We start from the raw sequence: 57,671 nt of genomic DNA on the forward strand, positions 1-57,671 counted from the left end.
GGGTGACGGCGGGGGGCGGGACATGGTGGACTCCAGCAACGGATTCCACGTGCCGCGCGGCGGCCATGCTGCCGCATGATTATCGCGGCAAAAGCGTGATCGCAGATGATGGCCCCGGCAGCGTGGCCTGGACTCGACAGCAGGTGTCCCAGAGGTGCTGCTGTGAAGCGTAATCACGAAACGTCTGTACGACGGCGGTGCAATACCGGGTCGCGACGTGCCCGATACACCACAAAGACCATCCAGAGCGCGAGCAAGCTGAAGCTCCACCATCGTAGATATGATCCCCATCCCCAGATGAGCGACCCGAACGCCGAAAGCGTTAGCCCACGCTTGGCGGCCAGGACGTCGCTCAGAACTTCACCGGACTTGAATATCGCGCCCTTGTCTGCGCGAGCGATAACCAGATCGGTCACGGTGTGCTCAATGTACGGGCGTGATGCCAGCAGAAGCCCGATGATCGTCGCTATCGATCCGGACCGTTCGAATAGACCCCAATGTCCAGAGGCTTGCGCAATGCAGGCGCATATGATTTCCGGACAAACAGCCAGCGCAATCATCGCGATGCTCCAGGCGACGTAGCCCTCCGGCGCCCGCAGCACTCCTTGTTGAGGATTGCTGACGCTGCGGTTCACAGGCTCTTCGTTCAAAATATGCTCTCCAATTACCCACGGGCTCATGCTTTCCTCGATGATCTTCGCGATCTCGACATCGGCCTGCTCCGTACTGCGCGAAGGCATCCGTTCAATAGACCGCGTCTATCTCCGCACTGAGCCTCACATCCAGTGCGAGTTTTGTCGACCGCGAACATGAGGTTCTGAGCTTGCTCAAAATGTCCGTTGACATAGATCATCGGCGCGTTCATGTGTCCGATGTGCAGCTTATCTGACTTGTCAGCTATATTCAAGATTTTTTAGCAAGCTGCCGGCTTGAGGAGCGGACAGTGACGCCGGTCCCGTTGAAGGGCCGTGGCGCGCTCGTCACCGCTTCGATCGCCCCTTCACTGCAGCGTTGCTTGCCGACGCACGCACTGGTCGCACAGCGCCCCACGACTGAACGCGACGATCATTCCGGCTCGAGATTCATCCTTTTATCGGCGATCGACGACACGGCATCGGTCAGAGCGCAGGATCGTTCCTCGTCCATTGTCTGGCGCGCTCCGCAGACTACATTTACTTTACATCCCTGGCACGACAAAACTTAGAATGACCGGCCGGCCTTATTTTGACCGCTCTCTGGTCGCGAGGAACCCCGCGCGTTTTTTCCCGAATAATAGGCAACAAATTATGAAATTGAGGACTGGTCGCCGCACGGATATCGCGGGTCTGCGCAGCCGTGATCAGCAAGGGTTTGCGTTTAAAAGAATTATCGTCGTGGTTGCGATGCTCGGCGTGCTGGCCACACTAATCGCCTTGAAGGTCATGAGTGGCCCGGAAGGGGGGAAGCGTGTCGCTGCGAAACAGGACGTCGACACGATCATGCAGGCGCTGACGCTATACCACCGCGACAACGGCCGCTATCCAACCCAGCAGCAAGGCCTGCGGGCGCTGACCGAGAAACCTGCTACTAGTCCGGTGCCGATCTTCTGGAAGGACGGCGGCTATCTCCAGCGTTTGCCGAACGATCCATGGGGCAACGCGTATCGGTATCTCAATCCGGGTGTGCATGGTGAGATCGACGTATTCAGCTACGGCGCCGACGCAAAGCAAGGCGGTGAGGGTAACGACGCCGACATAGGCTCGTGGGAATAGCCTGCTCCCTTTCATTGCGTACCCGCTGCTTACCGCAACGGCGTCCGTATGTCCGACCTCGCTCGAAAGGCACGTCGTAGGGGTGTCGCCGATGTTCGAACGTCCGCGCGAAGGTGTGGGCCAGCGCCTGTCGATGACCGAACCCGGAGGTTCATCGAAAGCCCGTGCGCAGCGGATCGCATTGGCCGGCGAACTTCCGTAGTTGACCCTGAGGAGCCACTGAGATCGGTGAAACATCAGTGGCGGCTTCCAGGACCGTTTCGGACATCGGCTTTGTTATTCGCCGCACCTCGTTGCCGGTGGTGTGTGCATATTGTTCGTGCGACGTGACAGGGCGCGCTTGCCGTCTTGCTCATTCCTTGCTGTCAGGAAACATACATCCGCCATTGCGGACCAGCGCCTTCACTTCTTCGCCCACCTGCATAGGACTTTGACGTAGTCGAGCAACGAACTCCTTGCTGCGCCGTACATACGACTTCGAATCGTGCTTCGCGCTCCAAAGAACGATGCTAAGCACGACGGGAATGAGGTCCAGGCCCTTCTCGGTCAAAGTGTAGAAGTCCTTACGCCTGTCATCGGGGCTGGTCGCCTTCAAGAGAATTCCTTGTTCCTCCAGAAAGGCGAGGCGGGAAGCAAGGACATTGGTCGCGATTCCCTCTTCCGATTTCAGGAACTCGCCATACGTCTTCTTGCCAACAAAAACGATGTCACGAATGATCAGGAGCGACCACCGGTCGCCAAAGATCTCCACGCCGTAGTTCACCGCGCAATGGGACCGAACGCCGTCTTTAGATGTCGTCTTCATAGCTAGATTTTAACATCGCTTGTATTCAACAAGTAAAATTCCATTGTTTACTTGTTTTTTGCAAGTAATGTGATTAGCATGCTTTCTGAAGAGTACGAGCACCACCCAATTCACCAGGAGACTGCATGAGCACTATCAGCATCATCGGCGCAGGTGGCATGGCCGCAGCGATCGGCGGCCTTGCCGCCAAGGCCGGACACACCGTCGAGGTGATGAGTCGCGACGCTGCCAAGGCGCGGGCGCTGGCCGAGCACATAGGAGCCGGTGTGACGACAGGAACGTTCGGCGCCGGGCCGGCCGGGGACATTGTCATCTTGGGGATTCCCTACTCCGCCGTCCTCGACGTGGTGAAGCAATATGGCGAAGAGCTAGCAGGCAAACTCCTCGTTGACATCACAAACCCCATCAAATTCGACTTGTCGGGCTTCTTGACCCCTGAAGGCAGTTTCGGCGCGCAGGAGATCGCCAAGGCCGCCCCTGCCGGTGCGGATATCGTCAAGGCGTTCAACACCCAGAACGCCCAGGTCCTAGCTGCCGGTCCAGTCGAGGGCCATTCATTGGACGTGTTTATCGCCGGTGACGACGCGCAGGCGAAGGCGCGTCTCTCGGCGTTCATCGCAACCCTCGGACTGCGCCCGATGGATACCGGGCAGCTGTCCATGGCGTGGACGCTGGAACACGCCTGCATGTTGTGGCTGGGCCTCATGACCCACTCCGTCAAGCACGGCAAATTCTCAATCGGTGTCAGCCTTCTCGGCTGAGTGGGCCGGTGCCAGCACCTCTCGAATCGCATACTCACGAGGAGCGATAACATGCGCGTTTTCGTCACTGGCGGGACCGGCCACGCCGGTTCGTACGTCATTCCCGATCTCGTTGCGGCCGGCCACGAGGTCACCGCTCTGGCCCGCTCCGACGCGGCCGCAGCAGCGGCGTCCGCGCTCGGCGCCAAGGTGCGCCGTGGGGATCTCGCCGACCTCGAGGAGCTCAAAGCAGCGGCGGCGGAGTCGGACGGCGTCATCCACTTGGGGTACCGGGCCGATCTGCTTTCGTCCGGCGGGATCACGGCCCTCGGCGATTCCGAACTCTCGATCGTGCACTCGTTCGGCGAGGCGCTGGCAGGCACCGGAAAGCCGCTGGTCGTCGCAGGCACTATCGGCGCGCCTTCGAATGTGGGCCGGGCGGGTCGTATTGGCGCGCCGATCAGCTTGGGTCGTCCGGCAACCGAGGATGATCCCGCGCTTCCTAGCGGCCCTCTGGATGCAGGCACTCTGGTGGCGCGCAACATCGTGGAGACCGCCGTGGTCGGCCTTGCCGAGCGAGGCGTGCGGTCTTCGGTCGTGCGCATTCCGACCCTCGTTCACAGTGCGACCGGTCGCCTGCAGTTGATCTTGATCGCGAAAGCGAAGGGCTTCGCCGCCTATGCTGGCGAGGGCCAGAACCGGTGGCCCGCCGTGCACGTTCGCGATCTTGCCTCCTTATTCCGCCTGGCGCTGGAGAAAGGGGCCGCCGGCAAGACTTGGCACGCGGTTGCCGACGAAGGCATCTCGTTCCGCGAAATCGCCGAGGCCATTGCCGCTCGTCTGGGCATGCCTGCCAGGAGCATTCCCTTGGACGAGTTGATGGTGCCGGGCCACTTCGGATTCCTGTCCGCTGTGGTCACGCTCGACCTCCCGGCATCCAGCGCCATTACGCGCCAGGCCCTCGGCTGGGAACCTGTTCAACCCGGCCTAATCGAGGACCTCGATAACGGACATTATTTCCCTGCCGCTGACTTGAGCTGAGGGCAGGGGGCGGGGCACACCGAGCCCGGCGAATACCCAGCGCTTTTCACATCACATCATTCACAAGGAGCACGCACATGCATGTATTTGTCACTGGCGGGACCGGCCATTCCGGTCCGTACATCATCTCCGACCTGATCGCTGCCGGCCATGAGGTCACCGCTTTGGCCCGCTCGGACGCGGCCGAGGCGGCGGTGTCCGCGCTCGGTGCCAAGGCGCGTCGCGGCAGCCTTGAGGATCTCAACGGGCTCAAGGAAGCGGCCGCGGCCGCTGACGGTGTCATCCACGTTGCCCACAGGCAGGACCTGCTTCCTACCGCCGGGATCAACGGCGTGGCCGCTGCGGAACTGGAGATCATGCTCGCATATGGCGAGGCCCTGGCGGGCACGGACAAGCCGCTGGTCACGTCGGGGAGCATCGGCTCGCCCGGCTGGGAAGGCCTGGGCCGGCCGGCCACCGAGGAGGATCAGCCCCTTCCCGGCGGCGATCCGTACAAGAATACCCTGCGGGTTCGTAACATCGTGGAAACCACGGTGATTGGCCTCGCTGAGAAGGGCGTCCGGTCTTCGGTCGTGCGGATTCCTGAGATCATGCACAGCACGACCGATAACGCCGGCTTCCTTCCGCTGCTGATCGGCCTCGCGAAGGAAAAGCGTGTTGTCGGCTACCCCGGCGACGGTCAGAACCGGTGGGCCGCCGTGCATGCTCATGACCTCGCCACCGTGTTCCGTCTGGCGCTCGAGAAGGGTCCCGCCGGGAGAAACTGGCACGCGGTTGCTGACGAAGCTTTCACGTACCGCGAGTTCGCTGAGGCGATTGGCAGCCGTCTGAACCTACCCGCCGTGCCCATTCCCGCGGACGAGCTCATGCTGCCCGGATTTTTCGGGATCCTCGCGAATCTGGTCAAGCTGGACACCCCGGCGTCGAACGCCATCACACGCCAGACCCTTGGCTGGGAGCCTACTCGGCCCGGACTGTTCGCCGATCTGGACAACGGCCATTACTTCCCTGCCGGCTGACCCCGCCAAGGGACCACCAACGGCACCGCAACTCTTGGGAGAATGAAGATGAGTACTATCAGCATCATCGGCGCAGGAACCATGGCCACGGCGATTGCCGGCCGTATTGCCGACGCCGGGCATACCGTCGAGGTAGTCAACCGCGACCCCGACAAGGCACAGGCGCTGGCCGACAAGCTCGCGGCCGGAGCGACGACAGGGACGTACGGCGCAGCGCCGGCGGGCGACATCGTCATCCTCGCCGTGCCGTACAGCAGTGCGGCGGCGGTGGTGGCCGACTTTGGGGAAGCGCTCGACGGCAAGGTGATCATTGACATCGCCAACCCCGTTGCCCCCGACCTTTCGGGCCTCGTCACCCCCCACGGCAGTTCTGGAGCGCAGGAGACCGCCAAATGGCTCCCCGCTGGCGCGCATGTCGTGAAGGCGTTCAACACCATCTTCGGTCACGTACTCGCCAAGGGTGGACGCCTCGACGCGTTCATGGCAGCCGACGACGCGGGGGCCAAGGCGCGCGTCTCGACCTTCCTCGAAAGTCTCGGTCTGCGCCCATTTGATGTTGGGGGTCTGAACATGGCCCAGACGCTAGAGGCGGCCGGCCTGATGATGATCGGCTTGGCCAAAAACGGCGCCGGCACCTGGAACTTCGCCCTGAACGTCGATCTCGTCTGAACGACCGACACCACGGCGTCGCCGGCAGGTCAAAAACACCAATGGGAGCAAGTCAGCAGACAGCGCCGACTACGAAAGGATTTGAGGTGTCTAGCGACGAGGAAGTCATTAGGAAGCTCTACGCCGCCTCGGATGAGCGAGCGACGGTCGTCAACAAGATTGCCTCCATGTTTTCTTGCGAAGGATACATGTGGGATATGGTCGCCGGCATGAAGTTCCGAGGGCAGGTTATTGGCGAGTCCATCGCTGTCTTCGCAAGGGCATTCCCCGACGTCCGCCGAGAGTTACTTAACGTCTACGTCGCGCAGAACGTCATCATTGTCGAACTCGCAACGCGGGGAACACATATAGGTGAGCTGCCGCTTCCCGCTGGTGCTCTAGCTCCTACGGGCAAGTCAATCGATGTCCCGTCTTGCGATGTCTTTCACCTCGGCGAGGGTGCGAAGATCACATCCTTCCATTGTTACAGGGAGGCTGCCGTAATGCAGCGGCAACTTGGCGTCGGCTGAGTCCCTGTCGCCAAGCTATCCGATGTGAGAAAAATGGAGACGTGCGATGAGCATCGAACACAATGTCCAGATAGTTAAGGACTTCTTTGCAGCAATGGGCCGCAGCGATAGGCAAGGTCTGCTGGCGCTGACTTCCGAAGATATCGAGTGGATCATTCCGGGCAAGGACTGGCCGCTGGCCGGCACCCACCGCCGACACGCGGGATTGGCGGATCTACTTCAGAAGGCTTCCGAAATGGTGGAAACGTCATACCCCGCCCCTCCCGAATTCGTAGCCCAGGGCGACCGGGTTCTGGTCGTCGGCTTCGCGACGGGCAGAGTCAAAGCCACGAACAAGACGTTCGAAGACCACTGGGTCTTTGCCATCACCGTTCGAAATAGCAAAGTGACGAACATCCGGGAGTACATCGACACGCTTGCACTGGCGCGGGCCTCCGAACTGCCAGGCGAGCGCCAAGGTATCGATAGCGGCAATTGACCCGACGAACAAAATCATGGACTGAACGTCGCTTAGCTGCGTGCAGCGGACCTTCGAATGTCCGACTCCTTCGCAGGTCGACTGACCGGAACTGGCCGGGTTCTGCCTGTCGTCGAACCACGGCGAGCATCGCCACCTGGCCGAGCGGCGACGTCCTCGAAGACCTTTACTTTCGGGCGATCTTCGGGGGACATCGAGCACGGTTACCGGCCTGCGCCCAGTTCCTGCTGTCGCCGCACTCGCGCGTGCTCGTCAAGACGTGTCTCTTCGAGTTCCTGCAGCACGCCATCGAGGTCTACAGGTCGCGTGTCGACTTCGATGCGACCGGTCAGTTGGGCATCGACATGCAGCCGCCCTGCTTCAAAGAGCGCCCAGATCTCCGTGCCATAACTCGCGGTGAGTATTTGCGGTGCAAACCGCCCGAAGTACGCGGCCAGGTTGTCGACGTCTCGCTTGAGCATCGAGGCGGCTTCGTTGTTGCCGGCTGCGTCGACGGCCTGCGGCAGATCAATGATCACCGGCCCGTCCGCTGCCAGCAGGATGTTGTATTCCGACAGGTCGCCGTGAATCACCCCTGCGCAGAGCATGCGGACAACCTGGTTCAGCAGCAGCGCATGCAGTTCGAGGGCGCGGGCTTCGGTCAGATCGACATCGTTGAGCCGTGGTGCGACGTCACCCACCTCGTCGATCACCAGCTCCATCAGCAGCACGCCGTCGGTACAAATATAGGGTTGCGGCACGCGTACACCTGCGTCGGCAAGCCGGAACAGCGCGTCGACTTCAGCGTTCTGCCATGATGCTTCCTGCATCTGACGGCCGTAGCGCGTACCTTTTTCCATCGCCCGCGCCTGCCGGCTGTTCTTGACCTTGCGACCGTCCCGATACGACGCGGCTTGCCGAAAACTGCGCTGCTTCGCGTCCTTATAAACCTTGGCGCAACGCGTCGATTCGCCACTGCGCACGACGTAGACTGTTGCCTCCTTGCCGCTCATCAACTGGCCGATGACTTCGTCGATAAGTCCTTCTTCGAGAAGTGGTGCAAGTCGTTTGGGTATTTTCATGCGATCGTCCGCCGTGCATGGCCCGCTGAGGTATGCGCGACCAAAAAACCGATGAATCGGGCAGCCGGTGCTGGCGGCCGTAAGCTTGCCGCGTGGGAGATGGATGGAGTCATGCCGGATTATAAACGTGGCCGAGGACGAGCCGACGCAAATCTCCCGGCGACTGCGTAGATGCATTGCGCCGCAGTTCCAGACCGCTCGCTGCCTGGCACGACGGGCGACACGCGACCCATAGGGGACCTTCCACTCGCCCGATAGCAGCCATTTGGCCGTCGCTGACGAAGCGACAATTGGCATGGACCGCAGTAACCAGGTTGCTCGTCACAAAGGCGATGCAAGCAGAGAACGAGGCTGCGGTCATGGGGTGAGCAACCATCCTCGTCCTCGCGGGATCACCCACATTGTTCAGGTCGTACGCCGCCCTGAGGGTTGCGCGCCGTTTGTCTCCGAGTCGTTCGGCGGTGCAGTGCCGCCGGGGATAAGTCTGACGCCGCTCGAAGAGTGGCTCGCGCGGTCACAGCCTCATCTCCGCGCAGGCGAAATGTGGGCCGTTGATCCGTTCCGGCTGGCCTCAAGGAACTGAAGCCCTCTTGAACGTTCCTTCCAGGTTGCCGAGCCGGGACGAACCGCGACGAAAGGCTTCGCCGTCGTCACAGCGGGTACAATTCGGCAAAAATCCTGCCGATGCGTGAATCAATGACCGACCTCAACCGATTTCTGGCGGAAACGACTGCGAGCGGCAAGATTCCTGGCGTGTCGCTTGCCACCCTTCGCGCGGGGACGAGAAGCGCCGAACATTACTTCGGCGTTCGCGGTGCGCACGACCGCGCCGGTGTCGATGCGGCGACCGTCTTTGAGGCTGCCTCTCTCACCAAACCGCTAATCGCCTACATCGCGCTCCAGCTTTTCGAAGAAGGGCTGCTAGATCTGCAAAAACCCCTCTTTGACCTCTGTGGGGAGTACGTACCCGGCGACATGAATTCTCAGCGGATTACTGCCTGTCATGTGCTGACACACACGAGCGGTCTACCGAATATTGTCCGCGACAAAGCTCCGCTTCGCACATATTTCATCCCCGGCGAGCGATTCAGCTACGGCAGCAGCGCGTTTGCATGGCTTCAGCGCGCAATGGAAACCGTAAGCGCACGCCCACTAGAAATGTTGGCGCGAGAGCGCGTATTCGAGCCGTTGGGCATGCGACATTCGAGCCTGGAGTGGCAGGAGCGTTTCTCGGTTAACCATGCGCAGGGCCACGAATGGGAGGGCCAGTCGGTGCCTAAGCGTCACGTGCAAACGGCGCAGGCCTCGTGGTCGCTTCTGACGACGGCATCCGACTACATCAGCTTTGTTCAGCACGTACTGGCTCGCCGAGGCTTGGCGGCCGCGAGCTATCATCAATGGTTCGCGCCGCGCATCAATACGCGGCAAGGCGACGATGCCGAAGACCTCACCGGTCAAAATCCCCCGGATCTGAACGTTGCCTGGGGATTGGGTTGGGGTCTCGAACCCTTCCAAGGTTGCTTCTTTCACTGGGGAAACAATCCGGGATTCCGGGCGCTTGTTCTCGCCAATCGTGCGACACAGGATGCGGTCGTCTGGTTCGCCAATTCGGCCAGAGGCTTGAGGCTGGTGCATACAGTCGTACGAGAAGCTGTTCCGGGCGATCATCCCGCCGTCAAATGGCTTCGGATCGGTAGCTTGTGATGCATCGTCGCGGGCTCCGAATGACCGAAACCGACAACCCCTGCTCACACGATGGCGCACAGAAACGGGCGACTAAAGTAGGTCCTGAGGCGCCCGTCTTCCTTTCCGATACGGTCACTCCATTCGCGCCTAATACCTCGGGTCGCTAAATGAGTTCTGCGACGCGAACGATGGTCAGGGCCGCCGGCACCAAAACGGCCTGCGCGCAAAGTGTCCCGAGTACGCGCGCGCCGGCCAAAGTTGTGATGGCCCGCCGGAAGCTGTTTTCTGAGATGCGACCTTCGATTACATCGTCTGTCATCACCGAAACCTGTGGGTCGATGACAACTGCCAGGACTACGGTAGCCAGCCCGTTGATTACTGACGACAGATTTGCACACGTAACGCGCAAATCAGGCTTCAGATACCCAGCGTACAGCGATGCAAAAACACCCACAGTCCAGATCGCCATCGCGATAACGTTCAGTCCGATGACTTTCCGGGAAACACCTGCGCCGGATGCCAATTGGGTTACGTTGTGCCGGGACGGGAGCCGCGCTCCAATCCGAATGTAGTTGATGCCGCCTCGACTGAAGATATGGAGTAGCAGACGGGGGACCGAGCGATTTGCCTGAAAGTGCTCAACAGCGCGGCTGAAATAACGCTGGAAAGTAGGAATCAGGAACGTTCCGACAACGCTTGCCAACGTGGCGGTCAGCAGGAAAAGCCGGAAGTCGCCGAGCAAACCATGCTCCATGTGATGCGCAATATCTAGCTCAACCCGCTTCGCTATGAATGGTCCTTGAAAGGAGTTCGCCGTTCGTGAAACTAAGGCGATGATCCCGAACAAAGAGAATGACACGGCGATTCGGCGCGTGCGAACGCCGGCAATCCGGACCGCATACGCTAGCGTCGCAATCACGTGGATTACGAATGTAAGCCCGCATATGATCAACAGCTGAATGTCCATGTCGTCACGGTTGGCTTGTATCGAAGCCTACGACTGTACACTGCCGCTCCGATTGTTGACGACTTTGCTTTACTCGCCGTGTGGCCGGAACTGGCCGACCACGGGCGGACGGCGAATGCATCAAACCCGAAGCGGACCTTCAGTGCTCTCTGGAGGAGACATTTGAGATGAGCCGCAAGGGATAGTTTCTCCCCGTTTAGCGCACTCGACTCGGGAGTGACAAACTTGCGTTCGGATCACTCATGTAACATCGAGGCTAAATTCGTCGGGTGTCGCATCGATAAGCCGGGAAGAAAAAATGATCCGTTTCAGTTTTCTCTTTGCTGCCTTATGTCTCGAGACTTCACTGTGCATGCGGCCGGTTTTCGGTTCATTGATACCCCAGCCAACGGAGCGCTCCAGCCTCTCAAAGGAGCAGTCTGGTATCAGACAGGTATTCGCCAGTCGGATTAAACCAGCCGTTCGTTTTTTGCAAAAAGAGATACACCAACACCAAAGGCAGCGCGCTTTTTACCAGTGCGAAAAAAACTGCGTCCGGGATCGAGATAGGAATACTGGAATGCTGGCCGGTAAAGATCATCGGTATCAACCCCACCCAAATATTTGCCATTGAATGTGCACCGACTGCAAGCTCAAGCCGTCGATCCCGCAAACTCAAAAAGGAAAATCCCACGGAATCAAAGAACATGACTGTCTTCACAGGCCATTTATACTGAGTGTGGAGTAGTGCGAAAGAAACGGCGACCAATACCACGACGACGACTGGGGTGCGAATATACTGGCCTAGCGTCTGTGTCAGCCACCCCCGCATAAACAGCTCTTCTCCAAATGCGAAAAAAGAGACGCCGAGCAACAGAACGAGTCCGGATAGCGCTCTTAATATCGGATTTACATTCGGATCAGTCTGCGTATGGAAATGTCCAATCGGAGACGTCCATACATCGAAGCGCACCCCAGCATAAATCCACATGATCGCGACACTGACCATGTAGAAAGACAGATAAAGCGCCGCACCGAGCAAAAAGCGTTTTACGCTGAATTTCAGATCGATGGAAATCAGGGAGCGGAACGGACGTCGCAAAACGAATTTGCACGCAAGCCAGAAACCCAAAACTCCGACGGGGCCTCCCGCGTCAGAAAGCAAATTTTGAATAGCTAGATTGAAGCTGAAATGATGGAAATACAGGGATCGATACGCCTGCATTCCCGGAATGGGCAGCAACAAGGCGCCGAACGTGCCTACGGCGCTGAGACACGCAAGAATCAGAATAGTCAGAGCAAGAGCCCGCCAGTCGGTTCGCCCCAACTTGGCAAGATCGATGAACGCACGTGCAAAATCGTTTTTGGTTTTCATGAGCACATTTCGACTAGAACAGCGGTTGCTATTTTCTGCACAGTGCTGTGGAACATCGTGACAGCATCCCTTGGAACGCGTAGCGACAGCGCTACAGCGTAGCTGCGCTATACCGATGAAGAAAGGCGTCCAGTCGCGGGACCAGTTGCGCACCATTGTTCATCGATCAGGCAACGACTCCGATCTACCGGGAATTCACGGCCTGTACATCAGGGTATGGCTCCTAGTTACCACCACCACCCCGCCGCCGTTGTGGCCAGCCAGCGAACGCGCATAACCAGCCGTGTAGCCAGCCACGAAACCAATCGGCGAAGTCTGGAACGAGTTCAGATTTGCGGTTTCGGCTTGACCCAAGGACAAACCTTGCTGGGCGGCGTCATAGCCTGCGATGGCCGAGTTCGTCCAGCTTCCGGCATTATTGTCTACCATGCCTTGCACCGCTTGCCCGAGTTGTCCATCACTCGCGGCTTGCGCGATGGAATCGTTCAATCCGGCGAGCGTATCTCCAAATTCTGAGTTACCGGTGACAGCCATCTTCTGGGTCGACGTTATCCTTACCGGTTGCCGTCGATTTTGACACACGACGCCGAAGGCCAGAGACTTGCCGGCTGCCGCCCGATGTGGTCGCCTCAATCCGACCCACCTGTTGCCGAAATGCTTAACTCTCGCGGCCTAGCAGTACGTTTTTGTAGTGCAAACGCGCGACGTGCACCGTCGCTTGGCCAAAAACGAATCCACCAACGCCACCGCCGATCATCGCTCCAACGACCGATTGATTGGCAAATGTCCCAACTAGAGAACCCAATCCGGCGCATATGGCGCACGCGAGGAGACCAGCCCATGTCTGCCAATGCCGCCATGTTCGACGATAGGCACGTCGCCAATATGCGCGTCTATCTCTCGCGCTTAGATTTGCCAGCTCAGGGATGCTCTTCAACGTCCAAAAGATTGTCATTCCCTATCTCCTACCCGTTTGTTCGCGCCGAAGAATTGTCGACGAACTTCGTCCCGCTGTCGGATGTCCGAAGATGGCCGACCACTGCCCGACGCAGACGCCCGAAACTGACCCGACGAGCCATCCGATCGGCTGCACCGAACGACCGTTACTGGCTAAAGCACGGGTCGGCAGCCACGCACGGTTCGTTAAGATCGCTGCTCTCAAGTTGGGATCGATCATATATGACAAACGACCGGCAGCTTTGGGTCACTACGTCCATTACCCCGGAACTGTTGCGCGGCGCCCTCGAATTGGAACAGGTGGCGTGGAGCTCATTAATCTCGGCTTCGGAGGCGGCGCTTTACTCGACCCCTTCACTGCTCGGGCGATGCGAGACCCCCCGGCCAAGCTGGTCAGCGCGAAAATCGGCATCAACCTCGTCAACACCGATTTGATGCGTTTGTGTGCCTTTACGCCAGCGGTTCATGGCTTTCTCGACTCGATCCGCGAGGGCCACCCAACCACACCGCTGCTCGTCATTTCGCCCCTCTACTGTCCCATTCACGAGGACACGCGTGGCCCCGGAGCATTCGACCAAAGTGAGCTGGCGGCAGGAAAAGTATCGTTTCGCGCGACAGGTGATCCTGCCGAGCGTAAAGCTGGCAAACTGACGTTGACCGCCATCCGGGAAGAATTACGGCGCATGGTGCAGCAGCGAACGGCGGACGATCCACACCTGCACTATCTCGATGGACGAGACCTGTACGGCCAACGGGATTTCGTCGATCTGCCGCTTCCCGATCAACTCCACCCGGATGGCCGCGCGCATAGGCGCATCGGCGGTCGGTTCGCCGAACTCGCGTTCGGTTGCGGTGGGCCCTTTTGCGTCAAGCGCCCCGAGCTACAGGGCGAGGCAGTGTTCCCGCGAGCGGACATACGAGGAGGACGCATGAGTGTCGCTTCATGGCCGATATCTTGCATTGGAGCGCGCTTGCCCGCACGATTGCCGAAGTCCTTGGCGAACGACCGCGCTTCGCCTCCCATACAACGCCCGCCGCCCGCCCGGGGGTATCTCAGGCGCCCTTCTACTCTGCGGCAGCCTGCTCGCGCGTGCGACGGGCTTCGTCGCGCAGGAACTCCTGATAGTCGTCCAGATCGCCGTCGAAGGGCTCGACGCCGCCCTTGGTGACCAGCCAGAACTCATCACAAACGGCGCGCAGCAGGGCCCGGTCGTGACTGACCAGCATCACCGTGCCTTCGAATTCGTTGAGCGCCATGGCTAGCGCTTCGCGTGTGGCCAGGTCGAGGTGGTTGGTAGGCTCGTCGAGCAGCAGCAGGTTGGGGCGCTGCCACACGATCATGCACAACACGAGCCGCGCCTTTTCGCCGCCGCTCATCGTGCTAACCGCCTGATGGACCATGTCGCCACTGAAGTTGAAGGTGCCGAGGAAAGTCCGAAGCGATTGTTCGGTTCCACTCTGTCCGGGGGCGCGCATGTGAGCCGGCGTGTCTTTGGCAAGGCGGATCATGTGTTCCATCGGTGTGTCGAGCGGGCGCAGCACGTCGAGCTCCTGCTGTGCGAAGTAGCCGATGTTCAGGCCTTTGCCTTCGCTGATTTCGCCGGCAATCGGCACCAGCGAGTGCGCGACCGTCTTCACCAGCGTGGACTTGCCCTGGCCGTTGGCACCGAGAATGCCGATGCGTTGCCCGGCCAGCACGGAACGGCTGATGCCCCGCACGATGACCGTGGGCGGCGTGCCCGGCAGTGCGCCGGTCGGCGCGGGGTAGCCGAAGCTTGCGTCCAGCATCGACAACAGCGGGTTCGGGACGTTGAGGGGCTCCTTGAACTCGAAGGTGAACTCCGCATCGGCAAGCACCGGTGCGATCTTTTCCATGCGTTCGAGCGCCTTGACCCGGCTCTGCGCCTGTTTCGCCTTCGAGGCCTTGGCCTTGAAACGGTCGATGAATTTCTGCAGATGAGCAATCTTGTCCGCCTGCCTGGCCATCGCGGCCTGCTGCAACAGGAGCTGCTCAGCGCGCATCTCTTCGAACTTGCTGTAGTTGCCGCCGTAACGCCCGAGCTTGGCGTTGTCGACGTGCACCGTCACCTGCGTCACCGCGTCCAGGAATTCGCGGTCGTGGCTGATCACTACCAGGGTTCCTTGATAGCGCTTGAGCCAGGCTTCCAGCCAGACCAGCGCGTCGAGGTCGAGGTGATTGGTCGGCTCGTCGAGCAGGAGCAGGTCGGACGGGCACATGAGCGCGCGCGCCAGTTGCAGTCGCATGCGCCAGCCGCCGGAGAAACTGTTGACCGGCTGGCTAAGCTGCGCAGCACTGAAGCCAAGGCCCAGGATCAGCGCCTGGGCACGTGCGGGGGCATCGTGCGCACCGGCGTCGTGCAGACTCATGTAGGCGTGCGCCATGCGCATGCCGTCGTCGCTGGCCTCGGCGGCGGCGACTTCGGCCTGCGCGGCCAGCAGCACGGTGTCACCCTCGACGACAAAGTCGGTCGCGTTCTGCGTGGTCTCCGGCATCTCCTGCGCGACCTGGCCCATCCTGTATGCGGCGGGAATCGAGAACTCGCCGCTATCTTCGTGCAGCGTGCCGTTGAGCAGGCCGAAGAAGGACGACTTGCCGGCGCCATTGCGGCCGACAAGACCAATCTTTTCGCCGGGGGTGAAGGTGACGGATGCGCGGTCGAGTACGACATTAACGCCGCGGCGCAGCGTGAGATTACGGACGGAAATCATAAGGAGCTACTTCGGAGAGGACATGCATGATAGCCGACCGGACGTGCAGGGCTGTCTCATTTCTGAGCCGCGTGCGCTTTGCGGCGCCCACCGTCCACAAAACAAGGCAGGCCCGGGCGCACCGGGCATACCGGCTGCGGGGCCAGCGAACATACCGGTGAATGACGGCCCTTGGCCGACCACCGCCCCACGCCCGAGCGAGGCGATCGCCCCGGGCGCAGTTTTTCATGCAAAAGGCATAACCCGACCCGTTTCCGCCGCTCACGTCGCCCCCTCGAGTGTCGCAATCGCGCTTCAAGGCCGACTCATAGTCAGCATTCAAACATGTATCAATACGCGGGTGGTGAGCCTGTGACGACCGCCGCCGCGTTGCGGCATACGAAACGGCGCGGCGGCCTCAACATCGATTGATAACGACAGAACATCAATCGTTCGGAAATTTGCACTTATCGTTTTGCCGGCTCCGGGCGAACATTGCCAAAACCACAATCGCCCGGAACGCCGCGTATATTCTGGATTTCAGGAGACACCTCGATGCACCCCTCGTCTAATCTTTCGACCAGACACTCAAAGGCCGCCGCGGTTTTCCGCGTAACGGCCGGGAATTTCCTGGAGCAGTTCGACTTCTTCCTGTTCGGCTTCTACGCCACGCAGATCGCCAACGTTTTCTTTCCCGCCAAGAGCGAGTTCGCCTCGTTGATGATGACCTTCGCGGTTTTCGGTGCCGGTTTCCTGATGCGGCCGCTGGGCGCGATCGTGCTTGGTGCCTACATCGACGACGTCGGCCGCCGCAAGGGCCTCATCGTCACGCTTTCCATTATGGCGAGCGGCACCATCCTGATCGCGTTCGTACCGGGCTATGCGACGATCGGACTTCTGGCACCCGCGCTCGTGCTGCTCGGGCGGCTGCTACAGGGCTTCTCGGCGGGCGCCGAGCTCGGCGGCGTGTCGGTGTATCTCGCCGAGATGGCAACGCCCGGCCGCAAAGGCTTCTTCACGAGCTGGCAGTCCGCGAGCCAGCAGGTAGCGATCGTCGTCGCTGCGGGCCTCGGCTTCGCGCTCAATCAATGGCTGAGCGCACCGGCCATCGCCGCATGGGGCTGGCGCGTACCGTTCTTCGTTGGCTGCATGATCGTGCCGTTTATCTTCATGCTGCGTCGCAATCTGGAGGAAACGCAGGAGTTCAAGGCGCGCCAGCATCGTCCGGGCATGAAGGAAGTATTCGGCACGCTGGTCCAGAACTGGGCCGTCGTCGTCGCGGGCATGATGCTGGTGGCGATGACCACCACGAGCTTCTATCTCATCACGGTCTACGCGCCGACCTTCGGCAAGACGGTCCTGCATCTGAGCACCGCCGACAGTCTGCTCGTGACGCTGTGTGTCGGCGTTTCGAACTTCGTGTGGCTACCGATCGGCGGGGCGCTCTCCGACAAGATCGGGCGCCGGCCGCTCCTCGTCGGCATGACGGTGCTCGCCATCTCGACCGCATACCCGGCACTGTCGCTGCTCGCTCACGCGCCGAGCTTCGTCAACATGCTGCTCGTCCTCCTTTGGCTCTCGTTCATGTACGGAATCTATAACGGCGCGATGGTCGTCGCGCTCACGGAGGTGATGCCTGTGCAGGTACGCGTTGCTGGATTCTCGCTCGCCTACAGCCTCGCTACGGCCGTGTTCGGAGGCTTCACGCCAGCGATTTCGACGGCGCTCATTCATATGACCGGCGACAAGGCCGCACCCGGCTACTGGATGAGCCTCGCCGCAGCGTGCGCCCTTTTGGCGACGTTCGCGCTCTATCGCCGCCGCGCAGTGACACTGACGCCGGCGCACTGATGCGCTTCCCCCGCACCCATCGCAACCCTGCACGACCACAACCATGAGAAATCTGCTTCTGAAACTTTGCGCGGCAGCGCTCGTCGCAACCTCGGCCGCTGCGGCGAACGTGCAGGCTGCCGACCTGCACGTCATGAGCTCGGGCGGCTTCACCGCCGCGTACAAGCTGCTCGGCCCAAGGTTCACTTCCCAGACGGGCAACACGCTCGACACCGCGCTCGGCCCGTCGATGGGCAAATCGCCCGAAGCGATCCCCAACAGGCTCGAGCGTGGCGAGCCTGCGGACGTCGTCATCATGGTCGGCTACGCACTTGACGATCTGATCAAGCAAGGCAAGGTCATCCCCGGATCGCGGGTCGAGCTGGCCGATTCGCGCATCGGCATGGTCGTGCGCGAAGGTGCGGCGAAGCCCGACATCGGCTCTGCCGAAGGCCTCAGGCAGACCTTGCTGCATGCAAAGTCGATTGCCTACTCGGACAGCGCAAGCGGCGTCTATATCGAGCGAGAGTTGTTCAGGAAGCTCGGCATCGTGGATCAGGTCAGGTCGAAGGCGAAGATGATTCCGCGCATTCCAGTGGCGTCGGTGGTGGCGAACGGTGATTACGAAATCGGCTTCCAGCAGGTGAGCGAACTGCTGCCCGTCCAGGGTGCCACGTTCGTTGGCAAGATTCCCGAGTCTCTGCAGTCCGTCACGCGATTCGCCGGCGGCATCCCCGTGGGCGCGCAGCATCCGAAGGAAGCGAAGGCGCTCCTCGACTATCTCGCATCGCCCGATGTGCAACCCGAAGTGAGATCGACCGGGCTCGATTCCGTCTCCGCGCATTGAGGCAGAACCATGGGAAGGCTTATCGGAGCCAACCTCACGATGCGGTCTTTCTTCTTGTCTTCGCCATCGTCGTCGCGCCGTCGCCCACGGCATCACTCCGTGCGACGCCGGCGCGCTTCGTCTCGACGATCGTCCGGTGAAACTCCTGTGCGGCGGGCGTGAGCGGCCGTCCGCGGCGTCTTACGATTCCCACGCGTCGTTTCACCACCGGTTCGACGAGCGGCACGCTCGTGAGGATTGGGTGATCATGTCCGGGCATGGCCATCGACGGCACGGCGGCGACGCCGAGCCCCGCTTCGATCAACCCGAGCATGGTCGTGACGTGCCGGGTTTCGCAAACGCTCGGCGCTCGCGGCGCCACGGCAGCGAGCGCCTGGTCGAGCAACAGGCGGTTACCGGAAGTCTTGTCGACCGAGACGTAGTCGTGTTCGTAGAGCTCGTCCCAGGTCACGCGCTTCTTGCGTGCGAGGGGATGGTCGCGGCGGCAGGCAGCAACAAACCGCTGCTGCAGCAGGACTTTGAACTCGATCTCAGACTCTTGACTGCCCATAAAGCTCACGCCGAAATCAGCCTCGCCGCTGATGACGGCGCCAAGCACCTCGTTAGCGCTCGAATCGAGGAGCTTGACCCGGATGCGTGGAAAGCGGCGATGATAGCTCGCGATGACGCTCGGCAGAAAGTAATACGCCACCGAAGGCACGCACGCGATAGTCACATGACCCAGGCGGCTCGATGAAACATCGCGAATGCCGAGCAGCGCGACGTCAAGATCATCGAGTAGTTGTTCTGCGCTTGGGGCGAACACGCGGCCGACGGTGGTGAGCGTGACGCTGCGCGTGGTGCGCTCGAAGAGACGCACGCCGAGTGCTTCCTCGAGCTTGTCAATCCGACGACTCAAGGCTGGCTGGGATATGTTCACCGCCTCCGCGGCCTTTCGGAAGCTTCCCAGCTCCACCACCGCGCGAAACGCCTGCAAGTCATTCAAGTCAAAGTTCACGCCCACGACCGGCCTCCGCATCTTGGATGCCGTCTATTTTGCATGATTCGGCAGAGATTCCCTCCACCCAACATTCGTGTTCGGGACGCAGCTGTCTCTTTATGGCCCAGACTCTGCCGAACGCGGAGGTGGGGCACTTCGAACCGAGATGGGACCGGGCACCGTCGTCCTGGTGACGGCTACTTGCTCTCCCATGTTGCACACATAACGGCCAATATTCGCGCGCGCAGGAACAGGGCGCTTTCGGTACGACTGCTTAGATGTCGATCACGACATCGCCTTGCGGCCTTCCGCAGCAGATCAAGACATTTCCGTCTGTGGGCGAATCGAGCGGATCAGGCTGGTAAGTGACGGTCCCGGAGATCAATCCGCTCTCACAGTTGTGGCAAACACCCGTCCGGCAGGACCAGCGCACCGGGACGTCGCAGGCTTCAGCCAGTTCCAGAATGCTCTGATGGGCCGCCGCGTTCCAGTGTGCAGCGATGCCGCTGCGCGCGAACGACACCAGCGGACCCGTGTTTGCGTCGTCGCTGGGCGGATGAGGCGTACGTTCTGGAGCGCCGACAATGCCAGGATTGAAGGCCTCGCGGCCATTGAAGATCTCAGCATGAATGCGCTGCGGCGGTACGCTCAAAGCCGAGAGCGCTGCTTTCATGTCCGCCATGAAACACGCTGGTCCGCAGAGATAGACATCCGCTTCCCGAGGGATACCGATCTCGCTCAGGACCGTTTGCGACAGGTGGCCGTCGGCATCGAAATCCCTCCCCCTACGGTCAAACGAGCCCGGCGTGCTGTAACAGAGATAGCTGCTTCCATGCGCGAGCGCATGCATCAGGCGGCGTGCCTCGACGGCAAACGGATGATGCTCGCGATCGCGCGCCGCGTGCAGCCACAGAATTCGCCGTGTCGAGCGCGCGGCCGACAGCGCGAACAGCATTGCGAGGACAGGCGTCGCGCCAATGCCCGCGCTGAGCAGGACCACCGGTCCATCACCAGGTAGCAGTACGAAGCTTCCACGCGGCGAACTCACATTGAGCACATCGCCCACTTGCACACTTTCCCGCAGCCAGGTCCCGGCCTTGCCATTCGGCTCGATTTTCACGCTGATCCGATAGCGCGCGGTGGAGACAGCGCCCGAGAGCGAATAACTGCGGAAAAGTGGCGGTCCGCCCGCGCTCGGGTGCAGGCGCAATACCACGTATTGGCCCGGCAATGCCGCTTGCAGAGGCTCGCCATCAACGCTCGTCAACGTGAACGAGAAAACATCCGAAGACTCCCGTTCGATCGCCGCCACCGTCAGTGGACGGAATCCTGGTGCCACCGGGTACGAAGCCGCTGCGGGGGCGAGCCCGGCGTTCCCACTCGTCACGCCTGTCGTGCTGCTCTTCAGCAACGCCTCGAACGACCGCCGCCATCCGGGTGAAAGCGCCTCGATCCGCAACACGCGCGCCAGTTGATCTAGCGGATGATTGGGCGAGTAGAGCAGAGCGTTGGCCTCGGCAACGGTCATTTTCTCCTTCGCCTCGTCCACTTTCACGATCTCGTCGCCAGCGCCCACTTCGCCTTCCTGCAGAACGCGAAAGTAGAATCCTGGCCGTCCGCTGGAAGTTAACAAAGCAGGCATGCCCGGCTCGTTCGTCCGGATGCCCACGCGATAGCAGGTGACGCGAGGCTGCGTGACTTCGAACAGTGCACTGCCGATGCGATAGCGGTCGCCGATGCATACCGCGGAGTCGGGCATGCCTTCGATCGTGAAGTTCTCGCCGAACGCCCCATAGGCGAAGTCATTCCCCTTCAATTGTTCTTGCCAGTAGCGACACGATTCGATCTGATACACGAAGACGGCCCGCTGCTCACCTCCATGTCCGGCAAGATCACCTTGACCGTCGCCCGCCAGATTCAGTCGTCCGGCCCAGCAACGGCCTTGCACGGGGCGCTTCCAGATTCCCGTGTGTACAGTGCGGCCTTTCCACTCGACGTCGCGCGGAAGTCCGACATTCACCGATAGCAGTCGAGCCATTTTCCGTTCCTCCGCGGCGGAGCCGAGCGCGAAGCGATGCGCTAGTTCTTGACCTTTTCCGATTCAACCACCATGTCCAGCACGTATGCAATGGCCGGTGCGTCGGCGGGCGGGTTCTTGATGGTATAGCGTTTGACGCGCAGTACTTCGCGTATTCCAGGCGTGTGGGTATAGCCCTCGATATCCTGATACAGCGGTTGCCATTCACCCGGTGTTCCCGTTGGCAGACCCTGCTCGTCGAAGCGGCGCTCTCGCACCAGCAGACATTGCTTGTCCGGAACGAGCGGATGTTGGCACTGCACCGCTTGCGCGGCCACTTCGAGGAAGGTCGTTTCACCGGGGCCGCCGAAACGGGTCTGAGCAGTGGGCACACCCGTAAAAGTTAGTGTGTCGCCGCTGTCGGCCGCCAGTTGCATGCGCGGGGTGTTGCCACGGGCCAGCAGGCTCACGCCGAGACTTCCATGCAGGCGCTGGGCAATAGCCTCGTCGAGGGCGGCGCGGGCGGCGTCAGGGCAGGCCATCATGGTGCTCACCATCTGGCCAATCTGCAGCCTTCCTTTCTTGACGCTGTAGCTGGCTCCCATATTGTTGCAGCTATTGACTACGTTTAACCGGTCGGCGCTGAATTCCAGTTGCACTGGCTTTTCTGCACTGACAAACAACGCATCGATGCGCATGCCTTTGCTGTCAAATGCGTCGCTGAGTTGCCAGTGATACTGACTGAGGATCCCAGGCTCGATCGCCGGTAGCGCGCTCGCTGCCGCAGCCGTCGACGCGCTCGTTGAAGGCGCCGGGCTTCTTGCGTCAGGTATTTGCGAACATGCGGCAAGGGCGAGCAGCAGAGATAGCGTATTGCATTTCACGGCGGTACCTCAGCTGGTTCGGTGGATGTTTCAGGCAGCCGGTGGCGCGAGGTTCGGCCTGATCAACTCAACGACGCCAGCAAGATAGACAGCTTGCGGATATGCGCCCTGAACGCTTCGGTCATCTCGCGGTTATGGCCGTCGCTCAGATGCGGCGCTTCGGCCAGCTCGACCTGGCCGTGGAACTCGTCGGAAACTTTGCGCCGTTCGTCGGGCGGAAGTATGCGGATGAGGGACACCATCAGTAGTTCCTGTGCATGGATGATACCGAGCACGGATTGTTCGTTCATGTCGACCTCCGTCGGAACGCGGCGATGCAAGTGGCTGAACAGCAGGGCAAAGCGGGCAGCTGACGGCTGCACGAGGCCGATGCTGTCTTCGATGCTCCGTTTTACCTGCCCATACTAGCTCATGGATCGCGTCATCTGGACCAGGGCACCACCGACCTCGGCAATCGAATAAACAGGGCCACGAACCGTTCGTCGAAGGCGAGACAAGTCGAAGCGCTAGTCAACAAAGCCGCCGCGTTGATCGACAGTCAAGGTAAGGCAGCTTTTTCCGAGTTCAGAGTAAAGGACTCGGAGTGGTTGCACGGTGACACATATGTGTTCGTATACGACCTTGAGTCGAATGTCTTGTTGAATACGGGCATCCCAGCGCGCGAGGGGACGAAGGTCAGCGGTCGGAAAGATGTCAATGGCAAGTTGTTTCACGAGGCCATGATTCAGACGGCTAAGACCAGTGGATCGGGATGGGTCGACTACATGTCCCCGAAACCTGGGCAGACCCAGCCATCGCAGAAATGGACCTACGTGAAGGCCGTGACGATCGATGGAGTTCCTGGTCTGGTGGTTTCTGGATTCTATCCCTGGTAGCCCCTTTGGGTTCAACACGACCCAACGCGGGCACGAGTAGGGGGACCATTGGTCCGGCATGGCCGAACCAGGACGCGGTCGACAGAGATCGACCCGTTGCAGCCGCCAGGTCCGCAAGGACGGCGAGGCCTGTTCTCAGCACTTCATCAGCCATTCACCTGGGGGAAGCGAGTGCTTCTCGGCGGCCAAATCAGTCGCACGCGGGACTGCCACAGCGACCGCCATCATTTCTCTTGCCGCATTGATGGCGTAAAGGTGATTCCTACCAGTAATCCTTCTGGCCCGATGAAGCGACTGACGGTCTGGCCCCACGGCTCATTCCGGTTGCTGACCAGCATCCGATACCCTCGTGACTCAAGTTCTGCCGTAGCCGCTTCGACGTTGTCGACATCAAACTCAATCCAGGCTTGCGGGATCGGTACGTCACGAGGCCACGAATCCGTGCCGAAGCACGACTGAGCGGCCTGGGAGAGCGGCCACAAGGCGAAAGTGTTTGCGCCTTGCAGACTCTCCGTATGGAGGTAGCCGCCTTTCTCTTCCTTGAAGGGAATACCGAAGGCCCGACTGTAGAGTTCGCGGCTTGCCTGGGCTTCAATGACAATCGGGCCGAAGCCTGCGACGAACAAGGCCGTGGCTTTTGGGATCTTTTCCATGGTTTCTCCTTTGCCGCGAATGAGCGGCGCCATGAGGAACGAACATGTCCCCCCGCGCCCGTCGAACTGATGTGGCGGCCGCGGAGCATGGATGAGTGTAGGCTTGTTTCAAGTGGCCGACAGGCATCTCCACGCGGTAGCGAACGGCGATCGGGTTGGTTCGGTAGCGCTCGCGGCATCGACTGTGTGTGTCACGTCACAGCGTACTGCTGACGCTCGATTGTCCCTTTCCGACTTTGGTTGAGCGGCCGTGGATGGCCGAGAGCACTAGTTCGATGAAGGTTCTGCTGAGTTGCCGTCGGCGATGTGCAAGGAGCTACCCACGCACCGAGTCTCCGAATATCTCGCCTGTCTGCTCCGTCGACGTTCAGGGCTTGGCGTGAAAACGGAGCAACGTGCTGAGCGGGGTATTGCTGCGTGGCGCCAACAGCCGGCACGACTTCGCCGATGGAAGCGTTGTCACGTTGAATTTCGTTGCTTGCCGTAGGTCGGATGAGGCAAAGCCAGTCGCAAAAATAGTATGCGGCGGCTCGGCGCGCCATCCTTTTGACACTCGATTGTGCCAGGGAGCAAGGAACGGGTGATGCATGTCGGAGTACCGGAGTGAATAAGAGTCTTTATCAACCGCCGGGAAGGCATGATTCATGCGCATAGCGGAGAGGACAGGCACTCGTGGATGGGAGCCCCCGAACGCATCAGGATCCTTATGCCCCGTCTTCCCGAACCGGAGATTAATCGGTCTCACCGATGCTCGGTCACCGAGCGGCTACGCGGGACGGTGTGCATCCTCATTCTCGCCGTATGCTACCCGTTAACTCTCGGGCGGGCGGCTGAACCGGTCGATAATGCGACGAGCTTGCGCGCCACCTACGAGAGCCTGAAACCGCAACTCGACCAAAATGCGTTTCATCGGAGGCTGTACCTCGATTCCCGCGAGTCCTCATCCACGGTCGCAGGCGAAATCTACGCGGTGATGGATTACCCGTTCGCGACTGTCAGTCGCATCCTCAATGATCCGTCGCACGGCCCAAAGAACTGGTGCAACGTATTGATCCTGCATCCCAACGTGAAGTACTGCCATGTCTCCGCGAACAGCAGCGGAGACACGCTGACCGTCAACATCAGCGAGGATCAGGTGCCCGAAGAGAAACTCGCTTCCACTTATCGCCTGCAATTCGAATACGATCCGGCGACGACCAGCCCGGGATATTTCCGGATAAAGCTCCACGCCGGGAGCGGACCGCTGGACACCCGCGACTATCAGATCGTTCTGGAAACGGTGTCCCTCGGAAGTGGTCGCACGTTCCTGCACTTGACCTATGCATACAGCTACGGCGTATTCGGGAGGCTCGCCATGAAGGGCTATCTGGCAACTTTCGGTCGCGGCAAGGTCGGATTCACCAATATCGCGGGTCCGTCCGCGCCAGAGCCGAAATACGCCGATGGGGTGCGCGGCCTCGTCGAACGCAATACCATGCGTTACTACCTGGCTATCGATGCCTTTATCGGCGAACCGGTCAGCCTGCCCGACACGCGGCTGGAGCAACGCCTGAACAACTGGTTCAGCGCCAGCGAGCAATATCCACGGCAACTGCACGAAATCGACCGGGAGCATTACGTCGAAATGAAACAGGCGGAGTACCGGCGCTTGCAGGCAAGCCAGTAGGTCGTGGTGCGTGGACATTCGTTCACTGCCCGGACATGAGGCGGCAAGATCGCCCGTACCGGTCGCGCCCGGTGGGACGTAGTCGTTCGTAGTCGGCGGCTGCCGTCTTGGTGCACAAGCCGCAATGCCGGTTGCGCTGGATTTGGCTGTTGTTACGCTTCGTTACCGGCGAGGCGTTCCCCTGGGGGGGCTATACGCACCGTGTTCGACCGATCTGCGCGGCAATCTCGAAGGACCGGTCCTGTGCCACAGCATGTCCGATGCAATGAGCCGTAGCCGACCCCCAAGCGGTCGCTCGAGCCACCTCGAAGCGGACCTTCAGGCGCTTCCCGCCGCGCGCTCTGCTGCTGTTACCGTCTGTGAGATGAGCGTCGAGATCGTCATTGGGCCGACGCCCCCCGGAACGGGAGTCACTGCGGCACATCGATCCAGCAGGCCGCCGGAGTCAATGTCCCCTATGCCACCGACGTGGTATCCCGCATCGATGACGATAGCCCCGTCACTGATCCACTCACCCGGAATGAATCCGGGCTTTCCTACCGCGCCGACGATGAGTTCCGCGCGCCGAACCTCCGCTTCAAGATTGACGGTTTTCGTGTGGCACAACGTAACGGTCGCGTTGGCATTGGACAACATCAAGGCCATTGGCTTTCCGAGGATCGGGCTGCACCCGACGATAACGGCGCGCTTGCCTGACACATCGATCCGGTAGTGTGAAAGCAGACGCATGATTCCGGCTGGAGTGGCAGATCCGAAAGCGGGCTCGCCGAGCGCCATCAACCCGAAGCCGTGACTGGTCACTCCATCGACGTCTTTCGCAACAGCGATGCGATCGAAGCAGGCGCGTTCGTCGACATGACCCGGCACCGGATGCTGGAGCAAGATGCCGTGGACCTCCGGATCAGCGTTCAGCTGGTCGATTTCTGACAGGACGTCTTCGGTTGTCGCGGCGAGGGTAGCGTGATCACGCGCGAGTCCATGCCGACCCGGCGGCATGCATTGCGTTTCATGCGCACATAGGTCGCCGACGAAGGATCATCGCCCACCAGAATCGTTGCCAGTACCGGCGTCTGGCCGCCGTTCCTTGTCTTGACGGCAGCGACGCGTTCAGACAATGCGCATTCGTGGAGCGCTGCCAGTTTCTTGCCATCAAGCAGGGGCGTCACGCCACCTCCCGCTGCGGAAATCCAGTCACCGCCTGTCCAGAAACAGGCGCATGCGGGAATACGCATCCGAAGGTCGGGAGAGCCGGTGAGCGCGAGCGCAGCACGTTCCAGCCGACGCAGATTTTCGGCGATACGCACAGCATCACCATCGGTGCCGCCCGGTACGGACCAGCGATCAGGATCAGTTGTGGTTTCACTTTGCGCGTCCTTCGGAGAGCCGACGGAGTGCGGCGTGCTGCAATAGCATAATCGTCTTGCCGTCCACGATCTCGCCGCGCTCGATCATCCTTAGCGCCTCGCCAAGCGGCACTTCGACCACTTCCAGATCCTCGCCTTCCTCCTCGACTCCGCCGCCCGCGCCGGGCCGCTCGGCCGGGTCGTATTCGCCCAGGTAGAAATAAAGCTTCTCGGTCACGGAGCCGGGGCTCATGTACGCCTCGAACACCTTGCGCAGGTTGCGCACGCGGTAGCCCGTTTCTTCCTCGACTTCGGCGCGAATGCGCTCGTCGGGCGCGGCGTCGTCGAGCAGGCCGCCCGGGGCTTCGATCATCATGCCGTCATGTCCGTTGACGAACGTCGGCATGCGAAATTGCCGCGTGAGCACGACGTTGCCGCTGCGCGGGTCATGCAGCAGGATGGTCGCGCCGTTGCCGCGGTCATAGGTTTCGCGGCTCTGGCGCTGCCACGCGCCATTGCTGCGCAGGAAGTCGAAGGTCACCTTGCGTAGCACATACCAGTCGTCGGACAGCACGGTGGTTTCGATCATTCGCACGCGGTCTTTCGTTGCAGTCATCTCGTTCCCCTTGGTCGCCATTCGACATTCATGGTATCGTGCAGTTTCGTGCAAAATCAAGAAAATTCGTGCAAACCGGTTCGTGCCATTCTCATGCTCACAGATCAACGAAAGAAAGCGATACTCGCGGCGCTCAAGCGCGACGGCCAGGTGCTCGCCGGCGAACTGAGCGCGCAATTCGGCGTTTCCGAGGACACGGTGCGGCGCGACCTGCGCGAACTGGCGGCCGAAGGCCTGTTGCAGCGCGTGCACGGCGGCGCGCTGCCGGCTTCGCCGGCGGTGGCGCCCATTGCCGAGCGGCGCGGCATGGAGGTAGCGGCCAAGCGGCGCATTGCGCAAAAGGCCGCGGACATGATCGCGCCGGGGCAGGTGGCGATCGTCGATGGCGGGACGACTTCGGCGCTCCTGGTCGAGTGCCTGCCGCGCAATCTGCAGGCGACCATCGTCACGCATAGCCCCGGCGTCGCGGTGGCGCTCGCGGAGCATCCCGCCATCGAGGTCGTGCTGATCGGCGGGAAGCTCTACAAGCATTCGGTGGTCACGGTGGGCGCGGCAGCCGTGGAGGCGATCGCGCACATCCATGCGGACCTGTACTTCATGGGCGTGACGGGCGTGCACGTACAAGCCGGGCTCAGCACCGGGGATTTCGAGGAATCCTATGTAAAGCGCGCACTGGCCTCGCGCGCGGCCGAAACGGTCGTATTGGCGTCGGCCGCGAAACTCAACGCGGCGTCGCCGTACTGCATTGGTCCGATCGGCATGGCACAGACCATCGTCGTCGAGCGTTCGACGGATGCGAAGCTGATCGAGCCGATCGCGGCGGCCGGCGTGACGGTGGTGCGCGCTTGAGTGCGTGAGCGCGCCGTCGTGCTAGGCGTGCAGCACCAGCTTCTGCACGCGCCAGTTCAGCAGTTCGGCGACGAACAGCACGTTTTTCGCGGGACACGCCATTTCATGGATCCAGCCGAACTGCTTCAACTGCTTGCCTGATTCGCCCAATACGCCGAGCAACTCGCCGTCGAGACTCAACTTGTAGATGCGCCCCGGGTAAGCGTCGGAGCTGTACAGCACCTGATCGGGCCCGGGCGAGATGCAGATCGCCCACGGCGAGCCCGGCGCGAGCGTGCCCGCGGCGATCGTCGCTTCGTCCGGCGCGTTGCCGATGGCGGGCCGCGCGCCGGTCGGCACGGGAACGTCGATCGTGAATTGCCGCAGGAACTTGCCATTCGTATCGAACACCTGAATACGCCGGTTGCTTCGGTCTGCGACATAAATGCGGTCCTGCGCATCGACTGCAATGCTGTGCGGCGTATGGAACTGTCCGGGCCCCGTGCCGCGATCGCCCCATGACTTGAGCCAGTTGCCGTCCTTGTCCACCTTCGCCACGCGCGAATTGATATAGCCGTCGCTGATGTAGGTGTTGCCGGCGGCGTCCCAGGCGACGTCGGTGACCTGGCGAAAGCGTCCGGGCTCCGCCGGCAAGGGCGGGTTCGGATGCTTGAGCGGCGCCGTCTCTTCGTCGGACGCTTCCTGCTTGCGGCCGAACACCATCGCCACGCGGCCTTCCGGCGTGAACTTGATCACCATGTCCGAGCCCTTGTCCGTCACCCAGATGTTGTCCTGGCGGTCGATCTTCACGGTGTGGGCAAATGACCACGCGTAGAGGTTGTGGCCGATCTCTCTGACGAACTGTCCATCGGCCGAAAATTCAAGCAATTGCGCGGCGGCGGCGCCATAAGCTGGTCCCGTGCTATTGCCGCGCGAGAGCACAAAAATATGTCCGTGCGAATTCACCGCGACGCCGGAGCATTCCCCGAAATACCTATCCACCGGCAGCTGCACCGGATTGGGAATGGAATCGTAAGCGATGGACGGAACCGTTTGCGTCTGCCCGAAAGCCGGCGCGGCGGCGAGGGCGGCGGTTGCCGCGAGGAACTGGCGACGCGTGAATGCACCCTGTAACAGGCCGCCACAGCATGGGCAACCGATGGAATGAAGCGGGCTCATCGAACCTTCCTCCTCTTCGTCGAAGACGGCGGCGGGCGTTGTGCATTGCAACCCTTTCGGCGCATGAAACGGGTGCCCGTCCTGCGCGTAGCAAGGCGCGTTCCCCGTAGCCAATATACCTTGATGCGCGCACCCTAAAGAATTTGCGCGCGCAACCGATAGCGCAGTAGTCGAGGATACCCATCACGTAGTCGTTTCGCATACCACGGTGGCCCATGAGCCCAACGCCCAATTCCCTGCCTCATTCCGCGTTCGATACCAGCGTCTTGTCTCGCGACCAGCAGTTTTCCGCGTGGCGCGAGGCGGTGAGCGTCATCTTCGACACGCAGACCGCCGAATCGCGCGACGCGGGATTCGGCACCAGCGTGAGCGGCTACCTGTTCGGCGACGTGGTGCTGGGCTCGATACGCACGGGCGCGCAGCGCTACGACCGCTCGAACGCGAAGATCGGGCGCGACGGCCACGACCAATATGTTCTGCAGTTCTATCTAGGCGGCCATTGCCGGGCGCGCGACGGGGGCCCGGAAGCGTGTACGCAACCGGGCGACATGTTCATCGTGGACGCGGCCCAACCGCTCGCGACCGAAACCACGCAAAGCGAATTCCTCAATCTGGCGGTGCCGCGGCGCTTGCTCGCCCCTCTGCTGACGGCGCCCGACCAGCAGAGCATGCGCGTGATACGCGGCGCCGATCCGGCGGTCGCGCTGCTGCGTGAGCATCTGGGCGCGCTTTACCGGCACGCTCCGCAGATGACGCTTACCCACGCCCAGGCCGTCATGCCCGCGACGCTTCAACTCGCGGCCAGCGCGCTCAATGCGAGCGTGAGCCCGGAACACATGCCGGCCGTTCAGCAATGCGCGTTCGTATCGATCTGCCGCTATGTGGAGAAGCGCCTGACCGATCCGCAACTGAACGCGCAATGGGTTGCGCGTGCATTCGGCATGTCGCGCGCCACGCTGTACCGGCTTTTCGAGCAGGAGGGCGGTTTCGCGACTTATGTGCGCGAGCGCCGCTTGCGGCGCTGCCGCGAGATGCTCGCCGACCCGGCGCGACGCAGCATGTCGATTGCCGACATCGCCGCCGCACACGGATTCACCGACGCCGCGAACTTCACGCGCGCGTTTCGCCGCTCGATTGGCCTCTCGCCGCGGGCGGTACGCATGCTGGCGCTCAGTGGCGATACCGAGCTGGCGAAAGAGGCGACGGCGGAGGACTGGCGCTACTGGATGGCCTTGATGCGTTGAGCATGAGTCGCACGGATCGTGCAAGCCGCGTGTGAGACAAAACAACAAGTTTTTGAGACGTAACGACAGATTTGGCTTCGAGCACCGCCGATTCATTGCCGCGTCATGGGCCACCTGCAAAGATGCAGGCGCCTGCGAGATCCAGGCAAACGGGGGAAACATGAAAAAGGCCCACAAAAAGCCGCGTCAATGCGGCCTGTACTACTACGAAGCGGCGTATTCGCTCGAACTCGCGCGCGGCGCGTCGCATATTTCCAGCATGCTTTCGGCGGCGACACAGGAAGGCGCCGTCCACGAAGTGATGCACGAATTCATCGCGACGCACGGCAGGGGCGCGCTGGACGCGTTTTGCTGGCTGCTGGCCGAGCGGCTGGAAAAGCGTGGCTGCGCTGCGGCTGCCATGAAAGCCCGGGATTTCGACGGGTCCCGCCGGATGCGGGAGCTGGCCTGCGCAAGCTGAGCTGCAAACGGCTCAACACACGAATACGCCCGTATGGGCAAGCGAAAGCTGCGTCAGTCGTCTGAGCAGAATACAGGTGATTCGAAGTACGAACGAGGTGCGCTCGTTTCCGACGTGAACACGCCGAAAGACCCATCGCGCTCGGCGGACCTGCTTTCGATGCTCGAACCGCTGATCGACAACGCCGACGCCACGCGCGACACCGCTGCATGGCAGCGGGCGCTTTCAAAAATCCACGCGATGACCGTGCTGAAGGACGCATCGAATTGAGGCGGCCGGTTCGCCGGCAGCGCCTCAATCCCTTCTGGCGGCTGTCCTTCGCTCAGTGCGCGAGCCTGAACGCTCCAACGGCATTGCGCAGCGAGTCGGCCTGCTCGCTGAGCGCCATGGCGGCCGCGGCCGCTTCTTCCACGAGCGCGGCGTTCTGCTGCGAGACCTGGTCCATCTGCGAGACCGCGAGATTCACCTGCTCGATGCCGTCGCGCTGCTCTTCGGACGCGTTCGCGATCTCGTGCATGATGGTCGTCACGCGGCCAATGGACTCGCCAATCTCGTTCATCGTCTCGCCGGCTGAGCGCACATAGTCCGAGCCCGTCGAAACGTGCTCGACCGATTCCGCGATCAGCGTCTTGATCTCTTTGGCGGCCGCCGCCGAACGCTGCGCAAGCGAGCGCACCTCGCTCGCGACCACGGCGAATCCGCGGCCCTGTTCGCCCGCGCGCGCGGCTTCCACCGCCGCATTGAGCGCGAGGATATTGGTCTGGAACGCGATGCCTTCGATGATGCCGGTGATATCGGCGATCTTCTGCGAGCTGCCGTCGATGCGCTCCATCGTCTGCACCGCGTTGCTCACGACCTGCGAGCCGCGATCGGCGACTTCCTGCGCGCTGTTGGCGAGCGTTTGCGCGGTGCGCGCGTTTTCGGCATTCTGCTTGACCGTGGCGGTGAGCTGCTCCATGCTCGCGGCCGTTTCCTGCAGCGAGGCCGCCTGCTCTTCGGTGCGCTGCGACAGGTCGTCGTTGCCGGCGGCAATCTGGCGCGTCGCCGTGGAAATGGACTCGGAGCTGTGACTGACCTTGCGCACCGTCTGCGCGAGCGCGTCCTGCATGGCCTTGAGGCTCGCCACGAGGCGGCCCATTTCGTCGCTGGAACGCGTTTCGAGGTTCGCGGTCAGGTCGCCGTCCGCAATGCGCTGGAGCGCACCCTGAACGTTCTCGAGAGGCGCTGCGATCGCGCGGTGCAGTCCCGCGGCGCACACGCCCGCCACCGCGAGGCCGAGCACGATCAGCGCGATGCTGCCGGCCCGCAGCCATGAATAGCGGTCCTGCGCGCGGTCGAACGCCTGCTCGCCGTGCGCCTTCTGCCATGCCTCGAGCGCGGTCGAGGCCCTGGTGAGCGCGACCGAGAGCGGCGGAATGCGCTTCATCGCAATGTCGTCCTGACCCTGGCGGTCGCCTTGCTTGATCGCGGCCATGAGCGGCTGGATGCCTTGCTCCAGCATGCCGGTGAGGGCGGCCTGAACGCCGTCGGCGAGCGCCTGCTCTTCGGGAGCGTGCGGCAGCGAGCGGTAGACCGCCCAGGCCTTGTTCGAGGTGTCGAGATAGTTCTGCGCCTTGTCGAGCAACGGCTGAACATCGGGCGCGTCGGGATGCAGGAGGATGCGGTCGAGCGTCGTGCGCGCGATGGTCAGATTCAGGTTCGCCTTGCCGATGTTGATGGCGGCGACTAGTTGGTTCGAGTAGGCATAGCCGAGCGCCGTATTGGTGCGCGACATGCCTGCAAGGCCGGAAACGCCGGCTGCCACGATCAGCAAGGCCAGTACGCCGACCGCGATGCGCAGACGAACAGAGATAGAGAGTCGTGCAAACACGAAGTTGGCTCCAGAACGCGAGGGGCTAGGTAGCAGAAAAACGATCGTGCTTCGCGCGTGAGACGGCAAAACACTGAACACGTTTACGGCGGGCGGTGAAGGAACTGTAGGTCGGCGTTGGAGTCTTTGCGCAATGGTGGTTTTCCCCAGCAGTCGGGGAAAATGGCCCGCGCCTCAGCGCGCCACGGACTAGAAGAGGCGGTTCTTTTCGAGTGTCGCCGCGTCGGGCGTTTTGGCGTTTTCTTCCGCACTTGCGGGGGCGACGGTGTCTTCGAGCGCTGGCCCGGTGGCCGCAAGCGATGTGAACGCGCAATCGCGGCCGCGCTCGTCGCCGTGCAGGCGCACATCGGCGGCTTCGAACGTCACGTCCGCGCGCGCGTTCCAGAGCAGGGTGGCCACGTCTTCGAGCGTGGCCGTCTGCGCCATGGCGATGCTGTCGCGTCCCCGGTAATACGGTCGGCCCTTTGGAAACGGTGGTGATGCTGCGGTAGATGCTCTTCGATAGTGGGGGCTCGGTCGTCGTTGCTGCTGATTCAGGCGTGGCGGGCGCGGTGCCTGGAGGCTGGTCTGTTGCGACGTCGTCATCGTTGCCCTCGTCGTCGAGGATGTCGAGCAGCGAGACGAGGTTCTCGATATCGGCGTCCGCCGTGAGTCTCGGCTTGAGCGCCGCGACGAGTGCGGCTTTGCTCGCCTGCCAGTTCGTGCGTGTGACGTACGGCGGCTCGAATACGGCATCGCTCCCCGTACTGGCCACGACGAGTTCCCTGCGCGGAACCGACGCGCTGACCTGGGCGTGTTCGCGCACGGTTTCGTCGAACGCGTCTATGAGCGGTACGCCGTAGAACGTAGGAGCTCCGCGCGAGTTCCGCGCGGATCGCGCAGGAGCCGTTACATGCGCTGCGCGTCGAGACCGAGCGCGTCGCCGTCGGGGATCTCGCTACCGAGGTACGGGCAGACGTTCATCTTGCAGTTGTCTCAAATATTTAGGAATCGAGACTAAATGGAAGTCGAGAAATAATCCGGCGCGTATTAGATGACTGAGCTAAATCATTAAGTGTTGTGAAGTCGACGCAAATTCGGATTTATCTGATGATGATTCTTCGGTCAGTAGGCTAGTCTCGTCTACTACACGCTTGAAGCGATTCGCATAACGGCACCCAATTTTTGGTTATAGCTGCGCGTCGTCGTAAAACAATTGAAAAGCGCTCCGCGTCGCGCTGGGCTTCATTCAGTATTATGGGTGCAGGCAATGAATAACCGTTGTTACCGGCTTGTTTTCAACAAGCTCAGGGGTATGCTGGTCGCCGTTTCTGAAACGGCAACTGGACACGGCAACGCGAGTCATGGAGAAACCGGGCCTTCATGCACACTTCGGTCCTTCACGCTTTTCGCCATGCGCCGCGTTGTATTTGCCGCGCTTGCGCTTTTCGGGCTGGCTCCCGCACACTCGGATGCACAGATTGTACCGTCCGGCGCGCACGCGCCGAACGGCATCAGTACAGCGAACGGACTCTCGCAAGTGAACGTCACCAAGCCGTCGGGGGATGGTGTATCACTTAACACATATTCACAATTCGACGTAGGATCTGGCGGCGCGGTATTGAACAACTCGCCCGTTATAACGTCCACTCAACTCGCGGGGCAGATTAACGGAAACCCAAATTTCGGGCCAAACGATGCTGCGAAAATAATCGTTAATCAGGTCAGCAGCAACAAACCGTCCTTACTGCGAGGTTACGTCGAGGTCGCTGGCGCAAAAACTGCCGCCGTCGTGATCGCAAATTCCTCGGATCTGGTAGTTGACGGCGGCGGCTTTATCAATACGTCAAAAGGTATTTTAACGACGGGCAACCCGATTATCGACGGTAGCGGCAACCTCACCGGTTTTAACGTCACCCAGGGCTCCATTACAGTTCAGGGCGCGGGGTTGAACGCCTCGAATATCGACGAGGTAGACCTCCTGTCTCGCGCGGTACAAGCGAACGCGTCCATTTACGGTAATACGTTGCACGTCGTCACCGGTTCGAACAGCATTGACTATGCGAGCTTCAATCCGACGCCGATCGCGGGTACCGGCACCGCTCCGGGCGTCTCTATCGACGTCTCGCAGCTCGGCGGAATGTACTCAGGCCGCATCATTCTGGTTGGCACGGAGAATGGTGTTGGTGTTGCGAATGCCGGGACCATTGCCGCGCAGGCAGGTGATCTTACCCTGACGACGGCTGGCCAGTTAGTGCAGTCAGGTACGGTGCAAGCGAGCGGCACCGTTGGCATCAATGCGGCGAGCGTCGCAAACACGGGGTCGATCTACGGCCAGCAGAATACCACCCTTGGCACGACCGGGGCAGTCACCAATAGCGCCACGATTGCGGCACAACAAAACACGTCCATCAATGCGGGCAGCATCGCTTCGACAGGCACGCTCGGCGCAGGCGTGAACGGTGATGGCTCAGTCGGCAATAGTGGCGACCTCTCGCTTTCCGCATCGGGTCAGTTGAGCGCAACCGGCCTGAACGTTGCGGGCGGCAATGCGACGCTTTCAGGCAGCGGTGTGAATCTCGCAGGCAGCGAGACGGCGGCGAACGGCAATCTATCGTTGACCGCCAATGCGGGCGATGTGAACCTCGCGGGTGCGACCACGAGCGCCGGGGGCGCAGTGAGCGCGCAGGCATCCGCCGCGCTCGTCAACGACCACGCCAGGCTCACAGGCGGAACCGGCGTCACGCTCAATACGGGCAGCCTGTCGAACCAGGGCGGTCAGATCGTCTCGGACGGCGCGATGCAGGTACGCGGTGGCGCCATCGCAAACAACCAGGGGACCATTCAGAGCGCCGCCGGATTGAGCGTCGCAGGCGCATCCCTGGACAATACGGCGGGCCGCGTAACCTCCCTGAACGGCGACGGGCTGTCGGTCACGACCACGGGCGCGATTACGAACGCAGCGGGTACGACCGCAGGCGGCGCGCAAGGCGGCGTGATTGCCGGTAACGGTGCCGTCAGTCTGCAGGGCGGCAGCATTGCGAATCAAGGCACGGTCAGCGCACAAACGAACCTCCAGGTTAATACGCAGTCGCTGAACAACAATTCAGGTGCGCTGCAGGCATCGGGCAATGCGACGATTAACGCCGGGGCGCAACTAACCAATAGCGGCGGCTCAATCGTTGCAGGCCAGGTGGCGAACCTGAGCGCGACGAAACTGGACAACAGCGGGGGCGTTACCCAGGCCGCGCAATTGTCACTCAACGCCGCGAACCTCGTGAATCACGCGGGCACCATTACGCAAAGCGGTTCAGGACCGATGAGCGTGAATGTCAGCAATACGCTCGACAATTCCGCGGGCGGCACGCTTCAGGCCAACAGTACCGACCTCACGCTTGCCTTCGCTACAATCGATAACGATGGCGGCACCATTACGCACGCAGGCACCGGCACCCTGACACTCGACGCGGGCAACGGCACAGGCACGCTATCGAATGCTGGCGGCAAGATCAACAGCAACGGACAGGTCGTGGCCCAGGCCGGCGCGTTCGACAACGCGGCAGGCTCCGTGGTCGGTCAGACGGGCCTGACGGCCACGGTCGGCGGTGCGCTCAATAACGCAAACGGCAAGCTGCTGTCGAACGCGGACCTGAGCCTCACCAGCGGTACCCTTGCGAACGATGGCGGTCAGGTTGGTGCGGGCTCGAATGAAACAGTCCACACCGGGTCTCTGACGAACAACGCAGGGGTATTTGTTGCGCCAAACCTGAGTCTGACGACGACCTCCACGCTCGACAACAGCGGCGGTGACATCGAGGCGAACCAGCTCGTGCTATCCGCGACTGACCTCCTGAACCACGGCGGCACGATCACGCAGTATGGCGCATCGCCGATGGCGGTCAACGTCAGCAACCTGCTCGACAACTCGGCTGGCGGCACGATCCAGACGAACAGCACGGACTTCAAGCTCGCACCGGCCACGCTTGATAACGACAATGGCACCATTACGCACGCGGGTACAGGCACGCTTACGATCGATCCGAATAATGGTTCGGGTTCCTTCTCAAATGCGGGCGGCAAGGTCATCACGGCGGGACAGCTTGCGCTTCAGGCTGGGAGCCTGAACAACCAGCGCGGAGCGCTCGCTGCGATGGGCGCTATCTCGGCGAACATCGCGGGCAACGTGAACAACACGCAGGGCGAGGTTCGCTCGCTCTCCTCGATCGCATTCACGAGCGGCGGCGCGCTGACGGACACGAACGGTCAGATCTAGTCGGGCACGGGAGCAGCCGGCGACACCAGCACGCTTTCGGTTCAGGTCGCGTCCATTGACAACACGAACGGTCTCGTTGGCAACCTCGGCACGGGAAACACGACCGTCCAGGGTGGCAGCCAGATCGTCAACCAGAACGGCCTCATTGCGGGCAATGGCAACGTGACGCTCGGCGCCTCGTCCATCTCGAACACGCAGAACGGCCAGGTCAGCGGCGCGAATGTCGAGATCCAGGCCGGTACGCTCGATGACACGGGCGGCAAGATCGGTACCTTTACCGGTTCGGGCGGCGATGTCGCCATTACGGCGACGGGGGCCGTAACGAACACAAACGGGCAAATTGGCGCCGATCATGATCTATTGCTGAACGCAGCAACGCTTACCGGAGGCGGCGCATACAGCGCAGCCAATGACGTGACGGTGAATGTTCAGGGTGATTTTGCACCGACGCCCGCCATGCAGTTCATGGCCGGGCACGACCTTGCCTTTACGCTACCCGGCACGTTCAGCAATTCCGGCTCGCTTGAAGCGGTCGATAACCTGAACATCAACGCGAACGACATCGCCAACAGCGGCGCGATGATGGCCGGTGGGACCCTCACCACACACTCGAAAACGCTGGGAAATGCGGGCGCAATCGTGGGTGGCAGCGTCTCGTTGAATGCTACGCAAACGTTGTCGAACACGGGGCCGACCGCGCTCATTGGCGCGACCGACAGCAACGGTACGCTTGAGCTGCTTTCGAACGACATCGAGAACCGCGACGACACCACGGCAACCGATACGCAGGCGACCACCGCAAGCTATGGTCTTGGCAGAGTCGTACTCGCAGGCGGCAAGGATGCCAGTGGCAATTACACCAACGCGAACCTGATCGACAACGTATCGGCGCTGATCCAGTCTTCTGGCGATATTGCGCTGCATGCGAACCGGGTCATCAATACCCGTCGCGTGATGACGACTGACGGGGCGTATACGGAGCAGGTCGATCCGGCGCTGCTGGCGCAGTTCGGCATCAGTCTGTCGGGGTGTACGGCCACCTACATGGCCGCGTGCGGCCCCGGCAATCCGCAGGTGCTGGGCTCCAGGGGCGACCCGTCGATGATCGGTGGCGTGCCCACCGACCCACCGCACGGCGGACAATGGAACTCGACATATCAGTACACGACCTATACGGGCGTACCGCTTGCGAACCTGGTCACGGGAATCAGCCCTCAAGCACAGATTATCGCGGGTGGTAACCTCGACGCGTCGAATGTGGGCCTGTTCCAGAACTACTGGAGTGCGGTTGCGGCCGCAGGCAACATCGCCGCGCCTGTCTCGCTTGACCAGAATAGCTGGAAGGGGCAGATGGCCCCCGCCGTGCAGGTGACGTACTCGGGCCAGTACCACTACGACAACTACGACAACACGGAATACAACTGGCAGTTGCCGTTCGGCAATGCCACATTCGTCACCTCCAATCCGGGCGGCTACCAGGTGGCACCGGCTGATATCCGCATCTACGCACTGCCGAGCTACGAATCGACATTCGTCGCGGGCGGTACGCTCTCGGGCACGGGCGTGAGTATCAACAACACGGCGGGCAACGCGGGTATTCCGTCGCTCGGACTCGCGCCCGGTCAGTCGGTAACGGGTGTCAATGTCGGCGTACTCGGCGGCAGCGCGAGCGGTACGAAGACCGGAGCCGCTTCGGTTAATGGCAGCGCGATCCAGGTGAATCCGGTCATCGCGCGCGCCACCGCGGTGAACGTCCTGAGCAATCTGTCGATTCCGCAAGGCGGCCTGTTCCACCGGGATACAGCACCGAACGCGCCGTACCTGATCGAGACGAACCCGGCCTTCACGAACGCGAAATCGTTCATATCGAGCGACTACTATCTCCTGCAGCTTGGCCTGAATCCGCAGACCGTGGAAAAGCGTCTCGGCGATGGCCTGTACGAGCAGCACCTCGTACAGAACCAGATTACGTCGCTGACCGGCAAGGCCGTACTTGGCCCCTATACCGACACGCAGGCGATGTACCAGGCGCTGCTCTCGGCGGGCGCATCGCTTTCCGGATCGCTGAACCTGCCGCTCGGTATGGCGCTGTCGCCCGAGCAGGTCGCCGCGCTCACGCAGAACGTGGTCATCATGCAAACGGAGGTCGTGGACGGGCAGTCGGTGCTCGTGCCGCTCGTCTATCTCGCTCAGGCCAGCCAGCAGAACATGAACGGCCCGCTTATCGGGGCGACCGACATTGATCTCCAGAACGCGCAGACCTTCACGAACAGCGGCTCCGTGCAGGCCAGCGATACGCTGACGATCAACGGCCAGTCCATCAACAATGCATTCGGCACACTCCAAAGCGGCGGCCTCATGTCGCTGGCAACCACGGACAATGTCAACCTGACCTCGGCGACCGTGAATGCGGGAAGTCTCGCGCTCAACGCAGGCGGCAACCTGCTCCTGAATACGGCGACGAATACCGTCAACCAGGTCAGCGCGACAGGTGCCACGCGAACCACGACCATGCTCGGCCCTATTGCAAACCTCAATGTAAAGGGCGACGCCGCGATTGTGACGGGCGGCAACTTCGAGCAGAACGTGGCCAATCTCAATGTTGGCGGCAACCTCGGCATGGCCGTGGGCGGCAACTACGACATCGGCACCGTTCAGACCGGCGAGCAGAAGGTGGTTTATGGCGCAAACGGCGTGTCGGATACGAACTTCAACAGCGCCACCGGCAGTACGGTGAACGTTGGTGGCGTTTCGCAGATTGGCGTTGGCGGCAACCTGACGGCGACTGCTGCGAACATCAACCTGGCTGGTGGCGGTATCGTCGCGGCGAAGGGCGACGTGACGCTCCAGGCAGCCACCACGACCTCCACCGTCGATAGCAGCAGCGCGGGTAGCGACCATCACGGCAGCTATTCGGCGTCGCTGCACACCGCCGACGATACATTGACCGCGACGACGCTTAAGGCTGGTAACTCGCTTGTCGTGGCCTCGGGCAACGACATCAACGTCACCGGCAGCACGATCAGCCTCGACAAGGGACCGGCGACGCTCGCGGCCCTCGGCAATGTCAACATCGGTGCGGCGACTGAAACGCACGTCGACAATTCGCAGGAGCAACACAGCCATAGCAATGTGGTGAGCGGCAAGGCAGTATCGAGTTCTAGCGATACGACGACAACGCTTTCGCAAGGCGGCATGATATCTGCCGATAGCGTCGCGGTCTCAAGTGGCAAGGATATCAACGTCGCGGGTAGCGCAATAGTCGGCACGAACGACGTAGCGTTGAACGCCGCGCACGATGTGAATATCACGACGTCGCAGGACACCATGAAGTCGTCGACCAGCTACCAGGAAAAGGATTCGGGCCTGGGGACAAGCGGTCTGAGCGTCACGATTGGCAGCAGGCAAACCGCAACCACCGATCAGCAATCGTCCGTCACGAATAACGCGAGCGTCATCGGTTCATCGACCGGCAACGTTTCGATTACGGCCGGACACAATGTCGGCATCACAGGTAGCGAGGTCGTAGCGGGCGGTAACGTGGCGCTGACCGGCCAGAATGTAGCCGTCAATGCTGCCTACGATACCTACAAGGACAACCAGACGCAGCAGACCAGCCAGTCGGGCCTGAGTGTTGGCCTGGGAGGCGGCCTCGTGAGCCTCGGTCAGCAGATGGCATCCACAGTGCGCCAGGGTGTCCAGTCGGGCGATTCGCGCCTCACGGCGGTACAGGGCGTGGCGGCGGCCGAAATGGCCTACCAGAATCGCGGCGCTATCGGCAATGCGGCCAGCGGCCTCGCGAACGGTGACGCCAGCACGGCAACGCAAGGCGTCCAGTTGCAGATCAGCGTCGGGTCGGGCCACAGCAGCAGCAATTCCAGCACGTCGATTACGACCGCGAAAGGCTCCTCGATCGTCGGTAACGGCAACGTCACTGTGACGGCGACTGGCACCCCGGACTCACGCGGCAACGCGCAGGCGGGCACGGGCGACATCACCATGACCGGCGCAACCGTGACCGGCAAAAACGTCGCTCTGAATGCGAACAATGCGATTACGCTGCAAAGCGCGCAGAGCACCGAACAGGACAGCAGTTCGAACAGTTCGAGCGGCTGGAATGCCGGTGTCGGGATCGGCGGCGGCAAAAGCACCGGAATCAGCATCTTTGCCAGCGCGCAGAACGCTCACGGCCAGGGTAACGGAAGCAGCGTGACGCAGGACAATACGACCGTCGCAGCAGGCAATACGCTGTCGATGAAATCCGGTGGCGACACGACGCTTGCGGGCGCACAGGTTTCAGGCAACACGGCCAACGTGGACGTTGGCGGCAACCTGACGATGACGAGCCTTCAGGATACGTCTACCTACGGCAGCAACCAGCACAGCAGTGGTATCAGCGGCACGCTGACCTACGGCTACGGCAGCAGCGTGGATGCCTCGGTCAGCCATACCGGCATCGACAGCAACTATGCGTCCGTCAACCATCAGACGGGTATCGTGGCGGGCACTGGTGGCTTCGACGTGAACGTTGCTGGTCATACGCAGCTTAACGGCGCCGAGATTGCGAGTGCAGCTCCGGCGGCAAGCAACAGCCTGACAACGGGAAGCCTTGGCTTTACCGACGTCCAGAACACGATGTCATATTCCGGCTCGACGCAAGGGTTTTCGCTGTCGGGTGGGCCGAGCTTTGCGCAGACCACCGGCAGCGCAAGCGGCACAACCCATGCGGCGGTGAGCCCTGGCAGCATTACGGTGAAGTCCGACCAGCAGAGCGGAACGGACAGTACGGCGGGCCTGTCGCGCGATACGGCCAATGCAAACCAGACCGTGCAGAACACGTTCAACCTGCAACAAGTTCAGAACAACCTTGCGTTTGCTCAGGCGTTTGGCAAGACCGCAACCTATGCGGCTGGCCAGATCGCGGACCAGCTTGAGAGCAACAATCCGGCCTTTGCCGAGGGCGGCGTCGCACGCGATGCAATGCACGCAGCGGTTGCAGCAGTTGGCGCGGTGCTGTCGGGCGGTAACATCGCGGGCGCTGTGGGCGGTTCACTCGGAGGCGACGCATTGCAGTCGCTGGCGCAGCCGATTATCGAGCAGGTTGTCGCGCAGGTTCCGCCCGAAAGTCAGGCAGCGTTGCGCAATGCACTCTATGAGGTTGTCGCGGCGGCGGGCGGTGCGGCAGGTGGCGCGCTTGCTGGTGGCGGGTCGTCCGGTGCAATCGCGGGTGCGGGTTCCGCATCAAACAACGAGGTCTATAACCGTCAGCTTGACCAGAGTGAACGGTAATGGGCTTCAACTAACGCTGTAGCTTTTGCAAAATACTACGAGCAACAGACGGGCTTGGCGATCACGCCCGACCAAGCACAACAGCTTCTACTTGGCAATGGTTTGCGCCTTGTTGACAGCGCAGCTTCTAATGTACCGGGTGCCAACGCAACGGCTATTGCTTATATTAGTCAGAATGCCAATGGTCTATTCAAAAAGGACTCGAACTACAACAATCCCTTCGTAAATAATGCAACGGGATCACATACGCCCGAGCAGAATTCCCTTACCTTTAATCCGTCGTCCAATATAAATTTTACGGTTCAAATCGGTGCAAACGCAGGCCTGCATGCTCTTGGTTTAGGCAACAACATCGAGGGTGGCGTCACATTCGGTCTGGGGAAAAACGTAAATATTTGCAGTTATACGCGGTCTTGCGAAACGATAGGCCCGGGTCTTGCCGCTGGTGTCGGCGTGGGTGTTACAGTGGGGGCTGGTTCTGCTTCGAGTGGCGCGTCCAAATCTAGCGGCGCATTTATTCAGGGTGGCGATGGGTGGTACGGAGATACTACGGTGACGCATGACAACAGTGGCAATATTTCTGTCGGGAAGGGGGTTTTGGGCGTAGGTGCGGGCGCAGCGGCAGGACAAGCCCAATGTACTCAGACGAGCCATTGTGTGATTAATTGACGATCATGAAAGTTCCGGCTCAACTTTTCCTTGTTTCGATTATTTTGCTGCTTGTTTTTTTATTTTTTTTCTCCTGCTTCAAGGGGAGAAAATGGCTTCCTCTTAGGATCGTTGCATTTGCCCCACTATTCGCCGTTATCGGGGCTTTGATCGGATGGCTTTTCAATCTAAGGGTTGGGGTTGGAATTGGAATGATCGGAGTTCTCTGCTTTTTCTGTGGAGTGTTCCTGAGACTTCTCGATTTTTTAGGAGGAACGACCTCACGGAGGCGATGGGAGGATCATGAATAAAAGCAGCTTTGGTGTGCTGGCAGCGCTCGCGCTGCTGGCGGCATGCCAGAACGCGCCTCCCGGTGCGCCGCCCATGCCTCCGCCGAAGCCTGAGATGCAGCCCGTGCTACCACCGAGCTCCAACGCGTTTTGGGTTATGGGCTTCTGGAAATGGAGCGGTATGGAATGGGTCTGGATTCCAGGCCATATTGCACCCAGGCCCGGACAGTAGGATAGACGACAAGAAGCCGAGAACAAAGAATGCACCACCACCTGAAGCTAACAGCCATCTCGTTAGCATTCCTAATTTCATTCGATGTGTTTGCGCAAGCCGCCCCCGATGCTGCGGCCCGTACCAACGCAGAACAGCAACAGCAGGTCGAGCAGCGGCGCGACGCGCAGCAGCGCGAGGCGACCGTCGCCGCGCCCGTTGTGCGCTCGACTGCGCCCGCAGCGGGAGAGTACCCCGTACTGCCCGTCGAAACGCCGTGCTTTCGTATCGACACGTTCACGGTCGAGGTGCCCGATACGTTGCCCGAGGTCGAGTTCGTAAAAGGCGCGTCGGCGTTACCGATGGACCCGAGCGCGTTCCTGCACGACTGGCTACGGCACTACGAGGGGCAATGCGTCGCAAAACAGGGCCTCGACCTGCTGACCAAGGGTCTGCAAGGCGTCATCCTAAGCCGTGGCTACGTTACAACCCGGATCCTTCTGCCCGCGCAGGATCTGTCAAAGGGAACGCTCAGGTTCGCCCTTATTCCGGGTGTAATCCGCAGTTTGAAGTTCGCCGACGCCAATACGCGCGGCACCCTCAAAAGTGCCTTTCCTGCTCGAGAGGGCGATGTACTCCAGGTGCGCGACCTTGAGCAGGGTCTGGAGCAGATGAAACGCGTGCCGAACCAGGACGCGGCTATGCAGATCATGCCTGGTACGTCGCCCGGCGAGAGCGACGTCGTCGCTACCGTCAAGCGCACAAAGCCGTGGTCGCTTGTCGTCTCGGCAGACAACTCCGGGACGGACGAGACGGGCCGATACCTCGGAAACGTCACGCTCGGGCTATACAACCTCCTCGGCCTGAACGACGTACTCTCGGGCGGCTATAACCAGGATCTCCAGTTCGGCAATCACTCCCTCGGAACGCATGGCTGGAACGCGTCGTACTCGGTGCCGTGGGGCTACTGGACCGGTACGCTCTACGGCTATACGAATACGTACTACCAGCAGATCGCCGGGGTTAACCAGACCTTCGTTTCGAGCGGCAACGCGCAGACGGCGGGCCTGAAGCTGGAGCGCATTTTCTACCGCAGCCAGAACGACAAATCGGGCGTCGAGCTCCAGCTTATCAAGCGGTTTGGTGCGAGTTTTATCGAGGATACCGAAATACCGCAACAACACCGAGACAACACGTTCATCGAGGCGGGGCTGACGAACCGGCATTACTTCGGCGCGGCGCAGTTCGACGGCACGCTCGCCTATCGTCAGGGTATCGGTGGGCTCGGGGCGATGCCGAACACGGACCCACGTAGTACTTTCACATGGCGACGCTCGACGCGAACCTCTCGGTCCCGTTCGCGGTCGCCGGTCAGACGCTTCGTTATGTCGGAACCTTTCATGGGCAGTTCACGAATGACGAGCTGAACTATATTGACGACCTGACGATTGGTAGCCGCTATACGGTGAGAGGTTTCAGCGGCCAGACGATGCTCGCGGCGGAAAAAGGCTTCTACTGGCGGAACGAACTTCAGTATCCGCTCGGGCAATCGGGGCAGGTTCTCTATGCGGGTGTCGACTACGGCCACCTGTGGGGTGCGGCGACCGCTTTTCTCGCGGGCACGCAGCTCGCGGGTGCGGCTATCGGCCTGAAAGGTTCGGTGCCGTCTCGCTTTGGCGCCTACAGCTATGACGTATTCGCGGGTACGCCAATCTATGCACCGTCAGGTTTTCCCGCGCCGAGCGTAACGCTGGGCTTTCAGGTAACAGCGCAATTCTGATGAACGATTCACCGACCATAAGGAGATAACAACGATGGAAAAGAGTAAATTGCTGGCGGTTTTGATGGGTGCATCCGTGCTGCTGGCAGCATGCGGTAGTGGTAGTGGGAGTGGCTCGAATGCCGCTGCGGGCGGAGCGGCGTCAGCAGCCTCCTCTCCCGGCGGAGCCTCGACACCGCAAGCTTCGGCGCAGACGGCGTGCCGGCCGGACGGCAACTTCACCTATTCGGGATCGGCACCGCAGGTGGCGGCCAACAACGGTCAACTGGCTGTGGTTGTTGTACCGAGTTTGCCGGCGGCGAATTCGAAGAACAGGAACATGACTGCATCGAATGCGCCCGCATCGAGCCAGGTTCAACAGACCGGTGGTGCATTTACCACGCTTGCGTCGTCGGGTGCGGCGACCGACTGCCTTGGGCTTGCCAAGGGTGCGGTGACCGAAATCCAGGGCGTCGGTAGCGACGTTGCGATTGGCCGGTGGAATCAGGCCATGGACACGGACGGCAACACCTATACAAGCGCGCAGGGCGTTCACTATGCAGTCGGCACGCCCCTGTCATTGTCCGCGACGAGCGGCGCGCTCGCCTGTACCCAACTGATCGCTGATACGGTGGCGAACAATGATGGCGCAGTAACGGGTACGCTCGCAACGGCTACGGCCACGCTCGATCTCGTGGCGCGCACGTTGAACAATCTGAGCCTGTCGATCAATCTGGCGGGTACCCAGTATGCTCTGACGAACGCGCAGTCGCCGTTGAATGGCATTTCGGCGACCGGGCAGTTGTCTGTTCAGTCGGTTGTCGTGGGGCACGACGGGATGAAGCCGCTGGTTGCGGTTGGTTACTCGGCCACGTTGCCGAATAAGCAGGGGATTGGTGGCGTCGTCGTGTTGCAGTGCCAGTAAGGCGCCTGAGCCGGGATTTTAGCTGCGCCGGGAATGCCTGAAGCGCTTGAGCACGAGCACGCAGAGCGCCGGCAAATGCACGACGCCCATGCCGCACGCGATCACCGCCCACGGCGGCGCGATCGTGCCGGACATCATCGCGCCGACCACGCCGAAGCACAGGCCAGCCAGCAACAGTGTGGCGTGGGCGAGGATGCGCTTCGGGCCTCGCTCGGTGAAGCGCGGAATATTCACGTGGACATACACCACGATCAGCACGGCGACGGTGGCAATGGCGGGGAACAGCATGTTCGAATCCTCGAGTCCAGCAGCGATGACGGTAAAGTCTTCGACTTTAAGGGAGGATTGCCGTTGCGTCGATGGCTGATGGCTTCGGTCAGCACCACACCACGCTGTCGTATGCCACCGTACGGCGATACACGTTCTTGCCGCGCCAGCTGGAAAACTCCATATACGCGCATTCCAGCACCAGAATCCAGTTCGTGATCCGCATCGCCGCCCCCAAAGGTGTTCCCGGTTGTTCGTTCGACTGCGAGACCAGTCTATGACCCGGGAGCGGCGGACAATGCGGCGAGCAAGGCGCGATATCGCGTCCAGTTCGCCGCATTGCCGGATCAGGCATGCGGCGCTAGCGGCATGAGCACGAAATCGTACGTGGAGCGCCAGGGCGTGTCGCTGTCGGCCACCCGCTCATACGGCGCGACGAGCGACGCTTTCACCCCGAACACGGCGTCCGACTGCAGGTACGGGTCGTCGCCCACGAAGGTATGCGTGACCACCTTCTGGAAGCCCGGCGCGGTGATGAGGAAATGCATGTGCGCGGGCCGGTACGGGTGGCGGCCGAGAGTGGCGAGCATCTTGCCCACCGGGCCGTCGTGCGGGATCGGGTACGAGACCGGCTTGATGCCGACGAAGCGATAGACGCCGTCCGCGCCGGTCGTGAAGATGCCGCGGTTGTTCCACCTGGGCTGTACGCCGGGCTGCTGCACGTCGTAGTAGCCGTCGGCGTTGTCGGACCACACGTCGATGCGCGCGCCCTCCACCGGGCCGCCTTCGAGATCGAGCACGCGGCCCTCGAACAGGCAGCGCTCGCCTTTGCCGTCGGCGGTGATGCACGCGCCCATCTCGCGCTCGGGCGCGCCGGCCACATGGAACGGGCCGAACACGGTGTTTTCGGTGGCGACGCCTGGGCGGCGGTTGTTGATGGCGTCCACCAGCATGGAAAACCCCAGCGTGTCCGAGAGCAGGATGAACTCCTGGCGCTCGGCGCTGCAGAGCTGGCCCGCCGTGGTGAGGAAGTCGATGGCGGTCTCCCATTCCGGCTGGGTAAGCTGCACTTCTTTCGCGAATGCGTGCAGATGACGCACGAGCGCGCTCATCACCTCGCGCACGCGCTCGTCGGCGTTTTCGCCGATACGCGCATTGACGGCCTCGGCGGAGGCGGCTTCGCTGAAGAACTGGGTCATGGTTCGGGGTTACCTGTAGGGTTGCCAGGGATTACCTGGTGTTGCCTGGTGTTGCCTGGTGTTGCCTGGTGTTGCCTGGCGTTGCCTGATCGCGGTGACGTCGGAGTCGAGCACGTATTGTGCGCCTGTCGCCATCGGGACCCAAAATCTCGTCCAATGAGCCGATTCGATTAGCCGTTCCACCCGCGCAGCCGCACGCGCGCATTCCGGCGCGAGCGCGCGTGGACGGCTACCCCGTGGTGGAGCGTCACGGCTGGATCTGGGCGTTCGTGGGCGACCTGCCCGAAGCCGGGCGGCCGCCGCTGCCCGATCTCGGCTGGGCCGACGATCCGGGCGTGCGAGTCGTGCACGGCACTTACGCGTGGGAGGCGAACTGGGAGCGCGTGATCGAGAACGGACTCGATTTCGCGCATGCGCCGTTCGTGCACGGGAGTTCGTTCGGCGCGCCCGACCGCCCCGAAATCGACGCGGTCAACGGGAGCGCACCCAGACGTTCTGGATGATGGGCTGCAGTTTCCTGCGCCATCCGCGGTTCGACGGACGTTTTCGCGCGCGCAATCTGCGCATATTCGAGGAAGATCACACCGTGCTGCGGCGCGTTCGGCCGGTTCGCGTGCCGGAGAGCTGGCAGAACGAGGTGTCGGTGAAGTCGGATGCCTTGAAGATCGCGTTCAGGCAGCGCGTGCGGGCGCTGGCGGAGGGCGGCTGGAGGCGTGCCAGAGGCGGCGCAGGCGAGCCGCGTGGCCACGGTGATTGCCTGCCCGATGCGGCGCACGGTGAACACGTGGGCGCTGGAGACGGCCGACGTCCCCGAGGCGCCGCCAATGGCCGCGAACGCCGGGACCACGCCGGGCTGAACGCCGGCGTGGCCTCGACGCGAAGTCCGGCTCCGAACGCCCGCTTACCGCCGGAGCCGCGCGCCAGACGAGAAGCTCAGTGGCGCGGCGTCACCGGCTCGACCGCGGCCCAGTACGGCTCGGCGCCGTAATACGCGTGCAGCGTGCTGCCCCAGCTCGCGTCGGCCATGGAGGGCCAGCTGTCCCGGTCGAAGCCCGGCGCTTGCTTCACGCGCTCGGACGACACATTGAGCAGGAAGCACTTGCGGCTCGTGTCGAGCATGAGCGCGCTCCAGGGAATGGCAAGCAGCTTGTCGCCGAAGCCGAGAAAGCCGCCGCTCGACAGCACCACGTAGGCTACGCGGCCGCTCTGCACGTCGAGCATGATTTCCTTGATCTTGCCGACTTCCTGGCCGTCCGAACTCAGCACGCGGTCGCTGTCGAGCGTGCTTGCGGCCATCACGTCGGGGCCCGGCCCCGCGGCGCTCACGCGGCCCTTGCCGACGATGCGCACGCCATTGCCGGTTGGCATGGGCGGAGGAATGAAGGTGGGCATGCTGGTCTCCATCTATGAGGGGAACAATGTTGAGTCCGGCCAGACTCCCGACGATTCCCGTGTCAGGCGGCAGGCGATGCCGCGGCGGTTCTGGCCGCCTGCCGCAGACATAGCAAGCCGCGTACCGCGTCGCGCCCGTCGATTCGATGCGCCGGCGCGAGAGGCATCGGCGGCGTTCCTGCCTGTTTGGAGACGCATTTTGGGCCGCGCGGTAGATGCCTTATGAAGCCGGCGTGGCTGCCTTTTGCGGGGTGTCGACGTCGTAGCGTTTCGCCTGCTCGAAGAACGCGCGCTCGGCGTCCTTGTTCATCACCAGAATGGTGATGCGCCGGTTCAGCGGGCTGTCCGCCGTGTCGTGGTCGAGCGGCAGGACGTCGGCGAGGCCGCGCACCTGGAGCAGCTTCTCTTCGCTCAGGTGGCCGGCCACCAGCGCGCGGCGCGCGGCGTTGGCGCGCTCGCTCGAAAGCTCCCAGTTCGAATAGCCGGCGAGGCCGCCGGAGTAGGGCACCGAGTCGGTGTGCCCCGCGATCGACACGCCGCTGTCCACGTCGTTCAATGCGGTGCCGATCTGCACGAGGATCTCGTACGCGTAGTCCTGGAGCTTCGCGCTACCGGTCGCGAACATGGGGCGCTTGAGCGAATCGACCAGCTCGATGCGCAGGCCTTCGTCCGTGATCGACATGCGGATCTGGTCGCGGTACGCGCGCAACTCCGGCTTGCGCTCGATGAGCGCCGAGAGTTTTTCCTTGAGCTGCGAAAGGCGCGACTTGTCGACCGCTTCCACCGGCACGGCGTGCGAGAGCGTGGGCTGCGCGTTCGAGCCGCCCACGGCCGGCGTTCTGCTCGAGAGGTCACGGCCGCCGCCTTGCACCACGCTCGGGTTGGGGTTCGCGGCGTCGGGCTTGCTGCCGGGCATGGCCGAAAGCGGCGTGTTGAAATACTTCTCGATGCCGTCGCGGTCGTACTGCGACGTCGAGCCGAGCAGCCACATCAAGAGGAAGAACGCCATCATCGCGGTCACGAAGTCCGCATAGGCGATCTTCCATGCGCCGCCGTGGTGGCCCTCGTGGCCGCCTTTCTTCACGCGGCGCACCACGAGCGTGGTCTTGCTGCCCTCGGTGTCGCGCGCGGCGCGCGAGCCTGGATTACGTTCGGCCATCTCGGGACTCCTAAGCGGCCTTCGGCGTCCTGGTGGCGCGCACCGCTTCGTCGAGTTCCTGGAAGCTCGGGCGGTCGGCGGTGAACAGCACCTTGCGGCCGAATTCCACGGCCACGGGCGGCGCATAGCCGGCGAGCGACGCGAGCAGCACGGCCTTCACGCACTGGAACGGCTTGCTGGCGGCGCGGCCCTTGGCGGTCAGCAGGTCCGCGATTGGGCCGACGAAGCCGTAGGCGAGCAGAATGCCGAGGAACGTGCCCACGAGCGCGCCCGCGATCATCTCGCCGAGCACGGCCGGCGGCTTGCCGACCGAGCCCATGGTGTGCACCACGCCCATCACGGCGGCCACGATGCCGAATGCGGGCAGGCCGTCGGCCATCTTCTGGATGGCATTGGGCGCAATCGACACCTCGGAGTGATGCGTGTCGAGCTCTTCGTCCATGAGGTCCTGCATTTCCATGGGGTTCACGTTGCCACTCGACATCATGCGCAAATAGTCGACGATAAAGTCGAGCAGATGATGGTCGGAGAGCACGCGTGCATACTTCTGGAAAATCGGGCTGTTCTCGGGCGCTTCGATGTCCGCTTCGAGCGCCATCATGCCTTCCTTGCGCGCCTTTTGCAGCAACTCGTAGAGGAGGGCGATCAGCTCCAGGTATTGCGCCTTCGTGTAGCCGCCGCCCTTGAAACAGGTGGGCAGCGCCTTGAGCGTCTTGCCAAGCGTGGCGGTCGGGTTGCTCACCACGAACGCGCCCAGTGCCGCGCCGAAAATACACAGGAGTTCGAATGGTTGAACGAGCGCGGGCAGGTGTCCCCCCACGCCCACGAAGCTCCCGATCACCGATCCGAGCACGACGATCCAGCCTATTGCTACAAACATGATGTCTACCTTTCCATTCTCAAAGTCCTACGTGTCAATCTGTTCAGGCCGGCTCGACAACACGCTTGAGCCGTGCCTCGTTCGCCGCACGATCCACGTTCAGCAAGGCGTCGATTTCACGCGCCGCCATCGCTTTGCCGAAGAAATAGCCCTGCGCGTAATCGCAGCCCTTCGCCGCCAGCGTGCGCGCGAGTTCCGCGGTCTCCACGCCTTCGGCCACCGTGCTCATGCCGAGGTTCGAGGAGAGCGCGATGATCGCGTCGACGATCTTGGCGCTCTCGTTGCACGAGGTCATCGAGAGCACGAAGGAGCGGTCGATCTTCAGCTTGTCCACCCTCAGCTCGCGCAGGTGCTGCAGGCTCGAATAGCCCGTGCCGAAGTCGTCGAGCGACATGCGCAGCCCCGCGTTGCGGAAGTCCGCGAGCACGGCGCGCGCCGCGTCGAAGTCGTACATCAGCGCCGATTCGGTGATCTCGATCTCCATGCGCTCGGGCGGCATGCCCTCGTCGGCGAGGATCGTGAGCAGCAGCGCCGCGAGTTGCGTGTCCTTGAACTGCGCCGGCGAAAGATTGAGCGCGAGGTGGTAGCGCGAAGGCCAGCGCAGCGCGTCGCGGCACGCGCGCCGCAAGATCGAAGCCGTGAACGCGGGCGAAATCCCCATCTGCTCGATGAGCGGCACGAACACCTCGGGCGAGATCCAGCCGCGCTGCTCGTGATGCCAGCGCGCGAGAATCTCGAAGCCGGTAGTCTGGCCGTCGGCGAGGCGCACGAGCGGCTGGTAGAACGGCCGGATCTCGCCACCCGCGAGCGCGCGGCGCAGATCCGATTCGAGCGAGGCCTGCAGGCGCAGCTCGTCGTCCATCTTCTGCTCGAAGAAGCGGTACGTGCCCTTGCCTTCGCACTTGGCGCGATACATGGCGATATCGGCGGCGCGCAGCAGCGCGTCCGGGTCGCCGCCGTCGCGTGGGCAGCACGCAATGCCGATGCTCGCGTCCACGTTGATGCGCAGCTTGCCGATGTCGATGGGCGCGCGCGTGGCGGCGAGCAGGCGCTGCGCCAGCTCGCTAGCGGCCTCGATATGGTCGTCGCGATGCACGCGGGCGAGCACGGCGAACTCGTCGCCGCCCAGGCGCGCGACCGTGTCGCCGTCGCGCACCACGCGGCGCAGGCGCGCGGCGATCTCGCACAGCACCGTGTCGCCCGCGGCGTGACCGTGAAAGTCGTTGACGGGCTTGAAGCGGTCGAGATCGATCACGAACACGAGGTAGTCGGGCGAGCGGTGCTGCGTGCGCTCCAGCGCCGCGCTCATCTCCGCGGCGAGCAAACGCCGGTTGGGCAGGCCCGTGAGCGGATCGTGGCGCGCCAGTGTCTGGGCGTGGGCCTCGGCGGCGCGCGTGGCTTCGTGGGCGAGATGCAGCTCGCGGGATTTTTCGCACAACGTATCGAAGGCATGCGCCATCGCGCCGATCTCGTCGGTGCGGTTCATGTCGGGCAATGCGCGCATGTCCTCACCGTGCGCGAGGCGCACGAGCGAGTCGGTCAAGGTATGCAGCGGACGCAGTAGCGTGCGCTCGAGGTAGTGCAGCAGTACGAGGCCGAAGGCGAGCGTGGCGAGTGCGATCGCAAAGGCGGCTTCGAGCGTGTGATGCACGCGCAGGATGCCGCGCTGGACCTGACTGTGCAGCCTCTCGACGGCGAGTTCGCGCGGCGCGGCGGAGACGGCTTGCCTGGGTGGCGCTTCGCTTTCCTGCGCGGCGCTTTCGTCGTGCCAGCTCGTATCCACGCGTTCGAAGGCATGGCCAAACGCGATCAGCTGGCTTGCCAGCAGCGTGGTTTGCGTGGCGAACAAGGCGAAGAACAGGCCGATGAAGAACTTCGTGCGTGCGCGGATCGAGGCGCGCAACGTGGCGCGCGCACGTCCTATCCAGGGAAGCGCCGCCGTGGGATTCAAGGCAGCGGCGGGATCGGGCATGGCCGCCACGGTTTCCTGTCTCATGTCTCGATGTCCGTGTGGCGTCAGATTCTGCGCGTGCGCACCTGTGCCGCGAGGCGGCGCACGGCGTAGTGGCACGACGTGCCGGTAGGCGGATGAGTGCTGCGCGACGGTGCGCGACGCGCACGGGGTGCAGCGCTCATGCGCGTGCTGGCGCCACAGCCGGCGGCAATACGCGCCGCGGTGGCGATGCGGATGGTCAATTTCAGTCGCAGGGGTTGCGCGAGGGTTTTCATGGTGACACCGGAAGGGGTGGAGCTTTGCCCTTTTTACGGCGGTGAAAAAGCGTTGCTGAAGTCGCCAGACATGTTTTTTTTGAGGGCTTGATCGATTTCGTAACACGTTAACCGGCCGGTTAAAAATGGCATGTATTTCGGAAAACGAAACAATTTGACCGCCGTGAACTTTCAGGAGAATGATGCGTCACGCGCCGTGGCGCCGGGACATGCGAGCAGCGCGGGTATGACGGCCGCGGCGCTCGATGATTGCGCAACCACACGCATACCGAACGTTCGTGCGCTTAAGTTGCGGTTTCTGCGTAGGGGAAATGCCTGGCGCGCAAGACTGGCACGACACGCGTGGCGCGGGCATTTCCGTACTTCAGTTTTTGCTTAATCTGGCCGTAAACCCCGGTAAGGCGCGCCGGTGCGGAAAGCGCCACGCAACCGTATCCGCCCTGCCGGGCCCCTCACACGATGATCACTGCTCCGCTTCCTCTGGATGAGGACGTCCGCCTTCGGGCGTTGCGGCAACTCGACATACTCGACACCGATCCTGAAGAAGCATTCGATCGCATCTCGCGGCTCGCCGCCTTTGCGTTCGACATGCCGATCGTGCTGATTTCGCTCGTGGACGAAGACCGCCAGTGGTTCAAGTCGCACCACGGGCTGGCGGCTTGCGAAACGCCGCGCAGCGTGTCGTTCTGTGCGCACGCCGTGCTAAGCAAACGCATGCTCGTGGTGGAAGACGCGCTCGACGACGAGCGCTTTCTCGACAATCCGCTCGTCACGGGCGCGCCGAACATCCGCTTCTATGCCGGCTCGCCGCTGTGTCTCGCCGACGGCCAGGTGGTCGGCACGCTTTGCCTGATCGACGAAAAGCCGCGCACGTTCGACGCCGCACAGGCCGCCGTGCTCGCGGATTTCGCGCACCTCGTCGAACGCGAGCTGGAATTGCGCCGGCAGTTGAACCGCGCGCGCACGGCGCACGAGCGCGACCGCCGTTCGCTCGCCATCAGCGAGGCGCGCTTTCGGACCGTGTTCCAGCAAACGCCGATCGGCAAGGCCGTGGTCGATCTCGACGGCCGCTTTCTCGACGTGAACCAGAAGTTCTCGGAGATCATCGGCTACGAGGAGAGCGAGCTGCGCCGCCGCACGTTCGCCTCGGTCACGCACCCGGCCGACATCGCCGCCGATCTCGCGCAAGTGGCCGAATTGCTCGCGGGCCGCCACGCCACGTATGCAATCGAAAAGCGCTATCTGCGGCCCGACGGCCAGGCCGTGTGGGTCAATCTCGCGGTGTCGCTCGTGCGCGATGTGTCCGGTACGCCCCTGCATTTCATCGCGGCGGTGCAGGACATTACGAGCCGCAAGGAGAGCGAGGAGGCGCTGCGCAACTATCACGTCGAACTCGAAGAGCGCGTGCGCGAACGCACAGGGGAGCTGCAGCGCAGCCGCGACGCGCTGCAGACCATCACCGACAATCTGCCGGCGCTGATCGCCGTGGTCGATCGCGATCTTTGCTACCAGTTCAACAACGAGACGTTCAAGCGCGTGTTCGGCGCGGAGCCGGCGGCGCTGCGCGGGCGCAGCCTGAGCGAAACGCTGCGCCCCGAAGTGTTCGAGCAGTTGCAGCCGCTCTTTGCGCGCGCGCTGGCCGGCGAACGCGTCACCTGCGACGAGGTGCGCTATCGGGCCGACGCCGACCGCGTGTGGTCGGCGACCTACATTCCGGCCAAGCGCGAAGGCAAGGTGACGGGCTTCTACGTGATGGCGCACGACGTGACCGAGCAGCGCCGCACCGAGCAACGCCTGCGCGAGGGCGCGCTGATCGACCCGCTCACGGGACTCGCGAACCGGCGCGCGCTGCAGGAAACGCTGTGCGAACTGCGCGGGAGCGGCGAGCCTTTCGCGCTCTTCTTCATGGACATGGATGGCTTCAAGTCCATCAACGACCGCTACGGCCACGATCTGGGCGACGCTCTGCTCAGGGAGGTCGCGCGCAGGCTCGTCGCCACCGTGCGCACGGGCGACGTAGTGAGCCGCCTGGGCGGCGACGAATTCGTGGTGGCGAGCCGCGGCGTGAGCGACGCGCGCACCGGCGAGCGCATCGCGGCAGCCATTTGCCGTGAAGTGTCGAAGGCGTTCGTCGTCGCGGGCCGCGTGATCGAGACGAGCGCCAGCGTGGGCGTCGTGCTGACTGGCATGACAGGCGCGGCCGGTGTGGTGGATGCAACGAGCGCGGTGCTCTCGGCCGAGGCCGAGAACAAGGCGCTGGCCGACGATCCGCTGTGTCTCGCCGATGCGGCCATGTATGAAGCCAAGCGCGCGGGGCGCAATACGTGGCGGTTGGCGCCGAGCGCTGAAGCGATGGCGGCGTCGTGAAGCCGCGCACTGCGTTTTCATGTGGCTGATTCGATTGCCGCCAGCGCCTGGCTGGCGGCAAGTGCGGCGCCACTTCCCACGCGCAGCCGCGCGCCTTATCTCGCCTGCGGGTGACATCTCTTTCCGGCTTCTGCCGGGTCCTCCCTCCAAAATCCTGCAACGTGTACGAGGCGCGCAGCTTCGCGTTGCGTTGCGCCCGGTCACGCGAATTTGACCTTTCTTCATTCGAATAGGGTAAACCCAGGGCGCGATGAAAATTAATTTTCACTAAGATCCGCTCATGTAATTTCATTTACGGCCTTGCCGTCCCGACTCCCGCTCACGCATGCCAACCCGACCGTCAACTCCCGACACGCCCGAAGCCGAGATCGTCGCGCGCATCACCGCCGCGATGCCCGTTCTCACACCGGGCCACCGGCGCATGGCCGAGTACGTGCTCGCAAACCTGTTCCACGCCGCGACCATGCGCATCGACGAACTGGCGGACGCGGTCGGCGCTTCGGTGGCCACGGCCAACCGCTTTGCGCGCTCGCTCGGGTTCGACGGCTATCCGCAGTTTCGCGAGGCGCTCGTGCGCGGCTTCGAGGCCACGCTCGCGCCGGTCGAGCGGCTGCGCAGCGCGCAGGAATCGCCGACCAGCGGCGCCGGGCTGTTCGGCGCCTCGCTGGAGCAGGCCGAGTCGAACCTGCGTTTGTCGCGCCAGTCGATCGACAGCGAAGCGGCCGCCGCAGCCGTGGACGCGATTCTTTCGGCGCGCCGCGTCTACGTGATCGGCTCGGGCACGAGCGCGTTTCTCGCCGGGCTCATGGAGAACGCGCTGCTGCCGTATCTGGACAACGTGCAGGCGCTCGCCTCGGTCGGCGGCCCCACGCATTCGGCGCGCAGGCTGCTCGGCGCGAACAGGGACGATCTGGTGATCGGCATCGCGTTTCCGCGCTACGTGGACGACACGATCAAGCTCTCGCGCCATGCCGCGAAGCTGGGCGCACGCGTGCTCGCGCTCACCGACAGCCTCGACTCGCCGCTCGCGCGCTTCGCCGATCTCACGCTGCTGATCCGCTCCGAGCGTCGCCTTGCGGCGAACTCGGAAGCCGCGGTGCTGGCCGTCATCGAAGCGCTGTGCGACGCCGTGGCGTTGCGCGCGAAGGATTCCGTCGTCGCCGCGGCGGCCATCACCGAATCGGTGCTGCCGTGGCTCACCTCGGCCCCGGCGCAGGCGTCTGCCGCGCCTGGCGCCCCGTCTTCCCCCACGAAAAAGAAGTCATGAAATCGAACGCAGTCCTTGCCATTCACGGCGGCGCCGGCACGATCCTGCGCGCTTCGATGGCGCCCGAAGTCGAAACCCAGTATCTCGACGCGCTGAACCGCATTCTCGTGACTGGCCAGCGCATCCTGGCCGAAGGCGGCAGCGCGCTCGACGCAGTCGAAGAAGCGGTGCGCCTGCTCGAAGACTGTCCGCTATTCAACGCGGGCCACGGCGCGGTGTTCACGTCCGCGGGCACGCATGAACTCGACGCCTCGATCATGGACGGCCGCTCGCTCGAAGCGGGCGCCGTGTGCTGCGTGAAGCGCGTGCGCAATCCGGTGCGGGCGGCGCGCTGCGTGCTCGAGAAGAGCGAGCACGTGCTCTTCACGGGCGAAGGCGCGGAAGCGTTTGCGGCAGCCCAGGGCCTCGAATTCGTCGATCCCGGCTATTTCCACACCGATGCGCGCTACCGCCAATGGCAGCTCGCCCGCGGCGAAGCGCGCGCGATGCTCGATCACGAT

The 57,671-nt window shown here is 62.2% G+C and carries 50 protein-coding genes and 3 pseudogenes (1 of these 53 running past the window's edge); 26 read left to right on the forward strand and 27 right to left on the reverse strand.

All coding sequences use genetic code 11. The features are described 5' to 3' along the window. Positions 1-173 precede the first annotated feature (173 nt). Positions 174-740, reverse strand: coding sequence for a hypothetical protein (locus M3I56_RS10230; protein ID WP_254353707.1), 567 nt, complete (start codon positions 738-740; stop codon positions 174-176). A 546-nt stretch (positions 741-1,286) separates the two neighbouring features. Here M3I56_RS10230 and gspG point away from each other — a divergent pair. Then, the gene (gene gspG / locus M3I56_RS10235; protein ID WP_254353708.1) at positions 1,287-1,751 is read left to right on the forward strand and encodes a type II secretion system major pseudopilin GspG; all 465 of its coding nucleotides are present in this window, start codon (positions 1,287-1,289) and stop codon (positions 1,749-1,751) included. Between the two features lie 352 nt (positions 1,752-2,103). Here gspG and M3I56_RS10240 read toward each other — a convergent pair whose 3' ends face one another. Beyond that, positions 2,104-2,556: a helix-turn-helix domain-containing protein gene (locus M3I56_RS10240; protein WP_254353709.1), complete on the reverse strand. Its 453-nt coding sequence runs from the start codon at positions 2,554-2,556 to the stop codon at positions 2,104-2,106. Positions 2,557-2,681: 125 nt separating this feature from the next. Between M3I56_RS10240 and M3I56_RS10245 the strand changes: the two genes are divergently transcribed. The 6 genes from M3I56_RS10245 to M3I56_RS10270 all read left to right on the forward strand — a co-directional run bounded on the left by M3I56_RS10245 (position 2,682) and on the right by M3I56_RS10270 (position 7,012). Beyond that, positions 2,682-3,317 carry an NADPH-dependent F420 reductase gene (locus tag M3I56_RS10245; protein ID WP_254353710.1) on the forward strand — a complete coding sequence of 212 codons (636 nt, stop codon included), beginning with the start codon at positions 2,682-2,684 and terminating at the stop codon, positions 3,315-3,317. A gap of 51 nt (positions 3,318-3,368) precedes the next feature. Continuing rightward, positions 3,369-4,337 carry an SDR family oxidoreductase gene (locus M3I56_RS10250; RefSeq protein WP_254353711.1) on the forward strand — a complete coding sequence of 323 codons (969 nt, stop codon included), beginning with the start codon at positions 3,369-3,371 and terminating at the stop codon, positions 4,335-4,337. A 77-nt stretch (positions 4,338-4,414) separates the two neighbouring features. Further along, positions 4,415-5,356 carry an SDR family oxidoreductase gene (locus tag M3I56_RS10255; RefSeq protein WP_254353712.1) on the forward strand — a complete coding sequence of 314 codons (942 nt, stop codon included), beginning with the start codon at positions 4,415-4,417 and terminating at the stop codon, positions 5,354-5,356. Positions 5,357-5,398: 42 nt separating this feature from the next. After that, positions 5,399-6,025, forward strand: a complete 627-nt coding sequence (locus tag M3I56_RS10260; protein ID WP_302056762.1) for an NADPH-dependent F420 reductase — start codon at positions 5,399-5,401, stop codon at positions 6,023-6,025. 86 nt (positions 6,026-6,111) lie between these two features. Beyond that, entirely contained in the window at positions 6,112-6,534 is a 423-nt protein-coding gene (locus M3I56_RS10265; RefSeq protein WP_254353713.1) for a nuclear transport factor 2 family protein, read from the forward strand. A 46-nt stretch (positions 6,535-6,580) separates the two neighbouring features. After that, positions 6,581-7,012, forward strand: coding sequence for a nuclear transport factor 2 family protein (locus M3I56_RS10270; RefSeq protein ID WP_254345572.1), 432 nt, complete (start codon positions 6,581-6,583; stop codon positions 7,010-7,012). A gap of 203 nt (positions 7,013-7,215) precedes the next feature. On the opposite strand, the gene M3I56_RS10275 is transcribed toward M3I56_RS10270, so the two are convergent. Next, positions 7,216-8,073, reverse strand: coding sequence for a PA4780 family RIO1-like protein kinase (locus M3I56_RS10275; RefSeq protein ID WP_254353956.1), 858 nt, complete (start codon positions 8,071-8,073; stop codon positions 7,216-7,218). A 696-nt stretch (positions 8,074-8,769) separates the two neighbouring features. Here M3I56_RS10275 and M3I56_RS10280 point away from each other — a divergent pair. Then, the gene (locus tag M3I56_RS10280) at positions 8,770-9,777 is read left to right on the forward strand and encodes a serine hydrolase (protein ID WP_254353714.1); all 1,008 of its coding nucleotides are present in this window, start codon (positions 8,770-8,772) and stop codon (positions 9,775-9,777) included. A gap of 145 nt (positions 9,778-9,922) precedes the next feature. Here M3I56_RS10280 and M3I56_RS10285 read toward each other — a convergent pair whose 3' ends face one another. The 6 genes from M3I56_RS10285 to M3I56_RS10300 form a co-directional block, all read right to left on the reverse strand. Continuing rightward, a complete protein-coding gene (locus M3I56_RS10285; RefSeq protein ID WP_254353715.1) occupies positions 9,923-10,726 on the reverse strand; it encodes a lipid II flippase Amj family protein in 804 nt (267 codons plus the stop codon). A 406-nt stretch (positions 10,727-11,132) separates the two neighbouring features. Next, positions 11,133-12,080, reverse strand: a complete 948-nt coding sequence (locus M3I56_RS10290; RefSeq protein WP_254353716.1) for a type II CAAX prenyl endopeptidase Rce1 family protein — start codon at positions 12,078-12,080, stop codon at positions 11,133-11,135. Between the two features lie 195 nt (positions 12,081-12,275). Further along, positions 12,276-12,614, reverse strand: coding sequence for a hypothetical protein (locus tag M3I56_RS10295; RefSeq protein WP_254353717.1), 339 nt, complete (start codon positions 12,612-12,614; stop codon positions 12,276-12,278). A gap of 764 nt (positions 12,615-13,378) precedes the next feature. Next, positions 13,379-13,504, reverse strand: coding sequence for a hypothetical protein (locus M3I56_RS41040; protein ID WP_302056764.1), 126 nt, complete (start codon positions 13,502-13,504; stop codon positions 13,379-13,381). A gap of 207 nt (positions 13,505-13,711) precedes the next feature. Further along, positions 13,712-13,846: a hypothetical protein gene (locus M3I56_RS41045; RefSeq protein ID WP_302056765.1), complete on the reverse strand. Its 135-nt coding sequence runs from the start codon at positions 13,844-13,846 to the stop codon at positions 13,712-13,714. Between the two features lie 256 nt (positions 13,847-14,102). Next, a complete protein-coding gene (locus M3I56_RS10300) occupies positions 14,103-15,767 on the reverse strand; it encodes an ABC-F family ATP-binding cassette domain-containing protein (RefSeq protein WP_254353718.1) in 1,665 nt (554 codons plus the stop codon). Positions 15,768-16,301: 534 nt separating this feature from the next. Between M3I56_RS10300 and M3I56_RS10305 the strand changes: the two genes are divergently transcribed. Beyond that, positions 16,302-17,597, forward strand: coding sequence for an MFS transporter (locus M3I56_RS10305; RefSeq protein WP_254353719.1), 1,296 nt, complete (start codon positions 16,302-16,304; stop codon positions 17,595-17,597). A 43-nt stretch (positions 17,598-17,640) separates the two neighbouring features. Further along, positions 17,641-18,423, forward strand: a complete 783-nt coding sequence (locus tag M3I56_RS10310; RefSeq protein WP_254353720.1) for a substrate-binding domain-containing protein — start codon at positions 17,641-17,643, stop codon at positions 18,421-18,423. A gap of 34 nt (positions 18,424-18,457) precedes the next feature. Here M3I56_RS10310 and M3I56_RS10315 read toward each other — a convergent pair whose 3' ends face one another. The 4 genes from M3I56_RS10315 to M3I56_RS10330 all read right to left on the reverse strand — a co-directional run bounded on the left by M3I56_RS10315 (position 18,458) and on the right by M3I56_RS10330 (position 22,593). Then, a complete protein-coding gene (locus M3I56_RS10315; RefSeq protein WP_254353721.1) occupies positions 18,458-19,426 on the reverse strand; it encodes a LysR family transcriptional regulator in 969 nt (322 codons plus the stop codon). Between the two features lie 250 nt (positions 19,427-19,676). Continuing rightward, the gene (locus tag M3I56_RS10320) at positions 19,677-21,440 is read right to left on the reverse strand and encodes an MOSC and FAD-binding oxidoreductase domain-containing protein (RefSeq protein WP_254353722.1); all 1,764 of its coding nucleotides are present in this window, start codon (positions 21,438-21,440) and stop codon (positions 19,677-19,679) included. Positions 21,441-21,481: 41 nt separating this feature from the next. Further along, positions 21,482-22,303 (reverse strand): META and DUF4377 domain-containing protein, encoded by an 822-nt coding sequence (locus M3I56_RS10325; RefSeq protein WP_254353723.1) that lies wholly within the window; start codon positions 22,301-22,303, stop codon positions 21,482-21,484. Positions 22,304-22,365: 62 nt separating this feature from the next. Then, complete coding sequence (locus M3I56_RS10330) at positions 22,366-22,593, reverse strand: hypothetical protein (RefSeq protein ID WP_254353724.1); 228 nt, start codon at positions 22,591-22,593, stop codon at positions 22,366-22,368. A gap of 237 nt (positions 22,594-22,830) precedes the next feature. On the opposite strand from M3I56_RS10330, the gene M3I56_RS10335 reads away from it, so the two are divergent. Further along, positions 22,831-23,178, forward strand: coding sequence for a cache domain-containing protein (locus M3I56_RS10335; protein WP_302056767.1), 348 nt, complete (start codon positions 22,831-22,833; stop codon positions 23,176-23,178). A gap of 224 nt (positions 23,179-23,402) precedes the next feature. On the opposite strand, the gene M3I56_RS10340 is transcribed toward M3I56_RS10335, so the two are convergent. After that, the gene (locus M3I56_RS10340; protein WP_254353726.1) at positions 23,403-23,831 is read right to left on the reverse strand and encodes a VOC family protein; all 429 of its coding nucleotides are present in this window, start codon (positions 23,829-23,831) and stop codon (positions 23,403-23,405) included. Positions 23,832-24,537: 706 nt separating this feature from the next. On the opposite strand from M3I56_RS10340, the gene M3I56_RS10345 reads away from it, so the two are divergent. After that, positions 24,538-25,497, forward strand: a complete 960-nt coding sequence (locus M3I56_RS10345) for a hypothetical protein (RefSeq protein WP_375541709.1) — start codon at positions 24,538-24,540, stop codon at positions 25,495-25,497. A 318-nt stretch (positions 25,498-25,815) separates the two neighbouring features. Here the strand turns inward: M3I56_RS10345 and M3I56_RS10350 are convergent, their stop codons facing one another. The 3 genes and pseudogenes from M3I56_RS10350 to M3I56_RS10360 form a co-directional block, all read right to left on the reverse strand. Next, positions 25,816-26,274 carry a hypothetical protein gene (locus M3I56_RS10350; RefSeq protein ID WP_375541710.1) on the reverse strand — a complete coding sequence of 153 codons (459 nt, stop codon included), beginning with the start codon at positions 26,272-26,274 and terminating at the stop codon, positions 25,816-25,818. An 87-nt stretch (positions 26,275-26,361) separates the two neighbouring features. Further along, positions 26,362-26,729 (reverse strand): annotated as a pseudogene (locus M3I56_RS10355) (tetrahydrofolate dehydrogenase/cyclohydrolase catalytic domain-containing protein); the annotation flags it as partial. Between the two features lie 127 nt (positions 26,730-26,856). Further along, complete coding sequence (locus M3I56_RS10360; protein ID WP_254353730.1) at positions 26,857-27,456, reverse strand: NUDIX domain-containing protein; 600 nt, start codon at positions 27,454-27,456, stop codon at positions 26,857-26,859. Positions 27,457-27,486: 30 nt separating this feature from the next. On the opposite strand from M3I56_RS10360, the gene M3I56_RS10365 reads away from it, so the two are divergent. Continuing rightward, positions 27,487-28,305: a DeoR/GlpR family DNA-binding transcription regulator gene (locus M3I56_RS10365; protein WP_254353731.1), complete on the forward strand. Its 819-nt coding sequence runs from the start codon at positions 27,487-27,489 to the stop codon at positions 28,303-28,305. A 21-nt stretch (positions 28,306-28,326) separates the two neighbouring features. Here the strand turns inward: M3I56_RS10365 and M3I56_RS10370 are convergent, their stop codons facing one another. Further along, positions 28,327-29,463, reverse strand: coding sequence for a peptidyl-alpha-hydroxyglycine alpha-amidating lyase family protein (locus M3I56_RS10370; RefSeq protein ID WP_254353732.1), 1,137 nt, complete (start codon positions 29,461-29,463; stop codon positions 28,327-28,329). A 266-nt stretch (positions 29,464-29,729) separates the two neighbouring features. Here M3I56_RS10370 and M3I56_RS10375 point away from each other — a divergent pair, with 266 nt between their 5' ends. From M3I56_RS10375 to M3I56_RS10385, 3 genes are all read left to right on the forward strand, one after another. Continuing rightward, on the forward strand, positions 29,730-30,707 hold the full coding sequence (locus M3I56_RS10375) for a helix-turn-helix domain-containing protein (protein ID WP_254353733.1): 978 nt from the start codon (positions 29,730-29,732) through the stop codon (positions 30,705-30,707). 160 nt (positions 30,708-30,867) lie between these two features. Beyond that, positions 30,868-31,167, forward strand: coding sequence for a hypothetical protein (locus M3I56_RS10380; RefSeq protein WP_254353734.1), 300 nt, complete (start codon positions 30,868-30,870; stop codon positions 31,165-31,167). A gap of 33 nt (positions 31,168-31,200) precedes the next feature. Then, positions 31,201-31,437, forward strand: coding sequence for a hypothetical protein (locus M3I56_RS10385; protein WP_254353735.1), 237 nt, complete (start codon positions 31,201-31,203; stop codon positions 31,435-31,437). 52 nt (positions 31,438-31,489) lie between these two features. Here M3I56_RS10385 and M3I56_RS10390 read toward each other — a convergent pair whose 3' ends face one another. Together M3I56_RS10390 and M3I56_RS41595 are read right to left on the reverse strand one after the other, a co-directional pair. Next, a complete protein-coding gene (locus tag M3I56_RS10390; RefSeq protein WP_254353736.1) occupies positions 31,490-33,037 on the reverse strand; it encodes a methyl-accepting chemotaxis protein in 1,548 nt (515 codons plus the stop codon). Between the two features lie 189 nt (positions 33,038-33,226). After that, complete coding sequence (locus tag M3I56_RS41595; protein WP_375541704.1) at positions 33,227-33,463, reverse strand: hypothetical protein; 237 nt, start codon at positions 33,461-33,463, stop codon at positions 33,227-33,229. An 823-nt stretch (positions 33,464-34,286) separates the two neighbouring features. Between M3I56_RS41595 and M3I56_RS10400 the strand changes: the two are divergent. From M3I56_RS10400 to M3I56_RS10420, 5 genes and pseudogenes are all read left to right on the forward strand, one after another. Further along, positions 34,287-42,572 (forward strand): annotated as a pseudogene (locus tag M3I56_RS10400) (hemagglutinin repeat-containing protein); the annotation flags it as partial. Positions 42,573-42,632: 60 nt separating this feature from the next. Then, positions 42,633-43,247, forward strand: a complete 615-nt coding sequence (locus M3I56_RS10405; RefSeq protein WP_254353737.1) for a hypothetical protein — start codon at positions 42,633-42,635, stop codon at positions 43,245-43,247. 282 nt (positions 43,248-43,529) lie between these two features. Further along, a complete protein-coding gene (gene bcpO / locus M3I56_RS10410; protein ID WP_254353738.1) occupies positions 43,530-43,748 on the forward strand; it encodes a CDI system lipoprotein BcpO in 219 nt (72 codons plus the stop codon). A gap of 29 nt (positions 43,749-43,777) precedes the next feature. After that, positions 43,778-45,507, forward strand: a pseudogene (locus M3I56_RS10415) (ShlB/FhaC/HecB family hemolysin secretion/activation protein). Between the two features lie 34 nt (positions 45,508-45,541). Then, a complete protein-coding gene (locus M3I56_RS10420) occupies positions 45,542-46,411 on the forward strand; it encodes a hypothetical protein (protein ID WP_254353739.1) in 870 nt (289 codons plus the stop codon). An 18-nt stretch (positions 46,412-46,429) separates the two neighbouring features. On the opposite strand, the gene M3I56_RS10425 is transcribed toward M3I56_RS10420, so the two are convergent. Then, a complete protein-coding gene (locus tag M3I56_RS10425; protein ID WP_254353740.1) occupies positions 46,430-46,699 on the reverse strand; it encodes a hypothetical protein in 270 nt (89 codons plus the stop codon). Between the two features lie 326 nt (positions 46,700-47,025). Next, on the reverse strand, positions 47,026-47,877 hold the full coding sequence (locus M3I56_RS10430) for an intradiol ring-cleavage dioxygenase (RefSeq protein WP_254353741.1): 852 nt from the start codon (positions 47,875-47,877) through the stop codon (positions 47,026-47,028). 221 nt (positions 47,878-48,098) lie between these two features. Between M3I56_RS10430 and M3I56_RS10435 the strand changes: the two genes are divergently transcribed. Continuing rightward, complete coding sequence (locus tag M3I56_RS10435; RefSeq protein WP_254353742.1) at positions 48,099-48,380, forward strand: aromatic ring-hydroxylating dioxygenase subunit alpha; 282 nt, start codon at positions 48,099-48,101, stop codon at positions 48,378-48,380. Then, a complete protein-coding gene (locus tag M3I56_RS10440) occupies positions 48,377-48,865 on the forward strand; it encodes a hypothetical protein (protein WP_254353743.1) in 489 nt (162 codons plus the stop codon). The genes M3I56_RS10435 and M3I56_RS10440 overlap by 4 nt, the downstream gene beginning before the upstream one ends. On the opposite strand, the gene M3I56_RS10445 is transcribed toward M3I56_RS10440, so the two are convergent. The 5 genes from M3I56_RS10445 to M3I56_RS10465 all read right to left on the reverse strand — a co-directional run bounded on the left by M3I56_RS10445 (position 48,811) and on the right by M3I56_RS10465 (position 53,537). Continuing rightward, positions 48,811-49,269, reverse strand: coding sequence for a PRC-barrel domain-containing protein (locus tag M3I56_RS10445; protein WP_254353744.1), 459 nt, complete (start codon positions 49,267-49,269; stop codon positions 48,811-48,813). The genes M3I56_RS10440 and M3I56_RS10445 overlap by 55 nt on opposite strands. Positions 49,270-49,489: 220 nt before the next feature. Continuing rightward, a complete protein-coding gene (gene motB / locus M3I56_RS10450) occupies positions 49,490-50,428 on the reverse strand; it encodes a flagellar motor protein MotB (protein ID WP_254353745.1) in 939 nt (312 codons plus the stop codon). A gap of 10 nt (positions 50,429-50,438) precedes the next feature. Next, entirely contained in the window at positions 50,439-51,308 is an 870-nt protein-coding gene (gene motA / locus M3I56_RS10455) for a flagellar motor stator protein MotA (RefSeq protein ID WP_254353746.1), read from the reverse strand. A 43-nt stretch (positions 51,309-51,351) separates the two neighbouring features. Then, positions 51,352-53,304 (reverse strand): bifunctional diguanylate cyclase/phosphodiesterase, encoded by a 1,953-nt coding sequence (locus tag M3I56_RS10460; protein WP_254353747.1) that lies wholly within the window; start codon positions 53,302-53,304, stop codon positions 51,352-51,354. Between the two features lie 20 nt (positions 53,305-53,324). Beyond that, complete coding sequence (locus M3I56_RS10465) at positions 53,325-53,537, reverse strand: hypothetical protein (protein ID WP_254353748.1); 213 nt, start codon at positions 53,535-53,537, stop codon at positions 53,325-53,327. A 459-nt stretch (positions 53,538-53,996) separates the two neighbouring features. Between M3I56_RS10465 and M3I56_RS10470 the strand changes: the two genes are divergently transcribed. The 3 genes from M3I56_RS10470 to M3I56_RS10480 all read left to right on the forward strand — a co-directional run. Continuing rightward, entirely contained in the window at positions 53,997-55,904 is a 1,908-nt protein-coding gene (locus M3I56_RS10470; protein ID WP_302056769.1) for a PAS domain S-box protein, read from the forward strand. 325 nt (positions 55,905-56,229) lie between these two features. Next, entirely contained in the window at positions 56,230-57,171 is a 942-nt protein-coding gene (locus tag M3I56_RS10475) for a MurR/RpiR family transcriptional regulator (RefSeq protein WP_254353749.1), read from the forward strand. Then, a protein-coding gene (locus M3I56_RS10480; protein ID WP_254353750.1) for an isoaspartyl peptidase/L-asparaginase family protein crosses the window boundary here: on the forward strand, positions 57,168-57,671 show its 5' portion. 504 nt of this gene lie beyond the right edge of the window; only the first 504 of its 1,008 coding nucleotides appear in the window; it begins with the start codon at positions 57,168-57,170; its stop codon lies off the right edge, out of view. The genes M3I56_RS10475 and M3I56_RS10480 overlap by 4 nt, the downstream gene beginning before the upstream one ends.

This window comes from Paraburkholderia sp. CNPSo 3281, from assembly GCF_024206515.1.
Classification (GTDB): Bacteria; Pseudomonadota; Gammaproteobacteria; order Burkholderiales; family Burkholderiaceae; genus Paraburkholderia; species Paraburkholderia nodosa.

Excerpts from the sequence above, each read along its gene's own strand:
- M3I56_RS10260 (WP_302056762.1), top strand. The coding sequence starts at position 5,399 with ATGAAGATGAGTACTATCAGCATCATCGGCGCAGGAACCATGGCCACG.
- M3I56_RS10290 (WP_254353716.1), bottom strand. The coding sequence starts at position 12,080 with ATGAAAACCAAAAACGATTTTGCACGTGCGTTCATCGATCTTGCCAAG.
- M3I56_RS10380 (WP_254353734.1), top strand. The coding sequence starts at position 30,868 with ATGAAAAAGGCCCACAAAAAGCCGCGTCAATGCGGCCTGTACTACTAC.
- motB (WP_254353745.1), bottom strand. The coding sequence starts at position 50,428 with ATGGCCGAACGTAATCCAGGCTCGCGCGCCGCGCGCGACACCGAGGGC.
- M3I56_RS10310 (WP_254353720.1), top strand. The coding sequence starts at position 17,641 with ATGAGAAATCTGCTTCTGAAACTTTGCGCGGCAGCGCTCGTCGCAACC.
- M3I56_RS10240 (WP_254353709.1), bottom strand. The coding sequence starts at position 2,556 with ATGAAGACGACATCTAAAGACGGCGTTCGGTCCCATTGCGCGGTGAAC.
- M3I56_RS10470 (WP_302056769.1), top strand. The coding sequence starts at position 53,997 with ATGATCACTGCTCCGCTTCCTCTGGATGAGGACGTCCGCCTTCGGGCG.
- M3I56_RS10440 (WP_254353743.1), top strand. The coding sequence starts at position 48,377 with ATGATGGGCTGCAGTTTCCTGCGCCATCCGCGGTTCGACGGACGTTTT.
- M3I56_RS10460 (WP_254353747.1), bottom strand. The coding sequence starts at position 53,304 with ATGAGACAGGAAACCGTGGCGGCCATGCCCGATCCCGCCGCTGCCTTG.
- M3I56_RS10250 (WP_254353711.1), top strand. The coding sequence starts at position 3,369 with ATGCGCGTTTTCGTCACTGGCGGGACCGGCCACGCCGGTTCGTACGTC.
- M3I56_RS10345 (WP_375541709.1), top strand. The coding sequence starts at position 24,538 with ATGCCCCGTCTTCCCGAACCGGAGATTAATCGGTCTCACCGATGCTCG.
- M3I56_RS10465 (WP_254353748.1), bottom strand. The coding sequence starts at position 53,537 with ATGAAAACCCTCGCGCAACCCCTGCGACTGAAATTGACCATCCGCATC.
- motA (WP_254353746.1), bottom strand. The coding sequence starts at position 51,308 with ATGTTTGTAGCAATAGGCTGGATCGTCGTGCTCGGATCGGTGATCGGG.
- M3I56_RS10285 (WP_254353715.1), bottom strand. The coding sequence starts at position 10,726 with ATGGACATTCAGCTGTTGATCATATGCGGGCTTACATTCGTAATCCAC.
- M3I56_RS10365 (WP_254353731.1), top strand. The coding sequence starts at position 27,487 with ATGGTATCGTGCAGTTTCGTGCAAAATCAAGAAAATTCGTGCAAACCG.
- M3I56_RS10330 (WP_254353724.1), bottom strand. The coding sequence starts at position 22,593 with ATGAACGAACAATCCGTGCTCGGTATCATCCATGCACAGGAACTACTG.
- M3I56_RS10350 (WP_375541710.1), bottom strand. The coding sequence starts at position 26,274 with ATGGCGCTCGGCGAGCCCGCTTTCGGATCTGCCACTCCAGCCGGAATC.
- M3I56_RS10475 (WP_254353749.1), top strand. The coding sequence starts at position 56,230 with ATGCCAACCCGACCGTCAACTCCCGACACGCCCGAAGCCGAGATCGTC.
- M3I56_RS10430 (WP_254353741.1), bottom strand. The coding sequence starts at position 47,877 with ATGACCCAGTTCTTCAGCGAAGCCGCCTCCGCCGAGGCCGTCAATGCG.
- M3I56_RS10295 (WP_254353717.1), bottom strand. The coding sequence starts at position 12,614 with ATGGCTGTCACCGGTAACTCAGAATTTGGAGATACGCTCGCCGGATTG.
- bcpO (WP_254353738.1), top strand. The coding sequence starts at position 43,530 with ATGAATAAAAGCAGCTTTGGTGTGCTGGCAGCGCTCGCGCTGCTGGCG.
- M3I56_RS10255 (WP_254353712.1), top strand. The coding sequence starts at position 4,415 with ATGCATGTATTTGTCACTGGCGGGACCGGCCATTCCGGTCCGTACATC.
- M3I56_RS10245 (WP_254353710.1), top strand. The coding sequence starts at position 2,682 with ATGAGCACTATCAGCATCATCGGCGCAGGTGGCATGGCCGCAGCGATC.
- M3I56_RS10385 (WP_254353735.1), top strand. The coding sequence starts at position 31,201 with ATGGGCAAGCGAAAGCTGCGTCAGTCGTCTGAGCAGAATACAGGTGAT.
- M3I56_RS10420 (WP_254353739.1), top strand. The coding sequence starts at position 45,542 with ATGGAAAAGAGTAAATTGCTGGCGGTTTTGATGGGTGCATCCGTGCTG.
- gspG (WP_254353708.1), top strand. The coding sequence starts at position 1,287 with ATGAAATTGAGGACTGGTCGCCGCACGGATATCGCGGGTCTGCGCAGC.
- M3I56_RS10300 (WP_254353718.1), bottom strand. The coding sequence starts at position 15,767 with ATGATTTCCGTCCGTAATCTCACGCTGCGCCGCGGCGTTAATGTCGTA.
- M3I56_RS10305 (WP_254353719.1), top strand. The coding sequence starts at position 16,302 with ATGCACCCCTCGTCTAATCTTTCGACCAGACACTCAAAGGCCGCCGCG.
- M3I56_RS10230 (WP_254353707.1), bottom strand. The coding sequence starts at position 740 with ATGCCTTCGCGCAGTACGGAGCAGGCCGATGTCGAGATCGCGAAGATC.
- M3I56_RS10360 (WP_254353730.1), bottom strand. The coding sequence starts at position 27,456 with ATGACTGCAACGAAAGACCGCGTGCGAATGATCGAAACCACCGTGCTG.
- M3I56_RS10445 (WP_254353744.1), bottom strand. The coding sequence starts at position 49,269 with ATGCCCACCTTCATTCCTCCGCCCATGCCAACCGGCAATGGCGTGCGC.
- M3I56_RS10275 (WP_254353956.1), bottom strand. The coding sequence starts at position 8,073 with ATGAAAATACCCAAACGACTTGCACCACTTCTCGAAGAAGGACTTATC.
- M3I56_RS10270 (WP_254345572.1), top strand. The coding sequence starts at position 6,581 with ATGAGCATCGAACACAATGTCCAGATAGTTAAGGACTTCTTTGCAGCA.
- M3I56_RS41045 (WP_302056765.1), bottom strand. The coding sequence starts at position 13,846 with ATGCGCGCGGCCATCCGGGTGGAGTTGATCGGGAAGCGGCAGATCGAC.
- M3I56_RS10340 (WP_254353726.1), bottom strand. The coding sequence starts at position 23,831 with ATGGAAAAGATCCCAAAAGCCACGGCCTTGTTCGTCGCAGGCTTCGGC.
- M3I56_RS10370 (WP_254353732.1), bottom strand. The coding sequence starts at position 29,463 with ATGAGCCCGCTTCATTCCATCGGTTGCCCATGCTGTGGCGGCCTGTTA.
- M3I56_RS10425 (WP_254353740.1), bottom strand. The coding sequence starts at position 46,699 with ATGCTGTTCCCCGCCATTGCCACCGTCGCCGTGCTGATCGTGGTGTAT.
- M3I56_RS41040 (WP_302056764.1), bottom strand. The coding sequence starts at position 13,504 with ATGAACCGCTGGCGTAAAGGCACACAAACGCATCAAATCGGTGTTGAC.
- M3I56_RS10320 (WP_254353722.1), bottom strand. The coding sequence starts at position 21,440 with ATGGCTCGACTGCTATCGGTGAATGTCGGACTTCCGCGCGACGTCGAG.
- M3I56_RS41595 (WP_375541704.1), bottom strand. The coding sequence starts at position 33,463 with ATGGCGCAGACGGCCACGCTCGAAGACGTGGCCACCCTGCTCTGGAAC.
- M3I56_RS10280 (WP_254353714.1), top strand. The coding sequence starts at position 8,770 with ATGACCGACCTCAACCGATTTCTGGCGGAAACGACTGCGAGCGGCAAG.